The organism is Faecalicoccus pleomorphus DSM 20574 (assembly GCF_000420345.1).
GTDB lineage: Bacteria > Bacillota_I > Bacilli_A > Erysipelotrichales > Erysipelotrichaceae > Faecalicoccus > Faecalicoccus pleomorphus.
In genome coordinates this window covers 1-57671 of the sequence record NZ_ATUT01000007.1, presented here as the reverse complement: position 1 = coordinate 57671, position 57671 = coordinate 1, and the positions used below count along the sequence as shown (strand labels likewise).

The following is a 57671-nucleotide window of genomic DNA, read 5'->3' as shown; positions in this document are numbered from 1 at the left end:
GCATTTATCGCAGGAGTATATTTTCATGCACGTTTTGAAAACATTCACCCTTTTGCGGATGGAAACGGACGGGTAGGTCGAACATTGATGAACTACTATTTTATGATTCATGGCATCGCACCGATCATTGTGCATAATGAATATAGACAACTTTACTACAAGGCTTTGGAACAATATGATGAAAATGAAGATCTGGAACCATTAAAAAGGTTCATTGAGTTTGAGCAGGAAAAGACATGGAATAGAACAAAGAAACCGGATAGAAAAGGAATGGAACAATTTGTAGTAGAATCTTCAAAAGATTAAATAGAAAAAGTGTGCAGATCACGTAGCTGAACGAATCAGTTTGTGGAATGCACACTTTTTTTGGTAGTAGAAATTTGTTTATTTGATTTTATACACGGCCGATCGCATATTGGAAGGCATCCTCTTCGACCTTGCTTGGATCGTATTCTTCCAGGATCTTTCCATAGCGTTCACGATAGTCATTATCAACTTCGGCCTGGGGAATGACCTTGCAGGCTTCATTGAAGAAGTGTTTTGAGTCACGTCCCATTGCTTTACCGCGTTTTGTGTGTTTATCTAATGCCAGATCGATGATTTCCGGAACTTCACCCATTGCAGCCGTTTTAATGACGATGTTCTTTAAGAAATCGCTGGAACGATCTTTTTGGCTGGAACATAAAATACGAATCGCATGGATAAAATACATTGGCTGATCTGGATCATCATAGGCATATTCTTTACGCATCTGATTTAATACATACATATGTCTTGCGGCATCCAAATTTCCGAATCCGACATCTTCTACAGAAATCGTTAACAAACGACTCCACAGTTTTTCCAATAATACAGGGCTTGTTGTGTAAAGCTCATACGCATAACGGCATGCAAGTTCTGTCATGGAACGACGAATGGATTTCTGTAATCCGGAAATGACTTCATCGGCCATTAAACCGTGTTTTGTTTTGGCTTCTGCCCATAAGCTATAATCTTTACTCATGAAAGTACCTCCTTAAATATGTTTTGTTTTACGGAATTTATTATAAGCACGAGTCATTTTTTGTTCAACTAAACAATTTCCCATGGCTTAGGAAAGTTGATTGGGGGTACTTTTTTTCAATTTCCTAAGGAAAAAGGAAATAAATTATTTGTTTTCCCACAAAAATCACATAAAATAGAGAGTGCCATGACATAGTGGACTTAGTAAAGAGAGAGGAGAAACAAAATGCAAGCAATTCAAAATGCGCTGCAGAAGTGGTTGTTTCCGATTGCACAGAAATTGGAACAACAGCGACATCTGCAGTCAGTGAAAGACGGTGTGGTTGCGATCATTCCGATCATCATCATCGGTTCATTCTGTATGATTCCGGTAGGCTTAGGAAACCTTTTCGGGGGAGGTTTTGGAGCCTGGGTCAATGATCACATTCTCATTTTTAACTTTCCAACTTATTTTACGACTAACATCATGTCATTATTCTCAGCCTTTTTCATCGCTGAATCGTTAGCTAAACGATATGAGATGAAATCTCCAAGCATGCTTGGAATTATGGCTATGCTTTGCCAGGTAGTACTTTGTGTGAAGGTGGATGCCGAAAACAGTATGATCTTCGACATTACTTCTTTAGGATCAGAAGGTCTATTCGTAAGTATTATCTTTGGTTTACTAGTAGTAGAAATTACTCGTATGTTTGTGAAACATAACTGGACGATTCGTATGCCGGACAGCGTACCTCCAATGGTATCTGAAAGTTTCATGTCTTTGATTCCATTTGCGGTCAACGTTATTTTGGCTGTTGCGGTTGCTTTGTTGTGCCAGACATATGCGGGAACGACATTCCCTAAGATCATCATCAGTTTGTTGGCACCGGCCATTTCTTCGATGGATTCTGTTTGGGCTGTGGCGATCATTATCTTCTTAACACAGCTGTTGTGGGTATTTGGTTTACATGGTGCTGCCATCACACAGAGTGTTTGGGCACCGTTTGCGATCACTTATGCTGCCGAAAATGCGGCTGCCGTTGCAGCCGGCGCAACACCAGAACATATCTTTACGTATGGATTCTATTTTGGATTCCTGCAGGTTTCCGGTTCCGGTATGACTTTGTTGTTAGTCATCATGATGTGTCGCTCCAAGGCAAAATCATTAAGCTCTATCGGTAAAGTTGGTATCGTTCCTTCTATTTTCGGTATCAATGAGCCAATCATCTTTGGTTTGCCAATGATCATGAACCCTTACATGTTAGTACCATTTGTATTGGGACCAGTGATTTGTGCGGTCATTTCTTATGAAGCGATGGCTACTGGTTTAGTATCTTTGCCGTTAGGAGAAGCACCAGGCTTCTTGCCTCCGGGATTCCAGGCTTTCTTATTGACGATGGATTGGAAGGCAGCCGTATTGGCAATCTTCAATGTCGTCTTGATGGGTATCTTCTATTATCCGTTCTTTAAAGCTATGGAAGCCGATGAGGTCAGAAAAGAACGCGAGATTGAAGCACAGAAAGAAGCACAAAACGCATAAACGAATCAGTAAAATGGAAAAGAGGGATGCCTGGTGTTAAGTGACCGTCAGAAAAATGTAATCAAGATGATCTTAAATCACAGCCGGGGCATCTATGCCAATGAGATCGCCGAAAAAATGCAGGTCAGTACCCGAACAATCCGCAATGATATTGCGGCTATCAATCTGGTCTTGAAAAATGCGCAGTGTCAGATTCAGTCCAGCAAGCGTTCTGGTTACTTTATCATGCAGGAAAATATCAGTCGTATCAAAGAGTGTGTAAAGGTGATGGATTCGTTTAACCGCTCGCAGGTTGCCGCTTCTTCCAAACAGCGTAAATATTTTATGCTGGGAAAATTGATTCATCAGCCACAGATCAGCTTGGGTGATATGGCGGATATGTTGTATGTTTCGGAACAAACAATTTATAAGGATCTAAACAGCCTGATTCATTATCTAGAGCAGAAGTATCATTTCTGCTCTTTAACACTAGAAAATGGTAAATTACAGTTAAAAAGTGATGAAGTGGAAATTCGAACGCTTTTCTATCGTTTGGCAAAGGAAGAGATCTATCGCTCCAATCAACTGGTAGATATTCATTTATACCAAATGGTCAAAGAAGATGCGGACATGGAAGAATTAAACGATATTACGGACTATATCAGCAGCTTTTGTCGAAGCAATTCCATTGTCCTTTCTGATCAGATGTTGTTTGTGATCGCATGGATGGTCTTCTTTACCATGCTTCGTTCAGAAAACGGATATGCACTGACAAAAAAAGTAGAACTGTTTCAGCCCAATGAAGTGCTGGTTCGCATGTTGACCAGCCTGTTGCAGGATCTTCGCTTTGATCTGACGACGATGGATTGTCATCTGCTTCAAAACTACATTGAAACACTTGGCTTTTACAGCAGTAAACAAAATGTGGTATCGGGCACGGAAGTCGATGAGATCGTCGAAGAATTCACCTTACAGATGAAGGCAAAATACAATATGGATTTTACTCAGATTCCATCATTGTTTGAGAACTTTAAGATTCATCTGCAGTTTACTATCAAGCGCTTATTGATGGACTATCAGCTGACCAATCCTCTGTTACAGGAGGTCAAGGTCAAATATGCGTTTGCGTATGAGATCACGATGTTGATCGTACCGATCATTCATGAGCGCTACGGACTGTATTTGAGCGAAGATGAAATATCGTTTTTAACGATGTATGTCATGCCGTTTTTAAGGGCTCAAAAGGCAAGGGTACAGGCGATTTTAGTCAGTGGAACCTCACAAAGCTTTGCCAATATGTTGCATGTTTGGCTGCATCAGGAATTTGGTTCCCGTATTGAGATCGTTTCGCAGATTCCTTTATATCAGCTTAAAGAGCAGCTAAAACAGGGAAGTGCGGATCTGGTCATTTCGGATATGCCCATTGAAGCAAAAATCGGTATTCCGATCGTAGAAATCACGCAATTACCGGGAGAAAGCGAAAGAAAACGTCTGGAAACTTTTATTGTCAAAACGATGACATTAACTTCCAGTGAAGTAATCTTCCATGAGGTCTTTGATCGAAAACGAGTGCTTTTCTTTGATCAGGCGACTTCCTTTGTACAAGTAATCGAAGCTTGTGCTTTCAATCTTTATCAACAACAAAACATCGAGGATCCGGATCTCTTTTCCACGATGACGCTGCAGCGAGAACAGATTTATTCCACACATATTCGCAATGGGGTTTACTTTTCACACCCTTTGGAAAATCAGGCAAAGAAAACAGGAATTTGTGTGGCAATCATAAAAAACTCGCTTACGCATGCGCAAAAACCGGTTCGTATCGTATTTGTAGGGGCGCATGAGCCTAAAATCAATAAAGAAATGATTCATATCTATGATCTTATCAATAAGATCGCGGCTTCGGAAAGACTGGTCAACGTCTTGACCCAGATCGAAAATTCCGGAGAACTGATTGATTATTTGGAACGTATCGTTCAAGTCTTATAGAGAGTGAGGAAAAATATGAAAATCTTAGTCGTATGCAATGCCGGAATGTCCAGTTCCATCTTAGTAAAGAAGATCGCAGAATATGCACAGAGTATCGGAGAGGATGCATCAGTACAGGCGGTAAGCTCTGCCAGTGCTTCTGATGAAGCCGGAAAATGGGATGTATGCCTGGTGGCTCCACAGATTCGTTATATGGTCAACGATATCAAAGCTAAAGTTGGTGTACCAACTGATTGTGTCGATATGCGTGTGTATGCGATGGCTGATGGTAAGGCTGCCTACGAACAGGCGAAAGCTTTAAAGGGGTAAGTTATGGCAGATCTGGAACGTCTTTCACAGATTGCCATGGAAATCATTGCCTATTCGGGTGTGGCCAAATCGACTTATATTGAAGCGGCCCGTTTGGCAAGAGAAGGAAATTTTGAACAAGCACAGGAACAGATCCTTCAAGGGGACGAAGTGCTAAAGACAGCACATGAAACGCATATGCAGCTGCTTCAAAAGGAAGCGGCGGAAAACACACCGCAGGTTTCCATGTTGGTATTACATGCGGAAGACCAGTTTATGAGTTGTGAAACCATCAAGGTTCTGGTTCTTGAAATTATCGAGATTTATAAAAAATTAGGAAAGGAAGCATAATATGGCATTTTCATACGATCCATGGGCACAGATCACTACACGCAACGGCTATGCCTGCGATGAAGTGATCAGCTCATTACAAAAATGTATTCGAAGAGGAAAAGAAGAAGAGGCCTGTATGTTTGCCTATGAGCTGTATATTTCTTCACCACAGCTGGAAGAAAAAATGTGGCGTCGTCTTTTGACGATTTCTGTAGAAGATATCGGCATGGGCAATCCTCTGGCTGCCGTTGTGGTCAACGCCTTGTCACAGGCCCGTTTAAATTTTGATTATGGGGATAATGATCGTACGATCTACTTCATTCACGCAATTCGTTATATGTGCCAAAGCGAAAAGGATCGCTCCAGTGATTTATTGAAAAACATCGTGATGAAAAGTTTTGCGATGGGAAAATTACCGGAAATCCCGGATGTGGCTTTGGACAAGCATACAAAACGTGGAAAAGCCATGGGAAGAGATTCTTTCCATTTCTTAAACGAAGCCAGCATCGTCATTCCACAGGCCCAGGTGGATAATGATTATAAAGATCGCTATGCCAAGATCTTGGAAGAATACGATCCTAGCGATGTGGCCGAAACCACCTTTACATTCAATGGATGGCAATGGTAAATGGCAACGGTACATAATTCAGCGGATAAAGAACAGATTGCTTCGGTGGTCTTAATGCCGGGTGATCCGTATCGTGCTCGTTATATCGCCGGTAAGTTTTTAGAAAACGCCGCTTTGGTTAATGAAGTTCGCGGTATGTTGGCTTATACCGGCATGTATAAAGGAAAACGTATCACCGTCATGGGAAGTGGTATGGGATGTGGTTCAATGGGAATCTATTCGCACGAACTGTTTAATAAATACGATGTTGAAGTCATTGTGCGGGCCGGTTCCTGCGGAGCCTATACCATGGATTTAGATTTAAAGGATATCTTTATTCCGGATTCCTGCTGGAGTCAATCGACCTATGCCCATACGTACAGCGGTTATGAAAAAGATATTGTGGAACCGGATCCAACGCTTTGGAAATCGCTTTGTGAGCATGCCCAAAACTACAAAACCGGTCGTCTGCATACCAGTGATTGTTTTTACTATAAGAAAAAAGAAGATAAGCATCTGATCTGTGAACAGAAGCATTGTCTGGCCGTCGATATGGAAAGCTTTGCGTTATTACACAATGCCGATCAGGCACAGAAAAAGGCGGCTACGATTTTAACGGTCAGTGATCATTCTTTGAAAAAAGAAAAGTTGAGTGTAGCCGAGCGTGAACAAAACTTTGATGCGATGATTCAGATTGCTTTGGACACATTAGCTTCCTTTGCCTAAGGTTTATGAGGCATTTCCGAAAAGATAGGAAAAAGATTATTTGAAGCCTTTCCAGCTTTCTTTTATAGTAATGTTGTCAAAAGAAAAGCCACAAAAGATACTGTAAAGAAAATCTTTGCGGTATCTTTTTTTGGGAAAGGAGAGAGTATGGATCTAAGGAAATTGTTGCTTGTGATCGTAGGTTCCTTTATCATGGGAGTAGGAATCAGCATGACGATCGCCGTGAATCTGGGAAGCGATCCGATGACATTATTTTGGATCGGAATCGCCAATCACTTACACATTACGGTCGGACAGGCCAATCTGTTAGTCTGTGCCGTGCTTCTTGTGATCGTATTTTTCATGGATCGAAAACAAATTCATTTGGGAAGCCTTTTAAATCCAATTGTGATTGCACTGACAACAGATGCGTTTGTGAATTTGAATTTTGAAGAGGCCAGCTATCTGCTTCGGATCATTCTGATGGTATTGGGATTGTTGATCCTTGCCTTTGGAATTGCGTTTTATGCCCTTGCGGATTATGGCAAGGGAGCTTATGAGGCGTTAGTCTTTACGTTATGTGATCGTTTTCATCTGGCTGTCGGCATCGTGCGAACCAGTGCGGATATCTTCTTTACGATTCTGGGAATCGTATTAGGAGCGCCGGCTGCGATTGGTACTTTGCTGGCCATCGTATGTATGGGAAGTGGTATTCAACTGTGTTTGAAGCTGCTGACAAGTCAGCCTATAAAAAGAATTTTACTGAAAAAAGCCAAGTAGAGGAGGAATGTTTATGGCAACAGCACACAACAATGCAAATCCTGGCGATATCGCCAAAACCGTTTTGATGCCCGGTGATCCGCTTCGTGCGAAATTTATCGCCGAGACATATCTGGAAAATATCGTACAGTTTAATACCGTGCGCAATATGTTTGGTTATACCGGAGACTATAAAGGAAAAAGAATTTCCGTTATGGGAAGCGGCATGGGAATGCCAAGCATCGGCATCTATTCTTATGAGTTATTTCATGAATATGGTGTAGAAAATATCATCCGTATCGGTAGTGCCGGCGCTTATACAAGTGATCTTCATATTTTTGATCTGGTGTTGGCCAACAGCTGCTGGAGCGAATCCACTTACTGCATGGCACAGGCCGGTGTAGAAGGGGACATTCAGTATCCAAGTCCGGAATTAAACGAAACCATCAAAGAAGCTGCCGACAAATTAGGTGTCAAGCTGCGTGAAGAACGCATTCATTCCAGTGATGTTTTCTATCATGAAGCCAATGTGCCGGATCATAATGATTTTTATAATGAGCATGGATGTGTCTGTGTGGAGATGGAAAGCTTTGCCTTATTCCACAATGCGAAGATCTTAGGCAAAAATGCCGCCTGTATCTTGACAATTTCCGATTCTTTAGTGACCAATGAACATGCCAGTGCACAGGAAAGACAGACTTCTTTTGCGCAGATGATGGAAGTGGCTTTAGAAGCTGCCATCATGAGGTAGATATGAAATACAAGAGAGTTTTTACGATCGTTGTCGATTCTTTTGGGATCGGTCATGCGCCGGATGCCAAAGAATTCGATGATGAAGGAGCGCATACATTTGGACATATCTTAGAAAAGATGCCGGATTTGAAAATTCCAAATATGATGAAGTTAGGGCTTGGCAACATCGGTATTCAAAAAGATACACAGACGATGGGCTATGCCTTGCGCTTACAGGAAGCCAGTGCCGGAAAAGATACGATGACAGGCCACTGGGAAATGATGGGGCTGCATATCACAACACCGTTTCAGACATTTACCGAAACCGGTTTCCCAAAAGAATTATTGGATGAATTAAGCAAGCGCTGTGATGGGCGTAAGATCATTGGAAACAAAGCGGCCAGCGGTACTGAAATTCTGGATGAGCTGGCAGAACAGGAAATCAACAATGGAGATTTGATTGTTTATACATCTGCCGATTCTGTGTTACAGATTTGCGGAAATGAAGAAACAATGGGTGTCGATACTTTGTATCGCTATTGCCAGGCTGCAAGAGATCTTACTATGAAACCGGAATGGAAGGTAGGGCGTGTTATTGCCCGTCCTTATACCGGAAAGAAAAAAGGAGAATTCGTACGAACTTCCAATCGCCATGATTATGCATTAAAGCCTTATGGCAAGACCGCTTTAGATGCCTTAAAAGCAGCAGGACATGATGTGATCAGCGTTGGCAAGATTCGGGATATCTTTGATGGTGAAGGCATTACCAAGGCTTATAAATCTAAGAGCAGCGTACATGGTATGGAACAGACCAATGAAATTGCCAAAGAAGATTTCACGGGTTTGTGTTTTGTGAATCTGGTGGATTTTGATGCTTTATGGGGACATCGAAGAAATCCAATTGGATATGGTGAAGAGCTGGAAAAATTTGATGTAGCTTTAGGTACTTTATTAGAACAGCTGCATGAGGATGACCTGGTTTTGGTGACAGCTGATCACGGCAACGATCCAACATATAAAGGAACAGATCATACGCGTGAAATGGTTCCTTTACTGGCCTATTCGCCGTCCATGAAGGGTACAGGTGTATTAGCGGATGCGAAAACATTTGCGGTGATCGGTGCCACAATTGCCGATAACTTTGGTGTTTCCATGCCGGAAGGAACGATTGGTTCCAGTCTTTTAGACGAATTAAAATAGTTTTTTCTTAGACCTTTTTAGACATAGAAAGGTCTTTTTTGTTTGTCAAAATGGCTTGAAAATGCGATAGATAAAGCACTTTGAATAAAAATGTGGGAAATTTGTGAAATTGTCAAAAAACTTTACAAATCATCAACTTTTGTGTATCATGCCAAATTGTGTGCAAAAAAATGTTCACAAATCATGAATAGAATGGAGGAAGAACTCTTGAGAAATACGAAATTTATCGCATTGAGCTTTGGCCTGTTGTTCACCTTTTGTGCACAAGGTCAAACCGTAGAGGCACAGGAAAGAAATATGGCAGAAGTTTGTCGCATTCAGGATGAAGATTCCGTGATCGATGCGATCACAAACCGCTATGCCTTTTTGGGTTCAGAATTAACATATAAAAAGACGACCGGTGATACTTTGGTCTATGAAAACGACCAGATGGAAGTTAAGGTTGATGGTCTGGATTTGATGCAGATCGGAAAACAGCCGGTTTCCATTACGTATTCCTTAAAGGATTCCAAGGCGATGTTTGAAAAGATGGGTGGTAAGGCTCTGGAAGGTGTATCCAGCGATTTTACCATTCAGACAACTTTAGATGTACAAGATACTACAGCCCCGCAGATTCAGGCACAGGATCGTTATGATATCCTGCAGGGAGATGATTTCGATCTTTCTAAAGAAATTAAAGTCAGTGATGAAACAGAAGATGTTTCTGTCGATGTACAAGGCACGATCGATACCACAACGGCCGGTTCTTATACGGCAACGATTATCGCAACTGACGATGCCGGAAATCAGGTAAGCAGAAAAGTGCAGGTAGTAGTCGATAAAAAAGAAGACCCGAACTTCTATCAGAAGATTGCGGATGCGGCTTTGGCACAGATTGGTGTCCATCAAGATTGTACGATGTTGGTGACCAATTCTTTAAAGGCCGTGGGGATCAACTTTCATGGAGCGCCAAGTGCCTATTTATCATTGGGTGATTTGACAAACAATCCGGTACCGGGTGATATTTGCGTGTATCAGGGACATGTGGCGATCTATATTGGCAATGGTCAGGCTGTCCATGGTGGATGGAACGGTTATACCACACAGATTTTTTCCGTAAATTGTTCCAATCCGTTGATCGGTTATGTGCGTGTGCGACAGTAGTAAAGAGTCGTCGATTGAGGGATTGGCAGAGGCCAGGCAGCAAATTGATTCGATCGTACATAAATTAGAGAAAACGGTACATACTTTAGAATCAAAAGGAGAGCCACAACGCTATCGATCACAGATCACGCTGGCTCATAGAAGAATCAAAGCTTTGACGATTGCACTAGGATTGATTGAAAAAGAAATGAAAAACATTTGAAGAAAGAGCGCCGCTCTTTCTTTTTTTTTGCCCCTTGTGGTAGAATGACAAAAAATGGAGGTGCGCTATGAGAGATGCGACAATGTTTTCGATCATTGAAAAGGAAGAACAAAGACAAAAAAGAAATATTGAATTGATTGCCAGTGAAAATTTTGTATCCAAAGAAGTACGGGAAGCACAAGGCAGTGTGCTGACCAATAAATATGCCGAAGGCTATCCGGGCAAGCGTTATTACGGCGGCTGTGTTCATGTTGATGAAGCCGAAGAGCTTACAAGGCAAAGAGCCTGTGAATTGTTTGGTGCCCAACATGCCAACGTACAGCCACATTCCGGCTCGCAGGCCAATATGGCAGTGTACAATACATTATTAGAGCCGGGTGATACTGTGATGGGAATGGATCTTGCGGCCGGTGGGCATCTGACACATGGACATCCGATGAATTTTTCAGGTACGCTGTATAACTTTGTACCTTATATGGTGGATAAAGAAACGGAAGAAATCGATTATGATGCGCTAGAAAAAAAGGCTATGGAAGTAAAACCAAAGCTGATCGTAGCCGGTGCCAGCGCCTATTCTCGTATCATCGATTTTGAACGATTTGGAAAGATTGCCAAAGCCTGTGGTGCTTATTTGATGGTCGATATGGCACACATTGCCGGTCTTGTAGCTACCGGTTTACATCCAAGTCCGATTCCTTATGCGGATTTTGTGACGACAACAACACATAAAACATTGCGCGGCCCTCGTGGCGGCATGGTCTTCTGTAAGGAAGAATTTGCCAAGAAGCTGGATTCTAAGGTGTTCCCGGGTATGCAGGGAGGTCCGTTAGAACATGTGATCGCCGCTAAAGGCATCTGCCTGTATGAAGCTATGCAGCCAGAATATAAAGAATATATGCAGCAGGTTCTCAAGAATGTGCAAGTGATGGTAACTGGTTTCCAGAAAGCGGGCTTTAGAGTCGTGTCCAATGGCAGTGATAACCATCTGTTGATGTTGGATGTGATGTCCAGTATCGGTATGACCGGAAAAGAAGCGGAAAGATTGTTGGATCTGGCGGGCATCACGGTCAATAAAAATACGATTCCTTACGATACACAAAAACCGTTTGTGACAAGTGGTATCCGTATCGGTTCGGCTGCCATGACAAGCCGTGGTTTTAAAGAAGCTGAATTTGAAAAAGTGACAGACTGGATCATTGAAGTCTTAAAGGCCGGTGACGAGGCTGTTTGTGCTCGCGTTAAAGAAGAAGTGCAGTCTTTGACGGCCAACTACCCGGTGGAGGCACAAATTTGATCACGCTTCTTTGTGTTGGGAAAAACAAAGAAAAAGCGCTGTGCCAGCTGGAAAATGAGTATGTAAAGCGTATCCAGCCGTTTTCAAAGCTTCAGGTCATTGAGGTCAAGGATGAATCCAATGTACATATGGAACGAGATAAGGAAGCTGAATTGATCAAGGAAAAAGAAGGAAAACGCGTCTTGGAGAAGATTCGTCCGCAAGATTTTGTAATCTTATTGGATCTGCATGGCAAGATGCCGGATTCTCTTACCTTTTCGAATCAGCTGGAAAACTGGTTTATGAAATCATCAGATTTAGTCTTTGTGATCGCAGGCTCTTTAGGCCCAAGCAGTGATTTAGTGAAACGGGCTGATTATCGCTGGAAACTCAGTGATTTGACTTTTACGCATCTTATGACAAGAATTCTTGTCTTAGAACAGATTTATCGTGCATTTATGATTCAAAATGGACGCTCTTACCACAAGTAAGGGCGTTTTTAACAGGGAATTAAAAACAAAATCTAGGAAATCAAAAAATCAAGTGATATAATAAAAATGTTTAGTACAGTAGGAGGAATGGAAATGTCTAAAAGAACTGTAAAAGACCTTCAGGTTTCTGGAAAAAAGGTCATTGTACGTTGCGATTTTAACGTACCTAGAAAAGACGGTGTGATTACAGACGACAACCGTATCGTCATGGCTTTACCAACCATTAAGTATTTAGTGGAAAATAACGCAAAGATCATTTTAATGTCTCATTTAGGTAAAGTAAAAACAGAAGAAGATAAAGCGAAAAATAACTTAGAATGTGTAGCTGTTCGTTTGCAGGAACTGTTGCCTGATACAAAAGTTTCTTTCTGCCCGGTCACTCGTGGACCTGAATTGGAAGAGGCAGTCAATAATTTGAAAGATGGAGAAATCGTTTTGATGCAGAATACTCGTTATGAAAAGGGTGAAAGCAAAAACGATCCTGAATTAGGTGCTTACTGGGCAAGCCTTGGTGAAGTCTTTGTAGAAGATGCCTTTGGTTCTGTTCACCGTGCACATGCATCAACGGTAGGAATCCCAACAAACATCAAAGAAAACGGTTTAGGTTTCCTTGTAGAAAAAGAAGTTACAATGCTTGGAAAAGCAGTCGATAATCCAGCACATCCATTTGTTGCGATCATCGGTGGATCAAAAGTTTCCAGCAAGATCGATGTTATTGACAACTTGTTGAAGAAAGCCGACAAAGTTATTATCGGTGGTGGTATGGCTTATACCTTCATGAAAGCACAGGGTGGAAACATCGGTACATCTTTAGTGGAAGATGACAAATTAGAGCTGGCTAAAGAATATTTAGAAAAAGCCGGTGACAAGTTGGTATTGCCGGTGGATAACGTATGTGCAGATGCCTTCAGCGAAGAAGCCAATACACAAGTATGTAAATCAGGAGAAATCCCTGAAGGATGGATGGGATTGGATATCGGTCCTGCCTCTGTAGAATTGTTCAAGGAAACATTGGCCGGCGCAAAAACGGTTGTATGGAATGGTCCAATGGGTGTATTTGAAATGAAGAAATTTGCCAAGGGTACAGAATTAGTATGCCAGGCTATTTCTGAATTGCCGGATGCGATCACTGTTATCGGTGGTGGTGATTCAGCCGCTGCAGCCAAACAGTTAGGTTATGCCGATAAATTCTCTCATGTTTCTACCGGTGGTGGAGCTTCTTTGGAATACATGGAAGGTAAAACATTGCCGGGTATCGCAATCATCAGTGAGAAGTAAGAAAAGAGGAAATAAAAATGAGAAAACCAATTATTGTTGGAAACTGGAAAATGAACAAAAACAATGCGGAGACAGAAGCTTTCTTCAAGGAAGTAGATGCTGCTGCCGCAAGTGAAAACGCAACATATGGAATCGGTTGTCCGTTTACTGATTTAAGAACGGCTGCCGACAATGCCAAAAACTTGATCGTTGCTGCTGAAAACTGCCACTTTGAAGACAGTGGAGCTTTCACTGGAGAAGTCAGTGTTCCTATGTTGGAAGAATTAGGAATTAAATACTGTATCATCGGACACAGTGAACGTCGTCAGATGTTTGGTGATACGGATGAAACAGTCAACAAAAAGGCAAAACGTCTGATTGCTGCCGGAATGACACCAATTCTTTGTATCGGTGAAACCGAAGCACAATACGATGCCGGTGAAACAGAAAAAGTTATTCGTGATCAGTTAACAGGATCTATTGCTGATTTGGATGCCAAAGATGTGGCTAACATGGTAATTGCTTATGAGCCAATCTGGGCGATCGGTACTGGAAAATCAGCCACTAAAGAAGATGCGCAAAACTGCTGTGCCATCGTTCGTGATCAGGTTAAAGTTATGTATGGTCAGGAAGCTGCGGATTCTGTACGCGTACAGTATGGAGGAAGTGTAAAACCAGGAAACATCGTTGAATATATGGCTTGTCCGGATATCGATGGTGCTTTGATTGGTGGAGCCAGTTTAAAAGCAGATTCTTTCATAGAAATCATCGAAAAAACAAAGTAATTGTTAAAAAGTATAACAGATTGTTTAAAAAGAGGGTTGAATGCCCTCTTTTTTTATGATAAATTTATGGTAACTATTGGATTAACTAAGGGGGTTATTCTATGAATTATATTGAAGAGCATGGTAAAAAAGTGGCAGCCGTTCTTTGTGTCGCAAGCTGTTTTCCGGTTGTAGCAGCCGTATATGCGATGGAAACAGAACCTGGCTGGCACGGTGACCGTTATATTAATACAGATGCAACCGTAGCTATTGGATGGCAGGAAATCGAAGGAAAAAGCTATTATTTCGATGAAAGCGGCGAAGTGGATGAAGAAACAACACAGCAGGCCACTGTTGCCACTGTATCACAAGATGTATCGCAGTCGGTGCAGAAAAATGTATCAACTGTTACTAAAGAAGTTGTTACAGAAGAAGTAAAAGCAGTAGATGCACAGAAAGAAGCTGAAGAAAAAGCCGCGCAGGAACAGGCTGCAGTACAGGAAAGTGTAACTGTAGTGGAAGATACAACAGCGGACGTATCACAGCCAACTTATACTGAAGATACAACTGTGCAGACACCACCTGTGGATACAACAACACCAGTGGTTGATCAAACACCTAGCGATCCGGCACAGGAAGCACCATCTCAGCCGGTAACACCTCCGGCTCAGGATACTACAACAACGCCGCCGGCAGTGGAAGAAACGCCAAGTACACCGGTAGAAGAAACACCATCGCAGCCAGTAACACCTCCGGCCCAGGATACTACAACACCGGGATCGGGCGATACAACAGGGGCTTATGCTGATTTGAACGCACGTATTGCGGCAGCTGCACAAACATTGGTTGGTGTAACGGATGGACAGCAGTGTACACAGGTTGTACAGCAGGCATTGGCTTTAGCCGGTGTCAGTGATGCGATGCAGTTATGGCCAGATCAATACATTATGTATGGATATTACACAGATACACCGCAGGCTGGTAACTTAGTTTATTACAACAATGGTGGTCGTGGGGTTGACCATATTGCGATTTATATCGGAAACGGACTGTGTGTGCATGGTAACTTCTGGACATCAGATGGTACCAGCAAGACCATTATCTCCAGCGTTTATAATGGCGGTGGAGGTGCTCCTCAGTTTATTCAGGTAACCCGATAATTGTTTAGAACCTGACTTTTAAAGTCAGGTCTTTTTTTGTATAATGGATTCTGTTAGTTAGGGTGATAACATGCGTATAGGACAATCGATTGATGTACATCAACTCAAACAAGGGAGACCGCTGATTATAGGTGGTGTTTCTATTGCACACGAAAAGGGATTAGACGGACATTCGGATGCGGATGTGTTAACACATGCGATTATGGAGAGTATCTTAGGCGCTTTAAGTTTAGGTGATTTAGGAAAACATTTTCCAGATACCGATGCGAGATATAAAGGGGCTGACAGTTTACAGCTCTGTACTTGTGTTTATGAAATGATGGTACAAAAGGGGTATAAAGTCGGCAATGTGGATGCGACCATTGTGATGGAAAGACCCAAACTGGCGCCGTATATTGAAAAGATGCGAGATAATATTGCCAAAGTCCTTCATTGCCGTCTGGATCAAATATCCATTAAAGCAACAAGAGGTGAAAAAATGGGCTTTATTGGCCAGGAAGAAGGGGCAGCGGCTATTTCGGTCTGTCTTTTGGAGGAAGTGTAATGAGGGCTGTGATTCAACGAGCAAAGTATGCGAAATGTACGATTGATCAAGAGATCAGCGGACAAATTCATCAGGGTTTTTGTATCCTTGTAGGGTTTACACATACCGATACGAAAGCGATTGTGGATAAGGTTGTTAAGAAAATATGTGGTCTTCGTATATTTTCTGATGAACAGGGAAAGATGAATCGATCTATTCAAGATATACAAGGCTCGATTTTATCTATCTCTCAATTCACTTTATATGCCTCCTGTAAAAAAGGAAATCGTCCGGGCTTTACGGATGCGGCCAAACCGGACCTGGCCATTCCCTTATACGATTATTTTAATGAAGAATTAAGAAATAATGGGTTATATGTGGAAACGGGTGTATTTGGTGCTGATATGCAGATCGAATTGTGTAATGATGGACCGGTTACCATCGTATTAGATAGCGAGGAATTGTAATGGAAATCATTTATGGAAGTGAGTTATCACAAAAAATAAAAGGAGAATTAAAACAAGAAATCGAAAAGCTGCAAAAGGATGGAAGACGACTGCCGGTCTTAAGTGTGATTCTGGTGGGAGATAACCCGGCCAGTCAAAGTTATGTCAAAAGTAAGGCCAATGCCTGCACATCCATAGGCATGGAAAATCGAACCATTCGCATGCCCCATTCAACAACGCAGCAAGAGTTGTTGAATGAAGTGCAAAGACTAAACGAAGATCCACAGGTGGATGGAATCTTGGTGCAGCTGCCGTTACCTTCTCATTTAGATGAAGTCAGTGTTGTTGATGCGATTTCACCGGACAAAGATGTGGATGGACTCCATCCTGTGAATGCCGGTAAGCTTTTGACAGGCAGAGATGGCTTTGTGCCCTGCACACCATTAGGAGTCATGGAGATGTTGGCTTCAGTTGGTTATACGGATTTGAGTGGGTTAAACGCGGTTGTGATTGGCCGCAGTAATCTTGTCGGCAAGCCATTATCTTTATTGTTGCAGAAACAAAATGCGACAGTCACAATGGCTCATTCGCGAACCGCTGATTTAAAAGCACTGTGTCAACAGGCTGATATCTTGATTGCGGCTATTGGTAAACCAAAGAAGATAACAGCAGATTACATTAAAGAAGGAGCTGTTGTGATTGATGTTGGTATCAATCGCATGGAAGATGATAAATTGTGCGGAGATGTGGATTTTGAAGCGATTAAAGAAAAGGCCAAAGCGATTACTCCGGTGCCCAAAGGTGTAGGGCCGATGACCGTATGTATGTTATTAAAGAACACATTGAAAGCGTATAAGGAGCATGAGAAAATCTATGGATGAAAAAGAGTATGATTTAAATGATATTATTGAAATGAAAAAAGAACACCCATGCCATAAATCTAAACAATGGAAGATCATCCGCATGGGTGCGGATATTCGAATTAAATGTTTAGGATGTGGAGCCAGTGTGCTGATGCCCCGTAGTAAGTTTGAAAAGAAACTAAAACGGGTCGTATCGAAAGGAAGTGAATAAAAATGTCATTAACTGCAGGAATCGTGGGTTTACCCAATGTCGGAAAATCAACTTTATTTAATGCCATTACCAAGAGTCAGGTGGAGGCTGCCAATTATCCGTTTGCGACAATACAGCCCAATGTGGGCGTGGTTGAAGTACCGGATAAAAGAGTCGATCGTTTAGTAGAGATCTTTCATCCGAAAAAAACGATCTATACGACCTTCGAGTTTACAGATATCGCCGGTCTGGTCAAAGGTGCTTCCAAAGGCGAAGGCTTAGGGAATCAGTTCTTATCCAATATTCGTTTAACGGATGCGATTTGTCAGGTTGTACGTTGTTTTGATGATCCGAATATCACGCATGTGGAAAATTCCATCGATCCTATTCGGGATATTGAAATCATCAATTTGGAATTAACGCTGGCGGACTTGCAGACAATCGAAAATCGTATTGCGAAAGTGGAGCGTAAAGCCAAGACAACTTCAGATAAAGAAGCTAAGATGGAAATGGAACTTTTGGCCAAGTTAAAGCCATGTCTGGAAGAAGGGAAGCCCGTTCGTTCTTTAGAATTAACAGAAGATGAGCAGGTGTTGATGAAGATGTATAACCTGCTGACGGCAAAACCGGTCATCTATGTCTGCAACCTGGATGAAGAAGGAGCCATGGATCCAGAATCCAATGCGTATTATCAAAAGGTAAAAGAATATGCAGCGCAGGAAAACAGCGAAGTTGTAAGCTTATGTGCCAAAATGGAAGAAGAACTGAGCGGATTGGAACCAGACGAAAGAGCCGCTTTCTTAGAAGAATTAGGAATTTCAACCAGTGGTCTGGATACGCTGATTCAGAAAGCATACCATATCTTGAATCTTTGTACTTTCCTGACAGCCGGTGAAGATGAATGCCGTGCCTGGACCTTTAAAAAAGGAATGAAGGCACCGGATTGTGCCGGTGTGATTCACACAGACTTTAAAAAAGGCTTTATTCGCGCTGAAGTTTATGCCTTTAGCGATATGGATGAGCTGGGCAGTGAGCATGCGATCAAGGAAGCCGGCAAGCTTCGATTGGAAGGAAAGGATTATGTCGTGCAGGATGGGGATGTCATGCACTTCCGGTTTAATGTATAATTATGTTTAATATAGATTTGGAAGGCTTGTTGTCTTTAGTTATTGCGGTCGTATTGGCTATGTCCATTCATGAAATGGCACATGGTCTGGTATCGTATTGGCTGGGTGATCCTACGGCCAAAATGCAGGGAAGAATCTCATTAAACCCGTTTGCCCATGTAGATTGGCTGGGGGTATTGTGCTTGTTGTTGTTTCATTTTGGATGGGCCAAACCGGTACCTATTGATGCCAGTTACTATAAAGATCGAAAGACCGGTATTATCTGGACCAGCTTTGCCGGTCCATTTGCCAACTTTTTATTAGCCTTTGTATGCATTCTTATATACTTTTTAATCTTTCGGCTCACTCCGCAATTCGCATTGACTGGTATTGGAACCTTTATCATGTCTACTTTATCAACATCGGCGACATTAAATATCGGATTTGGTCTTTTTAACCTGATTCCGGTTCCGCCATTGGATGGATCGAAGATCTTGTTTGCGTTTTTACCCGATGATCAATATTATCGATTTATTGAAGGATCTCCGTTCTTTATGTTGGTGTTGATTTTGTTGATCTATATGAATGTGTTAAATGTACCATTGGCGATGTTACAGAATAACATCCTTCAATTCTTTATCAATATTTCTTCTATGATACTGGGACTATGATCCCAGTATTTTTATTGGGTTTGAAACTTTTTTCATATATTTTTTCTTATTTTCAAAATATTTTCACAAACTGCTTGAAAATATGTGAGAATGTGTTTAGAATATAAACATATTCATAATTATTGTTTAGGAGGAAGAGATATGAAGGGAAGAGTTTTCAAAGTCTTTACATCCTCAGCTTTAGCCGTAGGATTATTAGCCGGATGTAGTTCTGGTGGAGGAGCCGGTGCCGGAAAGACATTGGCAGATGGCGATACAGTAACGATTGGATTGAACTTTGAGTTAAGTGGAGATACCGCAAGCTATGGTACTGCCGAGTATAACGGGGCAAAACTTGCCATTGATCAATACAATGCCAGTGATGATGCCAAATATAAAATTGAAATTGCCGAACAGGACAACAAAGGAGACAACGCTGAAAGTACAACAGCTGCCACACGTTTGATTACCGAAGATGGCGCTTCTGTTCTTATCGGACCTGCAACCAGCGGTACATCCATTGCGACATACCAGGTAGCCAGCGACAATGCCGTTCCGGTTATTTCGCCATCAGCTACACAGATCGATGCGACAACCAATGACAATGGAGAAACATATCCATATGCATTCCGTGTATGTTTCGAGGATTCTTATCAGGGTGCCGCCATGGCTCAATATGCTTATGATACTTTAGGTGTAAAGAAAGCAGCTATTATCAATCAGGTTAGTGATTATGGTCAGGGATTGGCAGAAACCTTTAAAGAAGACTTTACCGAGAAAGGTGGAGAAATCGTAGCAGAAAAGAGTTATAACGCTGGTGATACAGATTTCGCATCTATTTTAACAGACATGAAATCAAAAGATTTTGATGTTCTGTACATTGCCGGATATTATCAGGAAGCTGGTTTGATCATCAAGCAGGCTCGTGATATGGGAATCGATACACCAATCGTTGGTGCAGATGGATTCGAATCGGAAGTTCTTTCTCAGTTAGCTGGTGCTGAAAATCTGAATAACACTTACTACACAACATGTTATACAACACTGAATGCCGGTGATGAATTGACAAACTTCATTGATTCTTATACCGAAGAATATGGTGAAGCACCAAATATGTTCTCTGCATTAGCTTATGACTCGGCAAATCTTGCTTTACAAGCCCTTGAGGAAGCTGGTGCAACAGGTGAAGAATTGAAAAATACATTGGAAGGTATTGAATTCTCTGGAATTACCGGATCGTTCACATTTGATGATACACATTCTCCAATCAAGACGGTTATGATCGTTGAACTGGAAAATGGTGTACAGACAGCGGCTACTGAAGTCGAAGTAGAACAGTAATCCAGATGTATCAGGGGAAGCAAACTTCCCCTTTTTTTCTAGTAGAAGGAGAGAAACTATGAGCCAGTTTTTACAACAAGTTATCAATGGTCTGTCTTTGGGTTCCATCTATGCTTTGATAGCCCTTGGATATACCATGGTTTACGGAATCATCAAACTGATCAACTTCGCCCATGGAGATATTTATATGTTGGGGGCCTATGTGGCCTTTATCACAACGACCTATTTTGGTTTCAGCTTTTTCCCGGCGATGATCGCCAGTATGGTGGTTTGCGGAATTTTAGGTGTTCTGATTGAACGAATCGCGTATAAGCCTTTGCGACATGCGACTCGTATTGCGGCTTTGATTACCGCCATCGGTGTCAGCTATGTGCTGGAATATACGACACAATATGTTATGGGAAGTGAAGTTAAGACGTATCCGACTCTTTTAAGTAATGTTTCCTTTAGTTTAGGACCGGTTACGATTTCCATGCAGCAGGTATATATCTTTACGATTACGATCGTTTTGATGATTGCCTTACAGCTGATTATCAAAAAGACAAAGATGGGACGTGCCATGCGTGCGGTCAGTGTTGATGAGGATGCGGCCAAACTGATGGGAATCAATGTGGACACTACGATTTCCTTTACCTTCCTTTTGGGAAGTTCTTTGGCTGGTGTTGCCGGTATATTAGTTGGTATTTATTATAATTCGATCGATCCGTTAATGGGAATGGTTCCAGGTTTAAAAGCATTTATTGCCGCTGTTTTCGGTGGAATTGGAAGTGTGCCGGGCGCCATGATCGGTGGACTGTTTATCGGAATTGCTGAAACGATGGTTGTCGCTTATGGAAGCTCGTTATATCGTGACGCGATCGTATATTTGATTTTGATCCTGATTTTGATCATCAAACCAGATGGTTTGTTAGGAAAAAACCAGAGAGAGAAGGTGTAATTCATGCCGAAACAGTTATTGAACAAAGAAAATATTGCTTGGCTTGCCAGTGCCATTGTGATCTTTCTGGTGTGCAGTGTATTAATGAATGCGGGGATCATCAACTCTTACTATCAAATTACTCTTTACAATATCTGTATTAATATCATTTTGGCGGTTTCTTTAAACCTTGTTATCGGTATTTGTGGTCAGTTTTCCTTGGGACATGCCGGCTTTATGTGTATCGGTGCGTACAGTGCCGGAATTGTTACGAAAATGATGCCGAATCTGGGCGGCCTTTTCTTAGGCTTATTGGTTGGATTTGTGATTTCTGCGATCGTGGCGTTGATCGTTTCTATACCAACATTGCGATTAAAAGGTGATTATCTGGCCATTGCGACCTTAGGGTTTGCCGAAATCATTCGTATCATCGTACAAAATATGAAAATCACCAATGGAGCTGCCGGATTGAGCGGGATTCCTCGTTTAACTACTTGGCCTTTATTGATTATCGGCGTTGTCATCGCATTGGTCGTTGTGTGCAACTTTACCCGTAGTGCGCCGGGGCGTGCCTGTCTTTCCATTCGTGAAGATGAAATTGCTTCGGAAGCCATGGGAATCAATACGACTCGCTATAAGGTCATTGCGTTTGTGATTGGTGCTATATTGGCCAGTATGGCCGGTGCGTTATTTGCCTGCAACTTCTATGTCATCAACCCGACACAGTTTACCTTTAACCGTTCTATTGATATTTTGGTCATGGTCGTATTCGGTGGTATGGGATCGATGACTTCCAGTGTGATCGCAGCAGCTGCTATCGGAATCTTAAATATGATCCTACAAAACTTTTCCGATATTCGTATGATCATCTATGGTTTGGCTTTAGTCATTATCATGATCTTCAAGCCGTCTGGTTTATTGGGAACTAAAGAGTTCTCCTTTAAAAAGCTGTTTCAGAAAAGAAAGGGGAATCGCTAATGGAACCAATTCTTCAAATTAAAAATCTGACCAAAAACTTTGGAGGGCTTTGTGCCGTATCTAATGTATCTATGCAGATCAACCAGGGGGAGCTGATTGGTTTGATTGGCCCCAATGGTGCCGGAAAGACTACGTTATTCAACTTATTGACCGGAGTATATGAACCAAGCAGTGGTTTGATCGAATTCAATGAAGATGGTAAGAAAATTCAATTGGGTGGATTAAAACCTTATAAGATCACAGCTTATGGAATTGCCCGAACTTTCCAGAATATTCGATTGTTTAAGACAATGACGGTTTTGGAAAATGTAAAGGTTGCGATGCATAAAAATATTCGTTATGGAACCTTAGCAGCCATTTTGCGCTTACCTTCTTATTATAGTGAAGAAAAATGGGTAGAAGAAAAAGCCTGTGAGCTGTTAAAAGAAGTTGGATTGTATGGAAAACGTAATGAACAGGCCACCAATCTTCCTTATGGAGAGCAGCGCCGTTTGGAGATTGCCCGTGCCCTTGCGATTCAACCGAAGATTTTGTTTTTGGATGAGCCGGCCGCCGGTATGAACCCACAGGAAACCGCTGAACTGACAAATTTGATTTATCGTATTCGTGATAAATACAATCTAACAATTATCCTGATTGAACATGATATGTCTTTGGTTATGAAGATCTGTGAAAGAATTTACGTTCTGGATTACGGAAAGCTGATTGCCAATGGAAATCCGGAAGAAATCCGAAACAATGAATTTGTCATTAAGGCTTATTTAGGGGAGGAAATCTAATATGGCGATGCTGGAAGTAAAAGATCTTCATGTGCACTATGGAGTGATCGAGGCATTGAAGGGAATCAATCTGGAAGTGAATGAAGGAGAGATTGTTTCTTTGATTGGAGCCAACGGTGCCGGAAAAACAACGATGTTGCAAAGCATTAGTGGTATCAAAAAGAAGACCAGCGGTGATATACTATTTTTAGGTGAGTCGATTTTTAAGAAGAATCCAAAATTCATCGTACAAAAAGGATTGACACAAGTTCCGGAAGGAAGACGTATCTTTACCGGTTTGAGCGTTTATGAAAATTTGATGATGGGAGCTTTCTTACGTAAGGATAAAAAAGGAATCCAACAAGACCTGGAAAAAGTTTATGCACAGTTTCCTATTCTGAAAGAGCGAATCAACCAGGATGCTTCTACTTTATCCGGTGGGGAACAACAGATGCTGGCTATGGGACGTGCTCTAATGGCAAAACCAAAACTTTTATTGTTGGATGAGCCAAGTATGGGATTGGCACCGATCCTTGTCAAAGAGATCTTTTCGATCATCGAAGAAATCAATAAACAGGGAACGACCGTGTTATTAGTCGAACAAAACGCTAAGATGGCTTTGTCAATTGCACATCGTGCTTATGTACTGGAAACGGGAAAAGTCGTATTAAGCGGAACCGGTAAGGAATTAGCGGAAAGTCCGGAGATCCAAAAAGCATATCTGGGAGGATAAAAAGATGTTTAAAGTCAAAGATTACATGACAAAAGATGTCATTTGTACAGAAAAAGATGCCACGATTTCAGAGGTGCTGGAATTGATGAAAGAACATGGCATTCATCGTGTTCCGGTTGTGGAAAACCAGAAGCTGGTGGGTTTGATTACAGAAGGCATGATTGCGACATCGCATTCATCGGCCACTTCATTAAGTATTTATGAACTAAATTATTTGTTGTCCAAAACGACAGTCAACACTGTTATGGTCAAGAATGTAATTTCTATGAATGAAGAAGAGTTAATGGAATCCTGTGCTGAAACGATGCGTACACACGATATTGGGTGTATCCCCATTACAGACGAAAAGAACAATGTGGTGGGAATTGTTACCCAGAATGATGTATTTGGATGTTTCTTAAGTGTACTTGGATGGGAGGATAAAGGAACTCGTATTACGATTGCGGTCAAAGATGAATTGGGTGCCATCGGGAAATTATCAGATATTTTTGTTCAACAAAAGGTAAATATTTCACATATTGGGGTTTACTCATTTAAGGATGGTATCGCCAACATGGTTGTACGATGCGATGTGGAGGATCCTAAAAACCTGATCCAGGCTTTAGAAGAACATGGATATCAGGTATTGGAAACATACAAGAACTAGCTGTGAAATGAGCAAATTAAATATTTTGTAATGGAAAGGCTTAATCAGGTGTTAAGCCTTTTTATTTGTCTTGCATAAAGCACTGTTTTCTATACCATCTAGTCAAAAATTATTCACTATATTTATTTCCTGGTTTGGATTTATCGGAATGACTCATGATGTAGGGGATGCATAAATCTATCCTTTTTAATGCTCATCGAATCTATGAAGAAAGGAAAAAATAAAAACAAGGATTTCAACGGTTTGCTTGGCGTGGAAAACAAATGGCAATCTGTTTGACAGAAGTGGTGCAAACTATTAAAATGGCATAGAAGAGGTGAGAACTATGGAATTAGGCGAATCTTTGGAAGATTACCTGGAATCAATACTGGTATTAAGTGAAAAAATCGATCATGTTCGCAGTGTAGATGTAGCCAGCTATTTGGGGTTCTCTAAGCCAAGTGTATCGCATGCGGTCAAACTTTTGGAAAAAGATGGATATCTTCATTTAGACGAAAATAAATTTTTATATTTGACAGATGCCGGGAATCGGATCGCAACAGAAACGTATCGCAGACATCGCTTTTTTCGGGAAATGCTGGAAGAAATCGGTGTGCCAAAAACAATTGCCGAAAATGATGCCTGCCGCATGGAACATGTGATTTCCCAGGAAACATTTGATGCGATTCAAAATTATTATGAAAATAAGAAGTAAGTCATGGAAACATGACTTTTCTTTATATATACTATTAACATGAAAAGAATAGAAATATTAGCGCCGGTTGGCAGTATGGAAGTTTTGGAAGCTGCCATTCAGGCTGGATGTGATGCGATATATTGCGCGCTTCCTTCATTTGGAGCCAGGGCTTATGCGAACAATTTTACCTGGGAGCAAATGAAAGAGGTATTGGCACGTTGTCATAGTTTGAATATTAAAGTGCATGTGACTATGAACACTTTATTGTTTGAAGAGGAAATTGAACAAGCTTATCAACAGGCCAAACGTCTTCATGAAATGGGAGTAGATGCTTTGATTGTTCAGGATTTAGGATTGATTCATCTTCTGCATGAAAGATTGCCGGAACTCGTTGTGCATGCTTCTACTCAGCTTTCTGTAACGCAGGTTGAGCAGATAGAACAATTAAAAACATTAGGGGTTAAACGCGTTGTACTGGCAAGAGAGTGCAGTTTAGAACAGGTCAAAGCAGCGGTTCAGACAGGAATGGAAGTGGAAGTTTTTGTCCATGGCGCTATCTGTATTTGTTACAGCGGGCAATGTCTGTTTAGTTCGATTGAATATGACAGAAGCGGAAACCGCGGTATGTGTGCACAGCCTTGTCGCATGCCATATAAACTTTATCAGGATGGAAAGTTGATTCAGGAAAAAGAACAATATTTTTTAAGCCCTAAGGATTTATCATTGATTGAGCAGGTCAAAGAATTAGAAGAACTTGGTGTTTGTTCCATCAAGATTGAAGGCCGTATGAAATCCAAAGAATATGTGTTTGAATGTGTGCATCAGGTCTATGATGTACTGCATGGAAAAACACTGGGTAAAAAAGAACAGAAAGAGCTGCAGGTAACATTTAATCGAGGATTTACGAAAGGTCATCTTTATGATCAGCGAGGCAATGCCTTGATGAATACGAAAACCAGCAATCATCAGGGTGTTTTGATTGGTCATGTGATCGCGCAGAAAGGAAAACGAGTACGTATCAAGCTGCAGGACTCTTTACATCAAAATGACGGTATTCGGCTGGTATGGAAGAATGGTTCTATGGGTTTTCGTTTAAATTATCTCTATGATACACAGGGAAAGCTGATTGCTCAGGCAAAATCCGGTCAAATTGTAGAGATCAACATGCAAGAGCGTATTCCCGTAAAAACCAAGGTTTTAAAGACGATTGATACAACGCTTCAAAAAGAAATTGAGCAAACGATCGAAAAAAAACAACGAAAAGTGCAGGTTTCTTGTCATTTAGCTTGTAAAGGACCCGGATATCCTTTGGAATGTACCTTGTCTGAAGGTGATTGTTTGATTACGTGGCGCAGTGAAGAGGTGGCTGATGTTGCCAGGAACAAACCTTGTGGTCCGGATATTTTAAAACGTCAGTTTTCAAAAACAAACGATAGCTTTTTAGAAATTCAGTCCTTTCATTTTGCATTGGATGCTCCTTTCTTCTTTCCCCTGGGCGCATTGAATCATATTCGTAATCAGGCCATTGAGGCTTTCTATAAAGAAAAGACAAAGACAAGTCCAATCGTGGAAAAAATGTATGATGTTCCAATAACACCTCACCAAGTGCAAGGGAAACATTGGATACAGGAACATATCCATTCATCGATGGAAGGGTTAGCGGATTTACGCTACAATGTCACAAACTCCTATGCGATTGCTTGTCTTTTAAAGCTGGGATTTTCCTGTGTGGAATTGTCTTTGGAATGTAAGGATGCAGATCTGAAAGCGATGCTTACAGGATTTAAGAAACGATATGGTTTTGACGCACCGGTCATGAGTTATGTCTATGGAAAAAGAAGGTTGATGATCATGAATCATTGTGTCATCAATACGGCTTTAAGGGATGGACAAAGAAAGAATTGTACTTTATGTCATACGCATACGTTCTGCCTAAAAGGAAAAGATCAAAAAGAGTATTTTTTAGAGGGAAATGCAAAATGTCATATGTGTATTTTTGAAAAAGAAGCTTGGAATGGGCTGGATAAAATAGCGTATTATAAGAAGCTGGGCATCCAGAATTTTCACTTGTTCTTCTTGCGGGAAGATGCGTTAAAAAAAGTAAAAATTCTCAAGGAATTTCAGGCTAGAGTACAGGAGTAGATATTGAATCTGAGGCGCTAAAGTGGTATTATTTTTGTAGCTTAAGGCAAAGGAGGAACTTAATATATGCCTATTATTGTTGATGTATATGCTCGTGAAGTATTAGACTCTCGTGGTAACCCAACAGTAGAAGTAGAAGTAACTACTGAATCTGGTGCTTATGGACGCGCCATGGTTCCAAGTGGAGCAAGTACAGGAGAAAGAGAAGCATTAGAATTACGTGACGGTGACAAAACTCGTTACTTAGGAAAAGGAACAACAAAAGCTGTAAACAACGTTAACAACATTATCGCACCAAAGGTAATCGGTATGGATTGCCGTGATCAGGTTCTGATTGATAAAACAATGTTAGATCTGGATGGAACTCCATTCAAGAAAAATTTGGGTGCTAACGCTACATTAGGTGTATCTATGGCTTGTGCTTTGGCAGCTGCTGATTTCTATGGTATGCCATTGTACAACTACTTCGGCGGATTTAATGCGAAGACTATGCCAGTGCCTATGTGCAACGTAATCAACGGTGGTAGTCATGCAGATTCTACAGTTGATTTCCAGGAATTCATGATCATGCCTGTAGGGGCTACTTCTGAAAAAGAAGCGATTCGTATGGCTGCTGAAACATTCCATGCGTTAAAGAAAGTATTAAAAGACAAAGGATACAACACTAACGTAGGTGATGAAGGTGGATTCGCTCCAAGCTGTAAAGATGGAAACGAAGAACCACTGGAATTGTTAGTAGAAGCTATGCAGGCTGCCGGATATAAACCTGGTGAAGATATGTGCATTGCGATGGACGTTGCCGCCAGTGAATTCCACAACCATGAAACTGGATTGTATGAATTGAAGAAATCTGGTCAGGGAACTAAGACAAGTGATGAAATGATCGATATGTATGCTGAATGGATCGAAAAATATCCAATCATCTCTATCGAAGACGGACTTGGTGAACGTGACTGGGATGGATGGAAGAAACTGACAGATCGTCTTGGTGACAAAGTTCAGTTGGTTGGTGACGACTTGTTTGTTACAAACCCTTCTATCTTACAGGAAGGTATCGAAAAAGGTATCGCCAATGCGATCTTAATCAAAGTTAACCAGATCGGTACTTTGACAGAAACTTTTGATGCTATGGAATTAGCTAAGAAACATAACTACACTTGTGTAGTATCTCACCGTTCCGGAGAAACAGAAGACTCTACAATTGCTGATATCGCTGTTGGATTCAATGCAGGACAGATCAAGACAGGTTCATTATCTCGTACAGACCGTATCGCTAAATATAACCGTTTGATGCGTATTGAAGATGAATTGAATCAGCGTGGAGCTACTTCTATCGCTCAGTACAAAGGTAAGAAATCTTTCTACAATTTGTATAAATAAGATCATGACCCCGTAAGGGGTCTTTTCTTTTTATCGGTTTTCCTTCATAATAGTAGAAAATAAGGAGAATGTTTATGCAACAGGCAACACTGGAACAATGGAGACAACTGTATAAAGAAGCCGATGAATTAAAGAAAAAAAAGCCGTGGACGATCTTTGAAGATATTGATCTGATTGCCGTACAGCTGGAAGGAAAAAGAGAACCATATTTTTGCAGTATTATGGGGCGACAGGGAAACTGCCCAGGGATAACGATGTATTATGGAATGGATGGGTATTCTGATCTATGTATGATCATGTATTCGTATCAATACTCGGCTCCGACAACATACATCATGGGTGATATTACTTGTATGACTTGTTATTATGGAGATGTATCAGAAATCGAACCGGAACAGAGAAAATTGATTCAGGATCTGGGCCTTAACTACCAAGGTGCGAATGACTGGACATACTTTTATTCTTTTGAACCGCGTTATGTGCCGGTTACTTTAAATCGAGATGAGGTCGTACAATGTAGGAAAATCATGGAGGTTTTAAATAAGGTTGTTGATATGGTGATGGAAGATCAAGAATATCTTCCTGATTTTGAAAACGGTGAGCTTTTAATGGCAGGCTGGGATTCTGATCAGGAAGGAGAAGAGCCTTCCTTGACGATCTATCCATTGCCAGTGCCCAATACGCTTCCACGGTTTCTGACCATAAAAGTTGAGGATTCTGTATTGGAGGAATTTAAAGGGTATGAAAGAACGGATATGGAGCTTGTCATGGATTTGAATTATCTTTTTACTCCCATTGATGATCCGGATTATGATCGCCCTATCAATCCCTTATTGGTCTTAGCCTATGACTTAAAAGAAGATTTCATTCTGGCGGGTGATGTTTTGACTTTGGATCATGATGAAATGGAAACAGTGGTTTCTATTTTCTTTCATATCATTGAAAAGTATGGGATTCCTAAAAAGTTATATGCGCGCAATCCGCGCATTCTGATTGGCATGGAATATCTTTGTGAACAACTGCAGATTGAGATCGTCAATGATCCGCTGCAGGAATTAGATGATATTTATCAAGATATTCAACAAACGATTTAAACAGGCAACTGGTTACAGTTGCTTTTTTTGTGGAGTATATGAGTAGGGTTTAGGGCTTGGCCTTGGTACAATGGCATCAAGGAGGATCATCATGGACGGGATGAAATGTATTTTAAAAGAACGCTTTGATGCGCATAAACAACGTCATTCTTCGATACGATGGGAAGATGTAGAGAGTTTGCTGACCCAAGAACTATTAGAAGTTGTTTCTTATATGGAAGAGACAAAGGGAGAACCTGATGTTGTTGTGTTGGAGGGCCAGCTTTGTATTTGTGACTTTTCAAAGGAAAGTCCGAAAAGAAGAAGTTTATGTTATGACAAAGAAGCTCGATTGAAAAGAAAACAAAATGCACCGAGTTCCAGTGTGATGGAAGATGCACAGGAAAAGAAACTTGTTTTGTTGAATGAAGCGGAGTATGTATGGCTGCAGTCGATGGAAGACTTGGATTTAAAGACTTCAAGCTGGATCAAAACAGAAGATTTGATGCGTAAACAAGGCGGTGCATTATTTGGCAGTAAACGTTATGGAAGAACTTTTATCTACTGCAATGGAGCGGATTCTTATTATTCCAGTCACGGCTATCGTGCCAAAGTCGTATTAAAGACGAAGTAGGTTTCTTCGTGTATCTGAAAAGTCATTCTCACAGAGTGACTTTTTTTGTATAATGAATCTACAAGAAGCGAGGGATAGTATGAAACGATGGATCGTATGTGATTTAGATGGTTCTTTGATGCCGCCCAGCGATGGCTTGTATGTATCAAAGGCGGTTCAGGAAAAGCTGATTGCCCTGCAGGAAAAGGGAAATACGGTGATACTCAACAGCGCGCGTGTTTTTCAAGGCGTGTATCCGTTAGCACTGCAGATTGGAATGGATACTTTTGGGGGTTATTTGATTTCTTCGAATGGTTCTCATGTGTATGATATGCGGACAAAACAAGTGATCGATTGCACAAAAATGGATTCTGATCAAGTGTTGTGGCTCTGGCAACTTATGGAAAAACACAATATCGGAATCGGGTTTACGCAGCCAGAAGCTGTGATATGCAGTCAAATGCGTTTGGGATTTGAACTGGATCAGAAAAACTGTGATATTGATTATATTACAACAATGCACCCTACACGATATTTAAAAGCAGAGGTAGTAAAATGCTCGGTTGCGGCAAAACCGGAAGAATTGGAAACGGTTATGGATGCTCTTGAACCAGAAATTGGACAACATACGGACTTTCAAGTCATCCGCAGTACACCGACTCTATACGATGTTTTGCACAAAGAAGTTTCTAAACAGGGAGCATTAGAGAAATTGTTGAAGAGTTTACATGCAGGCTGGGATCAGGTGACTGTCATTGGTGATGGATATAGTGATGTCGAAAGCATACGCCTGGCAGCCTTGGGATGTACTTTGGAAAATGCCAAAGAAGAATGTAAAGAAGTGGCCGATATGATCGTTCCTTCCTGTTATGAAGATGGCTGCCTGATTTGGTTAGATCGGTTGTTGGAGGAAACCTATGAAAGTCATTGATATGCATTGCGATACAATTTTGGAACTTTTAAATCACCCAGAAAAGGGATTGTTTCAAAATGATTTAAGCATTGATATTCAGAAGATGAAAAAAGGAGATTATTTGCTTCAAAACTTTGCGTTGTTTACCGATCAGAAGGTTTTATCCATTCCGGAAAAACAAACAATGCGTCTGATGGATGTTTTCTGGAAAGAAATTGAAAAGAATAAAGATTATATCGCACCGGTACTTTGTTATGAAGATATTGAGAAAAATGAAAAAGCTTCAAAAATATCAGCTTTGTTGACCTTAGAAGATGGTGGTGTTGTCTTTAACGATCTTTCTATGCTTAGAAATTATTATCGTTTAGGTGTACGTATGATTGCGTTAACATGGAACTATCCTAACGGGATCGGATATCCAAACTTTTCTTTGGATGACTTTACAGACTATAAGCAGGCCAGTTCGCTCCAACAGATTGATACCATCCATGGCTTAACGGATTTTGGTATTCAGTATATTCGGGAAATGGAGCATTTAGGTATGATCGTTGATGTCAGTCATTTAAACGATGCCGGTTTTTATGATGTGTTAAAATACACGACAAAGCCTTTTGTAGCTTCTCATTCCAATGCCAGAAGTATTTGTCCGGTAGCTCGTAATTTAAGCGATGATATGATTCGGGCAATGCATGCTCGAGGCGGTGTTATGGGGATTAATTTCTGTGGTGATTTTTTAGAAGAGCATGCGATTCCAAACGGTCCAAGCCGCATTGAAGCGATGATACGTCATATTCTTTACATCAAAGAGATTGCCGGCATTGATTGCATCGGACTCGGTACGGATTTTGATGGTATCCACGCGGACTTGGAAATACCGGATGCTTCCTGTATGAATAAATTGGCGCAGGCTCTGTCAGAACATGGACTTACGCAGGAAGAGATTGAAAAGATCTTTTATAAAAATGTATTACGAGTTTATAAAGAAGTTTTAAAGTAATCTTTCTGTCAAAGTGCTTGAGTTCAAATATAGATTTCCGTTACAATGAGGCGTTGTAAGGAGAAAAATATATGAAGAGTTTTATGAATGAGTTTCGTGATTTTATCAATCGTGGAAATGTCTTAGATATGGCGGTTGGTATTATCATTGGTGGTGCGTTTACAGCGATTGTAACAAGCTTGTCAGATGATATTATATCACCGATACTTGGATTGTTTGGCGGCTTAGATTTTAAGGCTTATGTCCTAACTTTGGGAAGCGTTGAGATTGCTTATGGTAAGTTTATTACTGCTGTGATCAATTTCTTGATCATGGCTTTGATTGTTTTCTGTATGGTAAAAGCTATGAACAGAGCAACCTCTAAATTGAAAAAAGAAGAGGAAATAGAAGAAGCGGCTACAACTAAGGTGTGTCCTTACTGTAAAAGTGAGATCAGTATTGAAGCCACTCGCTGTCCTCATTGTACTTCACAATTAGAAGCGTAAAAAAATGTGTATCCTGAAAATTCAGAGATACACATTTTTTTATAATACCATATTGCCGACAAAGGCAAGAATAGACATCAATATGATCATGACAGCGCCATATGGCAGTACCATGGATAACAGTTTGGAATCCTGCCCTTTGGAATCCACACTGCTCAAGGCAATCGCAAGGCTTTGTGGACTCAGCATTTTTCCGACAGCTACACCTAGGGAGTTTAAAGCTACGATCCAAAGGCTGTTGGCATTTAAGGCTTGGGCGGCTTCTAACTGCACCTGGCCAAACAGAACGCCGGAATTGGTTCCGGAGCCTGTGACAAAGGTTCCCAAAGCACCAAACCAAGGGGCGAAGAATGGGTAGAAGGAACCGGTAATCGCGATTACAAACGATGATATATCGCTGATCATGCCGGCATAGCCCATGATCTTGGCGACAGCAAGCACAGATAACATGGTGATCATCGTTTCTTTCATCTGGTTAAGCGTATCTACCAATACTCTACCAAAGTCTTTTAAGCTTGCCTTTTGGATAAGACCGCCGATCAATGCGGAAATAAAGATCCATACTCCCGGTGTATTGATCCAAGAAAACGAGATCACTGTAGGATTTTCGCCGGTATAAATGGTTGTCTGTGTGGCAAATTTGCTTAAGGCATCGTTGATTGGCATAACCATCTTACTTGTCAGTAACAAGAATACAAAGATCAAAATAAATGGACACCAGGCCACCAATGCCTTGGATACAGTGATGTTTTCCTGTTTAGCGATCTGCATTTCGTATTGGGGATCGCTTTTCTTTTTGGATGCGAAAAGGATCGTTAATGCCAAAGAACATACGCTTCCCACAACAACGGCCAGCTCAGCACCGACAAAATAGCTGACGGCAAGCTGTGGCAAAATAAACCCTAATGAACTGGCTAGTGTCACCGGTAACATTCCTTTTAAGGCTTTGGGGCCTTTACCGGTAGCCATAACGATCAAAAACGGAGCTGCGATGACAAAGGGAGCCAACTGCAAGCTTGTCATAAAGGAAAGTGATGTATTTTCCAGTCCCACCAGATTGGCTAATGTCACAGTTGGGATACCGATGGACCCAAACGGTGTAGGAACACCATTGGCAATCAAACAGACAAGACAGCTAAACAAAGGATTAAAGCCCAAACCAACAAGCATACTGGCAGGAATCGCAATCGCGGTTCCAAAACCGGCCATGCCTTCCATAAATCCACCAAAGCACCAGGCAATCAATAAGACGATAATTCGTTTATCGCTGCTGACCGAAGCAATCATTTGCTTAATGATTTCCATGGCGCCGGTCTTTAATGTCAAATTGTACGTAAAGACAGCGGCGATGATCACAAGAATGATCGGCCACAAAGCCATCGCAAAGCCTTCCAGGGCAGCACTTGCCATATCCATCACCGGCATCTGCCACTTGGTGATCGCAAGAATAGCGCTGATGACAAGGGAGCCAATAGCGGCCTTAAAGGTAGGCCATTTAAAAACTGTTAGAGCCACAACTAACCACAATATGGGAAGAAGGGCTAAAAGAAAATTCAAAAATTCCAAGATTTCACCTCTCCTATCAATCTCAAATAAACCGTTTCAATTATACGTGAAACTGCGGGGAAATCTAGAGAAAACTTGAAAAAAACGCAAGAAAAAAGTTGAAGGTTCAACAGTATTGTAAATAATTATATTTCTATAAAAAATAGTTGGCAAAAATGGTGGGAATGATGTATCATGGTGGTACAAAGTAGCACAAAGTGTCTAGATGTGGGGGTGATGGCACGTGTTCATGGGGGAGTATGCACATAACATCGATCGTAAGGGGCGATTGATTATGCCTGCAAAATTTCGTGAAGATCTTGGTGAACACGTTGTCGTTAACCGTGGTTTGGATGGCTGCTTGTATGTATATACTGCCAAGCAATGGGAAACAGTATATCAAAAGTTATCGGCGCTGCCATCAACAAATAAGGATGCGCGTATGTTTCAGCGTATGATGTTGTCGAAAGCAGCGGAGGTAGATCTGGACAGTCAGGGACGAATTTTGATACCTCGTACCTTGATTGAACTGGCAGGACTGGAAAAAGAATGCCTAATTGTAGGTATGGCTAACCATTTGGAGATTTGGTCAAAAGAGCGTTGGATGCAGTTGGAAGAAGAACAGTCCGGTTCATTTGAAGAAGCTGCAGAAGCCTTGAACGGCTTTATGGAGTAGTATGGAACATCAAAGTGTACTGTTAAAAGAAACAATCGACATGCTCGATGTGAAAAAGGACGGCATTTATGTGGATTGTACGCTGGGCAGAGGGGGCCACAGTGAACAGATCCTCAAACGTTGTCCACAGGGATTTTTGTATTGTCTGGATTGTGATCAGGAAGCAATCGATCAAAGTACAAAACGTCTGCTTAAGGTTTCAAATAATTTTAAATGTATCCATACATCTTTTGAAAATCTCAAAGAAGTTCTTGCCAAAGAAGGTGTATTTGGTGTCGATGGCATCGTGATGGATCTGGGGGTATCCAGCCCGCAGTTTGACGATCCGTCTCGAGGATTCAGCTATCGATTTGATGCACGACTTGATATGCGAATGGATCAGAGTCAGGAAATGGATGCCTGGAAAGTGATCAATACCTATGATCAAAAAGATTTGTTCAGGATCTTTAGAGATTATGGTCAGGACCCAAATGCATATCGAATCGCATCGCAGATCGTCAAAACTCGTCAGCAACATCCAATCGATACGACGTTTCAGTTAGTGGATGTGATCAAAAGTTGTTTACCGGCCAAGGTTTTAAGTAAAAAAGGACATCCGGCCAAGCAGATCTTTCAGGCGATTCGCATTGAAGTCAATCGTGAGTTACTACAGCTTGAGATCGTATTGCGGGATGCGATAAGTTTGTTAAAACCGGACGGAAGATTGGCTGTGATTACGTTTCATTCCTTGGAGGATACGATCGTAAAACGAATGTTTCGGGATGTAGCTGTTCAGAAAAAGGCAGATCGAAGGCTGCCGCAATTAGGGATAGAAAAATTAGAATATGAGTTGATTTCAAAAAAACCGGTAACGGCATCAAGACAGGAGCTGGAAGAAAATTTCAGATCACACAGTGCCAAGCTTAGGGGATTGAAAAAATTGGGGGCAAACTAAAATGGTGCAGAAAGGTACAACAAAGAAGCATAATAGAAAAAGAAGAAAACTGCGCCAGCTTCGTCCGGAGAAGCTGCTTATTTTAGCGTTTGCTCTTTCATGCGTCTTCTATTGCTTTTCCAAAATCGGCTTGAATTCATACAATATTACGTTATCTGTAGAAGAACAAAAGCTTGCCAGTCAGGTAGCTGAAAAACAAGACGAAGTGCATTCGTTGAAGACAGATATTTCAGCTTTACAAGATAAGAATAAGATGTTAGGCTTAGCTGGCGATGACCTGAATGAAAATCAGGACAATGTCTATGTGATCAATAACTAGTTGAACAGGATGGATATGAATGGCCATAAAACGTAAAGTTAGAAGAAAGCTGGATAAGCGAACACAGCGTTTAAGCGTTCGCCGCAGTAACCGCCAGCTTTATCGAATGATTCAAGTGATGAGTATCATAGGAACATTAGTGATTGCTAATGTTCTTTTCACTATGGTCACAAAAACACATATCTGGTCACAGGAGAATGTTTTAAATTCAAAAATTTCTTCTTCCATTGTGGATACGGAAGTGGAAGCCAAAAGAGGAACGATCTATGATCGTAATCATCAAGTCATTGCCCAGGAAGTGGATGCCTGGACCATCGTGGCTTATCTGGATGAAAGCGTCGTCGATGAAAATGGCGATCCGGATTATGTAGAAGATGCCGAAAAGACGGCTGAAAAGCTTTGTAAAGTTTTGCCGGATGCCAAGGAATCTAATGTCGAAAAGATCCTTGAAAAAGCGATGGATCAAGGATTGAGCCAAACAGAATTAGGTACGGGAACAAAGCGTTTGGATGAAGAAACGATGGAAAAGGTAAAAGATTTAGATCTTCCGGGAATTGATTTTATCGAAACGACCAATCGTTATTATCCGACGACACCATATTCCGGCACGATGGTTGGTTTTGCGGCTTATGATGAAGATGAGCAGAAAATCGTTGGTAAGATGGGGCTGGAACAGACCATGAATGATATCCTTGCCGGAGAAGATGGGCATGTGCAATACCAGCAGACGGTCGATGGAAGTATCCTTCCTGGAACTACAACGGTATATAAAGAAGCGGTAGATGGAGATAATGTCGTATTGACATTGGATAGTTCTTTACAATCGGTCGTTGAAAAAGCTATGGAAGAAACCATAGAAAATAACAGGGCCACCAGTGCCTGGGCGGTTGTTATGGAAGTGGAGACCGGTAAGATATTGGCCTGGGCCAGTTATCCGACGTATGACCAAAATGAACATAAGGAAATTCCTTCTTATACAGATGCCGTCAGCTCTATGGTGTATGAGCCGGGATCTGTTATGAAACCTTTTACATATGCAACGGCTATTGATACAGGAACTTTCCCATATAATACCATGTATCGCGCCGGCAGTTTTGAATATGGCTATGATGCCGCAAATAATAAAATCAATCGTGTAAGTGGTGTCGCTACGGGCTATCCAACCATTTACGATGCACAGGGAAATGATTATGGAACGCTGACTTTTGAAGATGGTCTGGCATTATCGAGTAACGTAGGTATTTGTGAATTGCTGGCTAATTATATGAATTATGATTCACTGGGTAAATATCTGGATCGTTTTGGTTTCTTCCAGGAAACAGGCATTCCTTATATCAGTGAGCAGACAGGTACTAAAAACATCGATGTTCCGATGGATTATCTTCGTACCGGATTTGGACAGTCCAGCTCCATCACGGTCTTACAGTTGATGCAGGCATATTCTGCCATCTTTAACGATGGTGTGATGGTACGCCCATATGTGGTCGATTCCATTGAAGATGCCAAAACCGGGGAAGTCAAAAAACAATATTCGACCAAGGCCAAGGGAACTCCGATTTCAAAGGAAACCGCAAACAAAGTTACCGAGATGATGAAGCATGTTTTGGATGAAGGCATGTCCGGAGAGCGTTTTGCGATCGATGGCGTCAGTATGGTTGCCAAGACAGGTACCGGGGAGATTTATAATGTAGAGCAGGGAAAATACGATACAGTCAACTATACGTCCAGTGTCATGGCTGCTGCACCGGCTGAAGATCCTAAGATCATGGTTTACTGGGGCATGATCGGTCCTAACTATGAAGCCTACAGCGCCAAGCAGTTTCAAGATATCATGCGCGCTGCTTTGATTGCTTATGGTGTCAGCAGTGAAACCAAAGAAAGCGATAAGACCCAGGCAGAAGAAAAGTGGGAAACTTACGCGATGCCAAACCTAGTTAATCATTCCGTCAGTTATGCGGGATCAAAAACAGAAAACTGGAAATGTCAGATGGTTTATATCGGCGGCGGCTCTACGATTCTTCGTCAATATCCACAGGCGGGTTCTACGATCAGCAGTCAGGATCGAGTGTTCTTGTTGACCGATGGCAATGCGATTACGATGCCGGATATGACTGGCTGGACAAGAAAAGACATAACAGCTTTCTGGGAACTGACGGGTATCCAGATTCAAACCGATGGATATGGAGTCGTGACTTCCCAAAGCGTGGAACCGGAAACGCCAATATCCACTGATACGGCAATTTCTGTCACAATGGAGTAAATAGTACTAAACTTCTAAAAAGAAATTTGATATAATTAAACATGATTTGAAAACAGATAAAAGGAGAATGCGAATGCGTAAGAAAAAAGTGTATGCGACTCTAGAAATCGCAGATCAGGAAATACGCCTAATCGTTCTGGAGATCTTTGAAGGCAGAAACAATGTATTGCGCGTAGAACGTGTGCACTGTTCCGGTGTTCAAAATCAAAAGATCATAGATGAAGCTGCAGTCGTCAAAGCTATACAGGAAGCCTGCAAAAATGCCCAGAGTGCATTAGGTTTTCGCATAGAAAGAGTGCTTTTGGCTATTCCAAGCATCAATGTACAACGCTGTTCTCAAAAGATCCATGTGCAGATTCCGGATGGAACAAAGACAATTCGATTGTTCCATATTCAGCAGGGATTTAATAAAGCCGTGGAAAAACAGTTGAGTGAGGAAGTCGTTTTTGTCAACATCAATCAAGTATCGTATATTGTGAATGGTGAACAGACAACAAAAATGCCGATTGGCAAAGAATGTGATGATTTCTTTATGGAAGTGGATTTGTTGTATGCGGATAAGGAAACGATGTACTCGTATGCCCGTTGTGTAGAACAGTCCAATCTTCAGATTTTGGATGTATGTATCGATGCTTATGCGATTGCTCAGGAAACAGGTGCTTTGATTGCTGATCCAACACGACCGGTCGTTGTCGTTGATCTGGAACAGGAACATTGTACATTGGCGCTTTTCCAACATGGGCGCCTGTTAAATACGACGACATTGGAACATGGTTATAAAACATTTACGGAAGAATTACAGAAGAAATATCATTTGAGTGATGCAATCTGTTATCGCCTGCTGCAAAATATCTTTACAGAGGATCAGGATGAAGCAAGCGATGTGATCTGTTATATCGAACAAAAAGAAGAAATGCGCGTAGAAATCACATTAAAAGAGCTGGCGCAGTCATGTCTTTCCAAGATTCGTCTCTGGATTTCAGATATCAATGAGGCATGTGCTCCGATTGCTGGTCAGTCGGCACAATCCATGCGTTATGTATTGACCGGACAGGGTGCCAATATTCGAGTATTGTCAATGATGCCTTCGGCCTTTAATGCTCCGGCCACTGTATTTGAAGAACAGACGATAGGGGCCAGAGATGGAGCCTTTGTATGTGGCTTAGGTATGGCTTATGCCTGGCAATATGTCAACAAGATTCGCCATGATGATAAGATCAGCGTCAACAACAACGAACTGGAAGCCAGTATCGATTCGATCAATCAACGTGCCAAAAGTGGAGCAGATGGCGGATTTACACAAAAATTGAAGAATGCGATTCTAACGGAAAAAGAATAAATGGAGGTAAATAGGATGACAGAATTCAATCAGGTAGCAACGATTCGTGTGCTCGGTGTCGGTGGTGGAGGCTCCAATGCCGTGAACCGCATGGTCGCCGATGGCGTAAAGGGAGTAGATTTCTATATCTGCAACACAGATGTGCAGGTCATGAAAAACTCTCCATGTCAAAATAAAATCGTATTAGGTCGTGAAACGACAAAGGGTCTGGGTGCCGGAGGAAATCCGGAATTCGGACGTAAGGCTGCTGAAGAGAGCGAAAGTGAAATTCGTGAAGCGATTAAAGGAAGCGACATGGTTTTCATTACAGCCGGAATGGGTGGTGGAACCGGAACCGGTGCTGCACCGTTAATTGCCAAGATTTCTAAAGAAGAAGGCGCTTTGACGGTTGCCGTTGTGACAAAACCATTTACATTTGAAGGAAGAAGACGTTCCAACAATGCTGCTGAAGGTATTGAAGAACTGAAAAAACACGTAGATTCTTTGATTATCGTATCAAACGATAACTTGTTGGAAGTCATCGGACGTAAACCGATCGAAGAAGCCTTCCAGGCAGCCGATAATGTATTGCGTCAAGGTGTACAGACCATCTCAGACTTGATCGCCGTACCGGCTTTGGTCAACCTGGACTTTGCTGATGTTCGCAGCGTTATGCAGAATCAGGGACGTGCTTTGATTGGTATCGGTATGGCTGAAGGAGAAGATAAAGCCGTTAACGCAGCTGAAAAAGCCATTCAGTCTCCATTATTGGAAGCACAGATCAACGGTGCTACAAGTGCTATTATCAATATCACAGGTGGCGATAAAGTATCTTTGTTTGATGCCCAGAATGCCGTTGCGGTTATTCAGGATGCAGCCGGTGGTGATGTCGATTGTATCTTTGGTATCGCGATCAACGAACAGTTGGGAGATGCCATTATCGTTACTGTAATTGCTACAGGATTTGAAGAACCAAAGAAAGTTTCCAAAAAGCGCAGTGAATCAAAACCGAAGGAATCTTTGTTCACACAGCCTTCTGTACAGGCACCTGCTACAGCCGGTGTTGTCACAAGTGTTGAGGAAACTAACGGGGACGATACGATTCCTAATTTCTTCTTTAACCGCTAATGTTTGTCATTTATATTGATGATTCTTTCTTTGGGACATCTGATTTCTCCCGGGATATGCGCTATAAGCTTCGCGTTCTTTTAAATGAAAGTCCTCTAGATCACATTTGGATTTCCAATGCGAGAACCAAAAGTGAGACGATCGAGCGATTCTTTAAAGAATTTGAAGATATCTCTTATACAGAAAGTACGGTTCGTTTTATGCAGGATCAAAAGGAATGGATCTTGACTAATACTTCATTACAATGTGAGGATATATGCATACGTCCGTTTTCTGGAACGTATTGTTTGGTCGATACTGAAACCTTACAGTATGAACGAATCTATCTAGATCTCTTTCCACAGGAAGAGACAGATTTGGCGACCATTTTTACGGAAGCTATTCAGGATGCCCTGCGAAAAATCAGCGGCTCAAAAGAAAAAATGAAATCTTAGCTTGCCTTTCCGGCAGGCTTTTTTTTACAATAATTCTAGATTGGAGTGACAAGAATGGTAGAAATCAAAACATTATTTTCATTAGATCATACTTTAGCCAAGGATTATTTAGAGCAGTTTACATATCCATGGCAGGCTTTAAAGGGCATTCATGACTTTATTTTGGAGCTTGGGCCGACTTTGAAAGAATATGAGGAACGACAACCTTTCGTTTGGGTCCATCCGAGTGCTACGATCGCTCCGAGCGCATTTTTAGGGGCCCCTTGTATCATCGGACCGGAAACAGAAGTGCGACATGGTGCTTTTATTCGCGGCAATGCACTTGTCGGAGCTGGTTGTGTTGTCGGAAACAGTGTAGAGCTTAAAAATGTCATTTTATTTGACGGGGTTCAAACGCCACATTACAACTATGTGGGAGATTCGATCTTAGGCTATAAATCGCATATGGGAGCTGGTTCGATCACATCCAATGTCAAGAGTGATAAAAGCCTGATTGTCGTGAAGACAGAAAAGAAACAATATCCGACGGAGCTGAAGAAAGTTGGTGCCATGTTAGGGGACTTTGTTGAAGTTGGTTGTAACTCGGTAATGAATCCGGGAACAATCGTAGGCAGGCACTCACAAATCTATCCGGTGTCATGTGTACGAGGTGTCATTCCGTCCAACAGTATTTTCAAAGATAAAGATCACATCGTTCGTAAGGCCTAAGGGCCTTTTCTTTTTGGCAAGACTATGGGAAAATAAAAAAAGAGTTTGAAGGTGAAATCGTGCATGAAATCAAAACATTGAGTAAAAAAACATGGGATGTCTTAAAAAAAGAAGGGATTAAAGGCGTACAAAAGCGAACACAACATTTTATGGCACAAAGAAAAGAAGCCAGTATCAAGGGAGAGATTTTTAAAGATGTGTTGTTTATCAATGGCTGTTCCCGTGATCTTTTAGGGCAGTCTGTGCGTTACAGGGTCGATCATCAAAAGGAACAGCTGGAATGTTTTGGCATGACTTGTGATGAGGTTTTTTATAAAAATATCCATTTGGATCAGGTGCGTTTATATCGTAATTTCATCTTATTTCGCTGCATTCATACGCCGGAACTGGAAGCGTTGGCCAAAAAGGCGAAAGAATGTAATAAAAGAGTGTATTACGATGTAGATGATCTGGTCATAGATACCTGTTACACGGATCAGATACCTTCCTTATCGACACTGAGCAAAGAAGAGCGTTTACGCTATGATGAAGATGTACTTTCACGTAAGAAAATGTTGATGCTTTGTGATGGAGCCATCACGACAACGACCCGTTTAAAAAAAGAGCTGGAAAAATACGTGCCTTCGGTTTTTATCAATCGTAACTGTGCCAGTTTAGAATTATGTGCTTTATCGCAAAAAGTGACAAAACCAGAGAATTCGAAAGTCAAGATTGGATATTTTAGCGGCAGCATGACGCATAATGACGATCTAAAAATGATCTTACCGGTCTTACAGGAAACATTAGAACGTTATAAGTCTGTAGAGTTGCATCTTGTAGGAGAATTGGACTATCCGGAAGAATTGCAGCCATTTTCTACGCAGATCAAAGTACATCCTTTAATGGACTATAAAGAATTACCGGCTAAGATTGCCGAGATGGACATTAACTTGGCGCCCCTGTGCGATACGATCTTTAATGAAGCTAAAAGTGAGATCAAATGGATGGAGGCAGCTTTGGTAAAGACGTGCACGATTGCCAGTCGTATTGGTGCGTTTGAAGAAAGTGTGCAGGATCAAAAGACGGGTATGCTTTGTTCCAATCTTCAGGAATGGAAAGAAGCTTTGGTCCAACTTATTGAAGATCCAAAAAAACGAGAAAAACTTGCCCAGGAGGCATATGCCTGTTGTAAAGAAAGTTATATTAGTATTTATAATGGAAATGCATTGATGAGATGGATACAAGCGCATCAAAGTCCGTCTGTTATGTTTGCGATGACAAAGGTTGAAATCAGCGGCGGCATCATGGTTGCCTTTCGACATATGATGGCTTTACGCAAGGCCGGAGCGGATGTATCGGTTTTATCATTGTATGATCAGGCAAAGTGGACGACTTTTCTTGAACATGAATTCCCGGTTTTGGAGTTGAACAGTGCCAAGCTGCAGGGACATATTGACCAGGGTATTGCCACGATGTGGCCTACCGTGCAGCTGTTGCAGGGGATTTTGGCCATCAAAAAAAGATACTATCTGGTACAGAATTTTGAAACGGATTTTTATGACTTTTCCGATCCATTAAAAAAACAGGCTAACCAAAGCTATCGCCCGATGGCAGATTTTCAATGCATTACGATTTCTAAATGGTGCCAGTCATGGCTAAAAGATCGTTTCGATCAAGAGGCATTATGGGCTTGTAATGGAATTGACACGAAACAGTTTTATCCAACAAAGCGAGAGATGAAAGGCAAGATTCGTATTTTGATCGAAGGCGATTGCGAGGCGACTCATAAAAATGTTGATGAAAGCTTTGAAATCGTGAAACAACTGGACCCAAACCGATTTGAAATCTGGTACATGTCTTATAATGCGACACCGAAATCATGGTATCGCATCGATCGTTTTTTTCATCGCATTCCTTATGATGAAGTAGCCGACGTATATCGTCAGTGTGATATTTTGCTCAAGACAAGTCTTTTGGAAAGCTTTTCTTATCCACCATTGGAAATGATGGCCACCGGTGGTTTTGTCGTGGCTTTATATAATGATGGAAATCGTGAATATGTCAAAGATGGCTATAATGCCTTGATCTATGAAAAAGGCAATATCCCACAAGCCGTTGATTGTATTAAAAGACTGATTCAGGATGAAAAGCTTAGGGAACATTTATATCAAAATGGATGTGTTTGTGCACAAAATAGGGATTGGGATTGTATAAATCGACAAATTTTAAGCCTTTATGGCCTATAAATATGGGATTTTTGTGTTATTTGTTCACCAAAAATTGACAGAACACCCATAAAATGCAAAAATAATTCCATGAGAAAAAATAATGTGCAGGATACAGCGCGTAAGAGAAGTGTAAAGAGACGTAAAATGTCTCCTTTATTAAAGCTCTTATGCTTTATTTTGTCTGTTGCGAGTCTTGGATTAGTTGCGTTTTTAGGCTTTCAGCTTTTTAAGCTGGATATGCTGCCTTTGACTTTGTTGCTTCCTATTTTATTTGTGGTCGTACTGATCACCCTTTTGATTATCGTCTTTTCAAATTTCAAATGTCGAAAAAATGTATCAAAGCTTATCATGACGATCGTACTGGCTGCATTGACGGCAGCCTATGGATTGGGAAACTACTATGTGTACGGACTATCCAATCTATTTAACGAAGTAACAAATCTCACAGACAAAGTTGTTAATAAAGTCAATGTATATGCTCTGGCCGGCTCCAGTATGGCCTCGGCATCCGACTTAAAAGGCAAGACATTGGGTATCGTGGCCGGTCTTGATGAACAAGGGACAAATCGCTGTATCGAAGATCTAAATAAAGAAGATGTACAAATTGAAACGGTGGAATACAACACATTGTCCGATCTTTTGTATGGGCTGTTCAATGAACAAGTGGATGGAATCATTTTGAATGAAACCTATGAAAATGATATTCATGAACAGGGCGACTATACAAACTTTGGCGTCATGACAAAGCGTGTGTATGAATCCGTTTATTATACTGATCGTTCTACTTCACAGAGCGAATCGCTCAATGCGGTTGACAGTATTACGACAACACCGTTTACCATACTGATCAGTGGGAATGATTCTTATGGATCCTTGGCACAGACGAGTCGATCGGATGTCAATATGTTAGTAACGATTGATCCAAGTAACCATCGTGTATTGATGACAAGTCTTCCACGAGATCTATATGTGCCGATTGCCTGCCCGGAAGGAGCTGAAGACTGTCCGGATGATACGCTGAACAAGCTGACACATACCGGACAATATGGTGTAGAAGCAACCGATGAAACCATCGAAAAAGCATTAGATATTACGGTTAACTATACGGTTCGCGTGAATTTCTCCAGTCTGGTCAATTTAGTGGATGCCGTAGGTGGTATTGATGTCTATGTTGAAGAAGGACTGGAAGTTGATACCTTCTATGCCAATGGAACCGAAGGGGTGCAGGCCGGATGGAATCATTTGGATGGTGAACGAGCGCTTGCCTTTGCCCGTGAAAGACATGCCTATATCGATGGTGATGCTCAGCGTGTCAAGAACCAGCAGATCGTTTTAGAAGCATTGATCAATAAAGTAATCTCGCCAAGCATGATCATTAATTTTGGAAGCTTCATCGATGCCTTGGGTGGCGCTTTTGAAACCAATATGCCTGCCGATCAAATTCGCAGCTTTATCCGTTATCAGTTTGCGATGATGCCAAAATGGAACTTTGAAAGCTTTACGATCTTAGGTCTGGTCAGCACAGAGTATTGTACGATCCAGGGCGATTATGCTTCGGTCATGATCCCTTATGAAGAATATTTAGAAACCGCAAAAGAAAAGATCGATGCGGTCTTATCCGGAAAATCCAGTGATACGATCGATGCACCGACAAGTGATACTTCACTTTTGACATTAAGAGATTACAGTGAATATCAAGATCAGCCATCGACCTATGAAAACAGTATGCCGGATACAACGTATCAAGAACCAATACAAGACGATACGCAAGACTGGCAGGTTGATGATTCACAACAATATGATGACTACGTTCCTTATCAGGAAGAACCGGTACAGGACGATGGGAATATGTATGATCCAAATGCGGATATGTCGCAAGGGTATTATTAAGGAGAGGTTCCTATGAGAAAAGTAAAGGAAAAGAAAAGCAGAGGTTTTCAGATCTTCGGAATTATTCTATCTGTTTTGCTTGTTGTGGCATTAGGATTCACTGTTTTTGAGATATTTACGCTGAATGTATTGCCGACCAATTTATTGGTGCCGGTGGTATTGATCCTGGTGATCCTTTCATTGATCGCCATCTTGTTGGTGAATTTTGTCAGTCGCAAGCTGGCAGGAAAGATCTTTTCATCGCTGTTAGCACTTGTGATGACAGGCGTATTAGGTTGGGGCAGCTATTATTTTTATACGACCGGTAATATGCTTTCTAATATTACGACCCATGATGGGGAAACTAAGAACACAGTTTCTGTGATCACTTTAAAATCGGCTTCTTATGAATCCTTGGAAGATTTGGAGGATGCCAATATCGGTTATTTAAAAAAGATCGATAATTATGGCACAGAACAGTTTTTAAAGGATGCTTCTAAAGAACTGGGTTATGATAAAACATCGATGTTGGATTTCGGTGTACAGAATGTCTATGCCCAGGAACCTGAATCCAGTCAGGATGCCCAGGAAAACAAAGAAGAAAAACCAACCTTTGAAGACGATTATGCTTATTTACCATTTACCCAAAAGGATTATCCAAGCATTCAGGCTTTGGCCAAAGCCTTGTATGATAAAGATGTTGATGCGATCATTTTAAATGAAACGTATCGTGCCAACTTAGAAGAACTGGAAGACTATATAGACTTTGCTTCGGAAACTAATGTCGTTTATCAGACTGTTTACTACACAGATAAAGAAAATGAAGCACTTGTCGTATCTGATATTACTTCAGAACCCTTTAATATCTTTATTTCCGGAAACGATACATATGGTGATGTCGGTGAACTTTCACGCTCCGATGTCAATATGATCGTGACAGTCAATCCGTCAACGAGCACTGTTTTATTGACAAGTATTCCACGCGATACTTATGTGGAATCCGCCTGTGATGCGGCAGATGGCTGCCAACAGGGCGCGATGGATAAGATTACACACTTAGGAATTCATGGTGTCAATGCCAGCAAGATGACAGCGGAAAACTTATTGGGTATAGAGATCAACTATACGTTCCGTGTCAACTTCTCCAGTGTGATGGATATCGTAGATGCATTAGGTGGCATTGATATCTTTGTGGAAGAAGGAATGGCGGTTGATTCCTTCTATGCAGATAATACTTTAGAAGGTGTACAGGAAGGCTGGAATCACCTGGATGGCAAACGCGCCTTATCCTTTGCCCGTGAGCGTTATGCGTATCAGGATGGTGACAACCAGCGTGTAAAGAACCAGCAGAAAGTATTGGAAGCGATTTTTGATAAAGCGACTTCACCGGATATTATTGTGAAGTATGCCAGTTTGATGGATGCCTTCAGCGGTGCCTTTGAAACAAACATGAGCACCAGCGAAATCACATCTTTGATTCAATATCAGCTGCAGTCTGATCCAAGCTGGACTTTTGAAAGCTATCAGGTGGCCGGCGCCGGTGATATGATGTATTGTGCAGAAGCCGGACAGGAACTTTCTGTAACCGTACCGGATATGCGAACGGTACAAGTTGCCAGGGAGAAAATTCAGGCCGTCATGGATGGAGAATCTTCCGATAGTGTCGATACCGAATGGCTGGATACAACAAGTCCTGTTTATAATTACTGGGGAAATTATGATCCTACGGCAGATTATAAAAACGGGGATACGATAGAAGCCCCACAGGATGTCTATGTTCCATCGGATACCAAAAATGAGTATAGCGAGTATTATGATACACAAACTTATGTACCGGAAACAGACTATCAGGAAACTTATCCTAATGAATACGATCAAAGTATTCCGGAACAAAATGTACAACAACCGGTCATCGAAGAAACACCGGTTACAGGCTATTAAAAAGATCTGGGTTATTCAATTTCCCAGATCTTTTTATATGATATCTAATATTTTTTTCTTGTGATATATACACCAATCAATGTCCCTATCAGTAGCAAGGGGGCTACACGGATAAATAACCATTCTATCCCATGTAGAAAAACGATCAATACAGCTGTTTCCATATCATTAGAAGTCCAAGTCAGATAAGAACTTCCTAAAGCAGCCATGATCAAAAATCCAATGATGATCAATACGCTGCCAAGAATAAAAGAAATATGCAGGATTTTTTGTCGGGACTCTTTTCTTTGGGCAAGCTGTAAATTGATGATTTCCAGTTTATTGGCTAAAGATTGTATCGTATCTGCTTCCTTTTCTGAAATCGTTTCACCCAATAGAGAAGAAACAGGTACATCAAAAGTATTTGATAAGCTGACCAACATATCGGCATCGGGTACGGATAGACCATTTTCCCATTTCGAAAGTGTTTGTCGCACAACATTAAGTTCTACCGCCAGTTCTTGTTGAGAAAGCCCTTTTGACTTACGTAGTTTTTTTATATTTTCACTGAGCATAAAATCTTGCCTCCTTATTGCCTATATTATAGAAATAGAGGCTTACTCTAAGCAAGCAACGTAAGTTAACATTATGTTCATAAATAACATGGATCGAATCTATCTATTCAATACAGGCATTGATTTTCGTTTTCTTGTGAAGGATCACAAGCAGAATAAAGAGGTCACTGCCGCCAATGCTTCACCGGCAGAGTGACAGATCCAGACCATCTTGCTGTCAAAAAGGAGTGGTAAGATCAGAATTAAAAGTGGCGGATATAAAAAAATACTTCTTGCCAAAGATATCGCCAGAGCTTTTCCTGTGCATTCATTTGCTTGCCAATATGCGATTATCAAAATATTAAATCCGGCAAGGAAGAATACGGAAAAATAGGGAAGACTCTTGCTTTCCATAAAGGTGATCAGTTCTATATCGCCTGGAATGAATATCGTAAAAAAGCCGCGGAGAAAGAGATGATCACGATGTAACATAAGATCCCGATTGTCAAGAAAATCTTAATGGAAAAGCTAAGCAATGCTTTGCTCCTTGCTTTTTCTTTTGTCTCCAAAATAGCCGAAAACAGGCTGTAAGTCCTATTTCTCCAAATCCGTAATGCACGATCGCAAAGTTATATATAAAAGTAATGATCCCAATCGTGAATTCCATGATAAAGGAGAGAAAGCCAAGTACATAGATAGAGCGCAGGTTTTGCTATTTTATCTTCAATTTTGTCAAATATAAATCTCCTCGTTTCTCGAAACATAATAAATCCTTTCCTTAAAAATAAATGCCTTATTGATTCCCTCCTTCAAAGACCTAACGGAATGAATACTAAGGCATTATCCGGTGGTAAAATAATTTTAATCAGCGTAATCTAGCACAGAACTATTTGAAAATCAAGGCATATTCTTTAAGGAAAAAACTGTACTATTAAATTGAGGAGATGAGAGTCAGGGAAATTTCATTTTCTCCTTTATTTATGCTGTTATCTAAGGAAAAATCCAAAATGGATGGGAAAATTAGGATTTATCAGTCATACTTTTCAATATTTGTCGTAGCAATCGCTGATTGATTAGGCTCTCCTGTTTTTAAGTCTTGTGGGGCAGGGACTAACATCATAAATCCGTCTTTTCCATATCGTTTTTTATAGCCCCGTGCGTATTCTTCTTCGACGGAAATATGCTGTACTTGCCCGATAATCATTGAAGTAATGCCTGCTCCGCTTAAATCCTGCGTTTCTTTCAAAGTACACTCCATATTTATAAATGCCTCCTGTATCATAGGGGCATGAATGGTCTTGGCATTTATAAGCGCAAATTTCCCTACTGAAAATTCATCAGCTTCGTAGTCGTTATGGTTAATGGTATCTACTAATTTATCATAGTAACTTATTGGAAGAAAATTGATACAAAAGCACTTTTCCCTTTGGATATTTGCATAAGTATGAGTGTGTTGATAAAGATTTCCCATAACAGCAAAGAAAGCTGTTTTATCACCATGAAAACAACTCCATGCGTGGAAGCATACATTAGGCTTTCTGTTTTCTTTCCATGTGGTAATTGCAAATAAAACCGTTGGTATTCCGGCGGTTACTTCAAAATGTGAAAACAATTTAAATTCTTCTGGATATGAGGATTTGAAATACTGCGGAAAATCTTTCCCAATCTCTATTTTCATTGCGACACCTCTCTACAACTTCCAATTTATAAAAATATTATACCTCTGTTCAGTATCATCTACAATGAAAGCAGGTGTTATAGCTAATACATAAAAATATTATCTTGTCAAATTACTAAAAAAGTGCAATCTCCCCAATTCACTAGTACAGTTAGGAAAAAGTCTGATTTTGTATTTTGAGGAAAATACGCTATAATGTGTAGGATATAGGTGAATGTATGACAAGTTTATATAAATCCATGGTGTATCAAAAATATAGAGGTATCTTGATCTCTTTATATGATATTACCGTCGTTTTTTTCAGTTATGTATTTGCGTTCTTTTTTGACAATGATTTCTTTTTGAATGGCGGTATGCTTCATATTACCCGCGCCATTATTTTGGGGATGTGTTTTGTGCTGCTGCTGCATGTGATCATGGGAATCATTTTTCAAACTCATAAAAGCTTATGGACGTTTACCGGTCCCAGTGAAGTGATTCGAGCTGCCTTGAAGTCAATCAGTTGTCTGGTGATCATGTTGATCTTTTCTTACTCGGCCGGTTTATTTTTACATACGCAGATCTTAGTTATGGCAGAAACAATTTCTTTCTTTATCTGCTTAGGCTCTCGTTTAGTGTATCGATCTTTTCGAAGATATGCCTTGGATATGGAACGAAATGAAAATGCCTTGATCGTAGGTGCCGGAAATGCCGGTTATCTGATGTTGAGCGAGATTTATCGAGGCTCCAGCTATCCTTATAATGTCATCGGTTTTTTAGATGATATGAAGGAAAAGGGAACCATCGTTAATGGAAAAAAAGTACTGGGAACGGTTGATGATGTCAAAGAAGTCTGTGCCAAGTATGATGTCAAACACGTGTTCATTGCGATTTCAAAAGCCACTCGTCAACAAAAACAGAGAATTATTGATCTATGTGCATCTTCCGGAGCGAATACGAAAATCATGCGCTTTACGACTGAAAGTGATTTGAATTCGCCGGTGCATGTCGAAGATATTCAGATCGAAGACTTGTTGGAAAGACCAAGCATCAATTTAGAAAATGAACAGATTGGATCGTACCTGTGTGATAAAGTCGTCTGTGTGACCGGAGCCGGTGGTTCTATCGGTTCAGAGCTGGTTCGTCAGATCTTGAAGTTTGATCCGAAGACTTTGGTTTTACTGGATATCAACGAAAATACACTGTACATGTTGAAACAGGAAATTTTACGTGGGATCCGTCAGGGAAAATATAGAGTTGATGTGCAGTTGGAAACTTTGATCGTTTCCATTCGGGAACGTGATGAAATCTTTAAAATATTAAAGAAATATCAGCCGGATGTTGTGTATCATGCGGCTGCTCATAAACATGTGCCTTTGATGGAAGATCGACCAACCGAAGCCATTCGCAACAATGTCTTTGGTACAAAAAATGTGATTGATGCCTGTATTGCCAATAATGTACAGCGTTTCATCATGATTTCTACCGATAAAGCGGTCAATCCCACGAATGTCATGGGTGCTACCAAGCGTATGACAGAGCTGATCTTACAATCACGGGAAACCGATAAGCCGATCAAAATGGCGGCCGTTCGTTTTGGAAATGTATTAGGCTCCAATGGCTCGGTCATTCCAATCTTTAAAGAACAGATCAAGCAGGGTGGTCCGGTGACCATTACGGATAAGAATATACAGCGCTACTTTATGACGATACCGGAGGCAGCACAGCTTGTCTTACAGGCAGGCTACTATGCCAATCACAGAGAAATCTTTGTGCTGGATATGGGAAAACCGGTAAAGATCCTTGATCTTGCCGAAAAGATGATCTCTTTATCGGGTTCGGTTCCCTATAAAGACATTGAAATCAAGGAAATCGGTTTGCGACCGGGTGAAAAGATGTTTGAGGAGCTGGCCCTGGAAATTGAAAAATGTCATCGTACTCAGAATAAGCTGATCTTTGTGCATGAGCCTATCGATATCTCTCAGGAAGAAGTGGATCAAAAGATCACGACGTTATATGATATCATCATGAAGACCGATGATGTCGCAAAGATCAAGTCTGTATTGATGGAGGCCATTAAAGACCGAATGAATTAGATGGATGTTGTCCATCTTTTTTTTGTCGCCTCTCATTCCAAAGCGATTTATGGTACAATATCTCTTAGAGAAAAAATACAGGAGTTGAGCGTATGTATTCTAAATATGGGAAGCGGTTGATTGATTTTTTGATCAGTTTGCTTGGTTTTATCGTCTTGTCACCACTTTTTTTGATCCTTTGTCTGTTGATCAAGATTACCTCCAAAGGACCGATTTTCTTTAAACAGAAACGAGTGGGTATTCATAAAACATATTTTGATATTTTAAAGTTTCGCACGATGAAGATCGATACACCTAAAGATGTACCGACGCATTTACTATCCGATCCGGATCAGTATATTACCAGTGTCGGTCGTTTCCTGCGAAAAACTTCGTTAGATGAACTTCCGCAGCTGATCAATATCATCAAAGGCGATATGTCAATCGTAGGACCACGTCCGGCTTTATGGAATCAGTATGATTTGATCGAACAACGCGATCTTTATCAGGCCAATGATGTGATGCCGGGACTGACCGGTTGGGCACAGATCAACGGTCGGGATGAACTGGAGATTTCAGTCAAGGCCAAGCTGGATGGAGAATATGTACAAAGAATGAGTTTTTTGTTTGACTGTAAGTGTTTTTTGTTGACGATTACATCTGTCTTGAAACATGAAGGTGTTGTGGAAGGGGGAACCGGAAGCATGCATGAAGGAGATTCCCAATGAAAAAGGTATTGATTACCGGGAAAAACAGCTATCTTGGTTCTTTTGTGAAACAGGAATTAAATCGATATCCACAAAAATATCAGGTGCAGGAGCTGGATATGATGAATCCCGACTGGAAAAACTTTGATTTTTCAGAATTTGATGTTGTTTATCATGTGGCTGGTCTGGCTCATTCCACACCTGATGAAAGTCAAAGAGATTTCTATTATCAGGTGAATACAGAACTGGCCTATCAAACGGCTTGTAAAGCAGCTAAAGAAGGTGTTTCACAATTCATCTTTATGAGTTCGATCATCGTTTATGGCAGTGGTAAGGTAGGGCAAAAACGCGTGATTACTAAAGATACGCCATTAGACCCGGATAACTTTTATGGCGATTCCAAAAAACAGGCGGAAGAAAAGATCTTATCCATTCCTGGCTCCATGAAGATCGTCATACTAAGACCACCGATGATTTACGGGCCAAAATCGAAAGGAAATTATCCTTTATTGGCAAAGTTTGCCGGTAAAACACCGGTATTTCCGACAATCAAAAATGAAAGAAGCATGTTGTTTGTAGGAAATCTCGCATTGTTTGTCAAACGCTGTATCGATAAGGAACTGGAAGGCATTTATCTTCCTCAAAATGAGCACTATGTTTCGACTTGTGATCTTGTGAAAAAGATTGCACAAAATCATGATCATAAAATTTTATTTATCTCATTGTTCAATCCTTTTGTGCGATTGTTTCACTCTGTCAGTGCTGTGAATAAAGTGTTTGGAAACTTGATTATCGACCCTTCACTTTCGGCATTTTCCTTAGATTACCAACGCTATTCATTTGATCAAAGCATACAGCTTACAGAAAAAGGAGATACGGTTCTATGAAAGTAGGAATTGTCTGTGCCTTTGATACATATTTTGATCGAGTAGCGCTATTAAAGGAGTTTTATCAAAAAAGAGCCCAGGTAAAAGTCATCGCTTCAGATTTTTCTCATCGAAAAAAAGAAAAAAACAGAGAATCTTCTTTGGTTGATGAATGGATCGATACCAAACCGTATTATAAAAACTTGTCTGTAGCTCGCTTAACATCGCATTATGATTTTTCTAAAAAGGCAGAAAAACTTTTGGAAACAGAAACATGGGATGTTCTACATGTATTCGTGCCTTGTAATTCACTGGTGAAGTTTATGGCTTTGATCAAACATAAACAACCAAAGACAAAACTAATCTTTGATTTGATCGATCTATGGCCGGAAACTATGCCAATTTCTAAGTTCAAGAATGTTTTTCCATTTACACTTTGGAAACAGATTCGCGATAAAGATTTAGATCAGGCTGATCTTATTTTTACGGAGTGTAAGCTATACCAACAAGTTTTACAGAAAGAAGACAATGAGAAATATAAGGTCTTATATTGGGCCAGACAGGAAGAGCCATTAGAGAGCCATCTTCAAATCAAGGATACAGAGCTTAGCTTTTGTTATTTGGGATCGATGAATCATATTATTGATATTGATTTCATCGAAAAATTTTTAAGCGCCTGTCAACAATATCGGCCGGTTACTTTACATTTGATCGGTGATGGGGAATCCAAAGAGCAGCTTATTCAAAATGTAAAGCGAAAAGGTGTTCAGGTTATCGATCATCAAAAAGTATATGACCAAAAGAAGAAACAAGAGATTTTTGATCAATGCAATTACGCATTGAATGTCATGAAAGAAAGTGTGGTTGTCGGATTGACGATGAAGTCACTGGATTATATGTGCGGTCAGATTCCGTTGATCAATACGATTGGCGGCGATACCAGAGAGTTTTGCGAAACCTGTAACATCGGTTTTCATGTAGCTTTTGATCAAATTGAGCTCTATGCGCAAAAGGTATGCACACAAACGCTGCAGGAACAGTATGAACAAAGAAAACAGATCAAACACTTATACGAAACAGTTTTCACAAAGGACTCCTTTTTCAAGACGATGCAGGATGCATGGGAGAAGCTGCTATGAGAATCGGATATGGAATTTTGGTGATCTATAATCGCCCCATTGAAAAATCATCTTCGTATGTGACATTTAAAGATCAACTTTCTGTCATTGTAGCCGATAACAGTACGAATGAAGAGATTCGTAAAAGAAATCAAAAGCAGGTTGAAAAAGACGGAAATGTATATTTGGATATGAAGGGAAATCAAGGATTAAGCAAAGCTTATAATCAGGCGATTTCACTTCTTCAACAAAAAGAACAGAAGCCTTGTTTTGTAATGATCATGGATGATGATACGCTGTTTGGAAACGATTTTCTAAATAAAGCTGCACAGGAAATGCAGTCTGTACAAGCAGATGTATATGTACCGATCGTAAAGGCCAAAGAACAAATTCTTTCGCCCTGCACGATTCATAGAGGAAGAGTCAAAGCGATTCATGATCTTTCATCCATCACTCGAGAAAATATAACCGCCATCAATAGTGGCATGATCGTATCTTTGGATGTATATCAAAAGATTCGATACAATGAAAACTTGTTTTTAGAGTATATTGATCATGATTTTATCAGACAGCTAAAAAAGCATCAGTATTCGATCCACATTTTAAATCAACAGATTCAACAGAATTTTTCAGTGTTTGAAAATGATAAAGCTTCGGCAAAAACTCGATTTTCTATCTTAAAAAAAGATTTACATGTTTTTTATGGAAAGAGTCTGTCGCAGCATTTCTTATATAAAAGTATATTATGGAAACGAAAGCTTCGTGCTGTGATCCAATATAAAGATTTGTCAATAGTTTGGAAGTGGTAAAGGAAATGAAAAGAAAAAGTGTTTCGGTTGCGATGGCGGCTTATAATGGCCAACAATACATTCAACAACAAATGGAATCGATATTAAAACAGTTACATATGGATGATGAATTGTTGATATCTTTGGATTTTTCAACCGACAATACAGAGTATATCGTACAGAAGATGGCCGAGAAGGATGATCGTATTCAAATCGTGCATGGTCCAAGTCTTGGCGTATTAAAAAACTTTGAAAATGCGATCAATCTTGCCAAAAACGAGATTCTGTTTTTATCCGATCAGGATGATGTCTGGTTAGATGGAAAAGTCGAACGCATCTTAAAAGAATTTGAGGATGAGCAAGTGCAGGTTGTCATGCATGATGCAGCTGTGACCGATGAAAACCTGCATATCCAGATTTCTTCTATTTTCAAAGAGAGAAATGTGAAATTAGGTGTCAAAGAAAATATTCTCAAAAATGGCTATCGTGGCTGTTGTATGGCTTTTCGCCAAAGTCTAAAGGATGATATCTTACCCTTTCCTAAAACCATCCCTATGCACGATCAATGGATTGGTCTGGTGGGCGAACTGACCGGAAAAAATGTTTTGGTGCCGGAAGTTTATTTGTTGTATCGAAGACACAGTAAAAATGAAACCGATCTAAAACATGCCGGTATCCTGCAGATGCTTCGCTGGCGAAAAGACATTTATACAGAAATTGAAAAGTTTAAAAAGAAAAAAGGATTTAAATCTTCCTAGGAAAGCGTGTTGCTTGTAAGACAGGCTTTCTTTTTTTATAATCGCTTTTAATAAAGGAGATTCGAAAATGAGAGCTTTATTGATGATTGATGTACAACAAGGCTTTTTGAATCCAAAACAACCGATTCGAAATAATAAGGATGCCGAAAGTAACATGTTGAGACTGATGGAACACTGTCGTCAAAAAGAGGATTTGGTCATTCATATTCAACATCTGGGAACGGCAGAAGATTCTTTTTTCTTATCTGAGAAAAATCGGACATTTCAAAAAGGATTTGGTCCGCAAGGAGATGAAAAGGTTATTCAGAAGTTTGTCAACAGCGCTTTTATTGGAACCGATTTGGAGGAATATCTGCATCAACAAGGTATTCATGAGTTGATTATTGCCGGTTTGACTTTGCCACATTGTGTTTCTACCACAACACGCATGGCAGCTAATTTAGGTTTTGATGTAACATTGATCGAAGATGCTTGTGCCACCTATGCACTACGAGATCCAAATGGACATTGGCTGGATCCACAGAATCTGCATTATTATAATCTGGCAGCTTTGAACCATGAATTCGCAAAAATCATGACTACTCAAGAATTTTTAGACATGTAAATCAACACAATGGCAATAGAAATGGATTCTATTGTCTTTTTTTAAATATGGCTCGTCCTTTGCACATAAAGGATGAATAAATATTAAAAATGAAATCTTGGTGGTATAATTTAGACGCTTGTAGAAAGGCAAGCTCTTGAGGAGCTTCATGAGGTGAATAACCATCAAGAGAACTTGGCGGTTCTGGTTGTTCATCTCGTGAAACTCTGAACCGCCAAAACAATGAAATCTAAGAAACGTAAAAAATACACACCTTTACGTTCTTTTTCGTGGTCTAAATCCGAAGTCAAAACAACGGATCAGCTTTTAGTCGAATCTACAGTTTCTGAATGGTATGATGCCAAACATCGTACGATGTCAAAGGAAGAAATAATATTTATAAACTCTTTACCTA

The 57671-nt window shown here is 40.7% G+C and carries 60 protein-coding genes (1 of these 60 running past the window's edge); 55 read left to right on the top strand and 5 right to left on the bottom strand.

What is annotated here, in order from left to right; genetic code table 11:
• A protein-coding gene (locus G413_RS0104675) for a Fic family protein (RefSeq protein ID WP_022789773.1) crosses the window boundary here: on the top strand, nt 1–306 show its final stretch. 453 nt of this gene lie to the left of the window's left edge; only the last 306 of its 759 coding nucleotides appear in the window; its start codon lies off the left edge, out of view; its stop codon occupies nt 304–306.
• A gap of 88 nt (nt 307–394) precedes the next feature.
• Here G413_RS0104675 and G413_RS0104670 read toward each other — a convergent pair whose 3' ends face one another.
• Nucleotides 395–1003 carry a hypothetical protein gene (locus G413_RS0104670; protein WP_022789772.1) on the bottom strand — a complete coding sequence of 203 codons (609 nt, stop codon included), beginning with the start codon at nt 1001–1003 and terminating at the stop codon, nt 395–397.
• A gap of 225 nt (nt 1004–1228) precedes the next feature.
• On the opposite strand from G413_RS0104670, the gene G413_RS0104665 reads away from it, so the two are divergent.
• The 36 genes from G413_RS0104665 (at nt 1229) to mscL (ending at nt 32832) form a co-directional block, all read left to right on the top strand.
• On the top strand, nt 1229–2521 hold the full coding sequence (locus G413_RS0104665; RefSeq protein ID WP_022789771.1) for a PTS sugar transporter subunit IIC: 1293 nt from the start codon (nt 1229–1231) through the stop codon (nt 2519–2521).
• A 33-nt stretch (nt 2522–2554) separates the two neighbouring features.
• Nucleotides 2555–4489, top strand: a complete 1935-nt coding sequence (locus G413_RS0104660) for a BglG family transcription antiterminator (protein WP_022789770.1) — start codon at nt 2555–2557, stop codon at nt 4487–4489.
• A 15-nt stretch (nt 4490–4504) separates the two neighbouring features.
• Entirely contained in the window at nt 4505–4798 is a 294-nt protein-coding gene (locus G413_RS0104655) for a PTS sugar transporter subunit IIB (RefSeq protein WP_022789769.1), read from the top strand.
• A 3-nt stretch (nt 4799–4801) separates the two neighbouring features.
• Nucleotides 4802–5128, top strand: a complete 327-nt coding sequence (locus G413_RS0104650) for a PTS sugar transporter subunit IIA (protein WP_022789768.1) — start codon at nt 4802–4804, stop codon at nt 5126–5128.
• Between the two features lies 1 nt (nt 5129).
• On the top strand, nt 5130–5738 hold the full coding sequence (locus G413_RS0104645) for an AAA family ATPase (RefSeq protein ID WP_022789767.1): 609 nt from the start codon (nt 5130–5132) through the stop codon (nt 5736–5738).
• Nucleotides 5739–6443: a purine-nucleoside phosphorylase gene (deoD, locus tag G413_RS0104640; protein WP_022789766.1), complete on the top strand. Its 705-nt coding sequence runs from the start codon at nt 5739–5741 to the stop codon at nt 6441–6443.
• Between the two features lie 12 nt (nt 6444–6455).
• Nucleotides 6456–7202 carry a YczE/YyaS/YitT family protein gene (locus tag G413_RS0104635; RefSeq protein ID WP_338136082.1) on the top strand — a complete coding sequence of 249 codons (747 nt, stop codon included), beginning with the start codon at nt 6456–6458 and terminating at the stop codon, nt 7200–7202.
• Nucleotides 7203–7215: 13 nt separating this feature from the next.
• Nucleotides 7216–7932, top strand: a complete 717-nt coding sequence (gene deoD, locus G413_RS0104630; protein ID WP_022789764.1) for a purine-nucleoside phosphorylase — start codon at nt 7216–7218, stop codon at nt 7930–7932.
• Between the two features lie 2 nt (nt 7933–7934).
• Nucleotides 7935–9113 carry a phosphopentomutase gene (locus tag G413_RS0104625; protein ID WP_022789763.1) on the top strand — a complete coding sequence of 393 codons (1179 nt, stop codon included), beginning with the start codon at nt 7935–7937 and terminating at the stop codon, nt 9111–9113.
• 183 nt (nt 9114–9296) lie between these two features.
• Complete coding sequence (locus G413_RS11745; protein ID WP_244910595.1) at nt 9297–10256, top strand: immunoglobulin-like domain-containing protein; 960 nt, start codon at nt 9297–9299, stop codon at nt 10254–10256.
• Nucleotides 10243–10458, top strand: a complete 216-nt coding sequence (locus G413_RS0104615) for a hypothetical protein (RefSeq protein WP_244910596.1) — start codon at nt 10243–10245, stop codon at nt 10456–10458. Before G413_RS11745 ends, G413_RS0104615 begins: the two co-directional genes overlap by 14 nt.
• Nucleotides 10459–10525: 67 nt before the next feature.
• On the top strand, nt 10526–11752 hold the full coding sequence (gene glyA, locus G413_RS0104610) for a serine hydroxymethyltransferase (protein ID WP_022789761.1): 1227 nt from the start codon (nt 10526–10528) through the stop codon (nt 11750–11752).
• Nucleotides 11749–12222: a 23S rRNA (pseudouridine(1915)-N(3))-methyltransferase RlmH gene (locus tag G413_RS0104605; RefSeq protein ID WP_022789760.1), complete on the top strand. Its 474-nt coding sequence runs from the start codon at nt 11749–11751 to the stop codon at nt 12220–12222. The genes glyA and G413_RS0104605 overlap by 4 nt, the downstream gene beginning before the upstream one ends.
• Before the next feature lie 93 nt (nt 12223–12315).
• Nucleotides 12316–13500: a phosphoglycerate kinase gene (locus G413_RS0104600; RefSeq protein ID WP_022789759.1), complete on the top strand. Its 1185-nt coding sequence runs from the start codon at nt 12316–12318 to the stop codon at nt 13498–13500.
• A gap of 17 nt (nt 13501–13517) precedes the next feature.
• Nucleotides 13518–14264 (top strand): triose-phosphate isomerase, encoded by a 747-nt coding sequence (gene tpiA, locus G413_RS0104595; protein ID WP_022789758.1) that lies wholly within the window; start codon nt 13518–13520, stop codon nt 14262–14264.
• Between the two features lie 101 nt (nt 14265–14365).
• A complete protein-coding gene (locus G413_RS0104590; RefSeq protein ID WP_022789757.1) occupies nt 14366–15403 on the top strand; it encodes an NlpC/P60 family protein in 1038 nt (345 codons plus the stop codon).
• A gap of 70 nt (nt 15404–15473) precedes the next feature.
• Nucleotides 15474–15947 carry a 2-C-methyl-D-erythritol 2,4-cyclodiphosphate synthase gene (gene ispF, locus G413_RS0104585; RefSeq protein ID WP_022789756.1) on the top strand — a complete coding sequence of 158 codons (474 nt, stop codon included), beginning with the start codon at nt 15474–15476 and terminating at the stop codon, nt 15945–15947.
• Nucleotides 15947–16393 carry a D-aminoacyl-tRNA deacylase gene (gene dtd / locus G413_RS0104580; protein ID WP_022789755.1) on the top strand — a complete coding sequence of 149 codons (447 nt, stop codon included), beginning with the start codon at nt 15947–15949 and terminating at the stop codon, nt 16391–16393. The genes ispF and dtd overlap by 1 nt, the downstream gene beginning before the upstream one ends.
• Nucleotides 16393–17253: a bifunctional methylenetetrahydrofolate dehydrogenase/methenyltetrahydrofolate cyclohydrolase FolD gene (gene folD / locus G413_RS0104575; protein WP_022789754.1), complete on the top strand. Its 861-nt coding sequence runs from the start codon at nt 16393–16395 to the stop codon at nt 17251–17253. The genes dtd and folD overlap by 1 nt, the downstream gene beginning before the upstream one ends.
• Nucleotides 17246–17446 carry a DUF951 domain-containing protein gene (locus G413_RS0104570; RefSeq protein WP_022789753.1) on the top strand — a complete coding sequence of 67 codons (201 nt, stop codon included), beginning with the start codon at nt 17246–17248 and terminating at the stop codon, nt 17444–17446. The genes folD and G413_RS0104570 overlap by 8 nt, the downstream gene beginning before the upstream one ends.
• A 2-nt stretch (nt 17447–17448) precedes the next feature.
• Entirely contained in the window at nt 17449–18552 is a 1104-nt protein-coding gene (gene ychF, locus G413_RS0104565; RefSeq protein ID WP_022789752.1) for a redox-regulated ATPase YchF, read from the top strand.
• A 2-nt stretch (nt 18553–18554) separates the two neighbouring features.
• Nucleotides 18555–19202 carry a site-2 protease family protein gene (locus G413_RS0104560; protein ID WP_022789751.1) on the top strand — a complete coding sequence of 216 codons (648 nt, stop codon included), beginning with the start codon at nt 18555–18557 and terminating at the stop codon, nt 19200–19202.
• A 141-nt stretch (nt 19203–19343) separates the two neighbouring features.
• Nucleotides 19344–20522: an ABC transporter substrate-binding protein gene (locus G413_RS0104555; RefSeq protein WP_022789750.1), complete on the top strand. Its 1179-nt coding sequence runs from the start codon at nt 19344–19346 to the stop codon at nt 20520–20522.
• A gap of 58 nt (nt 20523–20580) precedes the next feature.
• Nucleotides 20581–21459 carry a branched-chain amino acid ABC transporter permease gene (locus G413_RS0104550; RefSeq protein WP_022789749.1) on the top strand — a complete coding sequence of 293 codons (879 nt, stop codon included), beginning with the start codon at nt 20581–20583 and terminating at the stop codon, nt 21457–21459.
• A 3-nt stretch (nt 21460–21462) separates the two neighbouring features.
• Nucleotides 21463–22416, top strand: a complete 954-nt coding sequence (locus tag G413_RS0104545; RefSeq protein WP_022789748.1) for a branched-chain amino acid ABC transporter permease — start codon at nt 21463–21465, stop codon at nt 22414–22416.
• Nucleotides 22416–23195 carry an ABC transporter ATP-binding protein gene (locus tag G413_RS0104540; RefSeq protein WP_022789747.1) on the top strand — a complete coding sequence of 260 codons (780 nt, stop codon included), beginning with the start codon at nt 22416–22418 and terminating at the stop codon, nt 23193–23195. Before G413_RS0104545 ends, G413_RS0104540 begins: the two co-directional genes overlap by 1 nt.
• Nucleotides 23196–23202: 7 nt before the next feature.
• The gene (locus G413_RS0104535; protein WP_027969049.1) at nt 23203–23907 is read left to right on the top strand and encodes an ABC transporter ATP-binding protein; all 705 of its coding nucleotides are present in this window, start codon (nt 23203–23205) and stop codon (nt 23905–23907) included.
• 4 nt (nt 23908–23911) lie between these two features.
• Entirely contained in the window at nt 23912–24553 is a 642-nt protein-coding gene (locus G413_RS0104530; RefSeq protein ID WP_022789745.1) for a CBS and ACT domain-containing protein, read from the top strand.
• A 325-nt stretch (nt 24554–24878) separates the two neighbouring features.
• Nucleotides 24879–25247, top strand: a complete 369-nt coding sequence (locus tag G413_RS0104520) for a metal-dependent transcriptional regulator (protein ID WP_022789744.1) — start codon at nt 24879–24881, stop codon at nt 25245–25247.
• Between the two features lie 39 nt (nt 25248–25286).
• On the top strand, nt 25287–27371 hold the full coding sequence (locus G413_RS0104515) for a peptidase U32 family protein (protein ID WP_022789743.1): 2085 nt from the start codon (nt 25287–25289) through the stop codon (nt 27369–27371).
• Between the two features lie 66 nt (nt 27372–27437).
• The gene (gene eno, locus G413_RS0104510) at nt 27438–28751 is read left to right on the top strand and encodes a phosphopyruvate hydratase (RefSeq protein WP_022789742.1); all 1314 of its coding nucleotides are present in this window, start codon (nt 27438–27440) and stop codon (nt 28749–28751) included.
• Between the two features lie 74 nt (nt 28752–28825).
• A complete protein-coding gene (locus G413_RS0104505) occupies nt 28826–29845 on the top strand; it encodes a DUF7309 domain-containing protein (RefSeq protein WP_022789741.1) in 1020 nt (339 codons plus the stop codon).
• A gap of 91 nt (nt 29846–29936) precedes the next feature.
• Complete coding sequence (locus G413_RS0104500; protein ID WP_022789740.1) at nt 29937–30458, top strand: DUF4256 domain-containing protein; 522 nt, start codon at nt 29937–29939, stop codon at nt 30456–30458.
• Nucleotides 30459–30537: 79 nt separating this feature from the next.
• Entirely contained in the window at nt 30538–31368 is an 831-nt protein-coding gene (locus G413_RS0104495) for an HAD-IIB family hydrolase (protein ID WP_022789739.1), read from the top strand.
• Entirely contained in the window at nt 31355–32347 is a 993-nt protein-coding gene (locus G413_RS0104490) for a dipeptidase (RefSeq protein ID WP_022789738.1), read from the top strand. The genes G413_RS0104495 and G413_RS0104490 overlap by 14 nt, the downstream gene beginning before the upstream one ends.
• 71 nt (nt 32348–32418) lie before the next feature.
• Nucleotides 32419–32832: a large conductance mechanosensitive channel protein MscL gene (gene mscL / locus G413_RS0104485; RefSeq protein ID WP_022789737.1), complete on the top strand. Its 414-nt coding sequence runs from the start codon at nt 32419–32421 to the stop codon at nt 32830–32832.
• A 39-nt stretch (nt 32833–32871) separates the two neighbouring features.
• On the opposite strand, the gene G413_RS0104480 is transcribed toward mscL, so the two are convergent.
• Complete coding sequence (locus tag G413_RS0104480) at nt 32872–34398, bottom strand: L-lactate permease (RefSeq protein ID WP_022789736.1); 1527 nt, start codon at nt 34396–34398, stop codon at nt 32872–32874.
• Between the two features lie 229 nt (nt 34399–34627).
• On the opposite strand from G413_RS0104480, the gene mraZ reads away from it, so the two are divergent.
• The 11 genes from mraZ (at nt 34628) to G413_RS11740 (ending at nt 48171) form a co-directional block, all read left to right on the top strand.
• Nucleotides 34628–35053 carry a division/cell wall cluster transcriptional repressor MraZ gene (mraZ, locus tag G413_RS0104475; RefSeq protein ID WP_206198251.1) on the top strand — a complete coding sequence of 142 codons (426 nt, stop codon included), beginning with the start codon at nt 34628–34630 and terminating at the stop codon, nt 35051–35053.
• A gap of 1 nt (nt 35054) precedes the next feature.
• Nucleotides 35055–35987, top strand: coding sequence for a 16S rRNA (cytosine(1402)-N(4))-methyltransferase RsmH (gene rsmH, locus G413_RS0104470; RefSeq protein ID WP_022789734.1), 933 nt, complete (start codon nt 35055–35057; stop codon nt 35985–35987).
• 1 nt (nt 35988) lies between these two features.
• The gene (locus tag G413_RS0104465) at nt 35989–36306 is read left to right on the top strand and encodes a hypothetical protein (protein WP_022789733.1); all 318 of its coding nucleotides are present in this window, start codon (nt 35989–35991) and stop codon (nt 36304–36306) included.
• Between the two features lie 19 nt (nt 36307–36325).
• Nucleotides 36326–38566, top strand: coding sequence for a penicillin-binding protein (locus tag G413_RS0104460; RefSeq protein WP_022789732.1), 2241 nt, complete (start codon nt 36326–36328; stop codon nt 38564–38566).
• A 73-nt stretch (nt 38567–38639) separates the two neighbouring features.
• Nucleotides 38640–39905 (top strand): cell division protein FtsA, encoded by a 1266-nt coding sequence (locus tag G413_RS0104455; protein WP_022789731.1) that lies wholly within the window; start codon nt 38640–38642, stop codon nt 39903–39905.
• Nucleotides 39906–39920: 15 nt separating this feature from the next.
• Nucleotides 39921–41012 carry a cell division protein FtsZ gene (gene ftsZ, locus G413_RS0104450; RefSeq protein ID WP_022789730.1) on the top strand — a complete coding sequence of 364 codons (1092 nt, stop codon included), beginning with the start codon at nt 39921–39923 and terminating at the stop codon, nt 41010–41012.
• On the top strand, nt 41012–41446 hold the full coding sequence (locus G413_RS0104445) for a hypothetical protein (RefSeq protein WP_022789729.1): 435 nt from the start codon (nt 41012–41014) through the stop codon (nt 41444–41446). Before ftsZ ends, G413_RS0104445 begins: the two co-directional genes overlap by 1 nt.
• A gap of 54 nt (nt 41447–41500) precedes the next feature.
• Nucleotides 41501–42154, top strand: a complete 654-nt coding sequence (locus G413_RS0104440; RefSeq protein ID WP_022789728.1) for an LbetaH domain-containing protein — start codon at nt 41501–41503, stop codon at nt 42152–42154.
• Nucleotides 42155–42213: 59 nt separating this feature from the next.
• Complete coding sequence (locus G413_RS0104435) at nt 42214–44379, top strand: glycosyltransferase (protein ID WP_022789727.1); 2166 nt, start codon at nt 42214–42216, stop codon at nt 44377–44379.
• A gap of 69 nt (nt 44380–44448) precedes the next feature.
• Complete coding sequence (locus G413_RS0104430) at nt 44449–46251, top strand: LCP family protein (RefSeq protein ID WP_081637617.1); 1803 nt, start codon at nt 44449–44451, stop codon at nt 46249–46251.
• A 12-nt stretch (nt 46252–46263) separates the two neighbouring features.
• A complete protein-coding gene (locus G413_RS11740) occupies nt 46264–48171 on the top strand; it encodes an LCP family protein (protein ID WP_022789725.1) in 1908 nt (635 codons plus the stop codon).
• A gap of 44 nt (nt 48172–48215) precedes the next feature.
• On the opposite strand, the gene G413_RS0104420 is transcribed toward G413_RS11740, so the two are convergent.
• From G413_RS0104420 to G413_RS0104410, 3 genes are all read right to left on the bottom strand, one after another.
• A complete protein-coding gene (locus G413_RS0104420; RefSeq protein WP_022789724.1) occupies nt 48216–48725 on the bottom strand; it encodes a helix-turn-helix domain-containing protein in 510 nt (169 codons plus the stop codon).
• A 144-nt stretch (nt 48726–48869) separates the two neighbouring features.
• Nucleotides 48870–49118: a hypothetical protein gene (locus G413_RS0104415; protein WP_155979215.1), complete on the bottom strand. Its 249-nt coding sequence runs from the start codon at nt 49116–49118 to the stop codon at nt 48870–48872.
• A 616-nt stretch (nt 49119–49734) separates the two neighbouring features.
• Nucleotides 49735–50382: a flavin reductase family protein gene (locus G413_RS0104410; RefSeq protein WP_022789722.1), complete on the bottom strand. Its 648-nt coding sequence runs from the start codon at nt 50380–50382 to the stop codon at nt 49735–49737.
• 218 nt (nt 50383–50600) lie between these two features.
• Between G413_RS0104410 and G413_RS0104405 the strand changes: the two genes are divergently transcribed.
• The 7 genes from G413_RS0104405 to G413_RS0104375 all read left to right on the top strand — a co-directional run bounded on the left by G413_RS0104405 (nt 50601) and on the right by G413_RS0104375 (nt 57277).
• Nucleotides 50601–52457 (top strand): polysaccharide biosynthesis protein, encoded by a 1857-nt coding sequence (locus G413_RS0104405; RefSeq protein WP_022789721.1) that lies wholly within the window; start codon nt 50601–50603, stop codon nt 52455–52457.
• Between the two features lie 92 nt (nt 52458–52549).
• Nucleotides 52550–53164, top strand: a complete 615-nt coding sequence (locus G413_RS0104400; RefSeq protein WP_022789720.1) for a sugar transferase — start codon at nt 52550–52552, stop codon at nt 53162–53164.
• A complete protein-coding gene (locus tag G413_RS0104395; protein WP_022789719.1) occupies nt 53161–54030 on the top strand; it encodes an NAD-dependent epimerase/dehydratase family protein in 870 nt (289 codons plus the stop codon). Before G413_RS0104400 ends, G413_RS0104395 begins: the two co-directional genes overlap by 4 nt.
• Nucleotides 54027–55148, top strand: coding sequence for a glycosyltransferase (locus G413_RS10960; protein ID WP_022789718.1), 1122 nt, complete (start codon nt 54027–54029; stop codon nt 55146–55148). Before G413_RS0104395 ends, G413_RS10960 begins: the two co-directional genes overlap by 4 nt.
• Nucleotides 55145–55936 carry a glycosyltransferase gene (locus G413_RS0104385; protein ID WP_022789717.1) on the top strand — a complete coding sequence of 264 codons (792 nt, stop codon included), beginning with the start codon at nt 55145–55147 and terminating at the stop codon, nt 55934–55936. Before G413_RS10960 ends, G413_RS0104385 begins: the two co-directional genes overlap by 4 nt.
• 5 nt (nt 55937–55941) lie before the next feature.
• Nucleotides 55942–56673, top strand: a complete 732-nt coding sequence (locus G413_RS0104380; RefSeq protein WP_022789716.1) for a glycosyltransferase family 2 protein — start codon at nt 55942–55944, stop codon at nt 56671–56673.
• 67 nt (nt 56674–56740) lie between these two features.
• On the top strand, nt 56741–57277 hold the full coding sequence (locus tag G413_RS0104375; RefSeq protein WP_022789715.1) for a cysteine hydrolase family protein: 537 nt from the start codon (nt 56741–56743) through the stop codon (nt 57275–57277).
• Nucleotides 57278–57671 lie beyond the last annotated feature (394 nt).

What these genes read in the sequence shown, in the direction of transcription:
- G413_RS10960 (WP_022789718.1), top strand. Translation starts at nt 54,027, where the DNA reads ATGAAAGTAGGAATTGTCTGTGCCTTTGATACATATTTTGATCGAGTA.
- G413_RS0104570 (WP_022789753.1), top strand. Translation starts at nt 17,246, where the DNA reads ATGGATGAAAAAGAGTATGATTTAAATGATATTATTGAAATGAAAAAA.
- G413_RS0104545 (WP_022789748.1), top strand. Translation starts at nt 21,463, where the DNA reads ATGCCGAAACAGTTATTGAACAAAGAAAATATTGCTTGGCTTGCCAGT.
- G413_RS0104400 (WP_022789720.1), top strand. Translation starts at nt 52,550, where the DNA reads ATGTATTCTAAATATGGGAAGCGGTTGATTGATTTTTTGATCAGTTTG.
- G413_RS0104500 (WP_022789740.1), top strand. Translation starts at nt 29,937, where the DNA reads ATGGACGGGATGAAATGTATTTTAAAAGAACGCTTTGATGCGCATAAA.
- G413_RS0104505 (WP_022789741.1), top strand. Translation starts at nt 28,826, where the DNA reads ATGCAACAGGCAACACTGGAACAATGGAGACAACTGTATAAAGAAGCC.
- G413_RS0104375 (WP_022789715.1), top strand. Translation starts at nt 56,741, where the DNA reads ATGAGAGCTTTATTGATGATTGATGTACAACAAGGCTTTTTGAATCCA.
- glyA (WP_022789761.1), top strand. Translation starts at nt 10,526, where the DNA reads ATGAGAGATGCGACAATGTTTTCGATCATTGAAAAGGAAGAACAAAGA.
- G413_RS0104440 (WP_022789728.1), top strand. Translation starts at nt 41,501, where the DNA reads ATGGTAGAAATCAAAACATTATTTTCATTAGATCATACTTTAGCCAAG.
- G413_RS0104465 (WP_022789733.1), top strand. Translation starts at nt 35,989, where the DNA reads ATGGTGCAGAAAGGTACAACAAAGAAGCATAATAGAAAAAGAAGAAAA.
- G413_RS0104535 (WP_027969049.1), top strand. Translation starts at nt 23,203, where the DNA reads ATGCTGGAAGTAAAAGATCTTCATGTGCACTATGGAGTGATCGAGGCA.
- G413_RS0104490 (WP_022789738.1), top strand. Translation starts at nt 31,355, where the DNA reads ATGAAAGTCATTGATATGCATTGCGATACAATTTTGGAACTTTTAAAT.
- ychF (WP_022789752.1), top strand. Translation starts at nt 17,449, where the DNA reads ATGTCATTAACTGCAGGAATCGTGGGTTTACCCAATGTCGGAAAATCA.
- G413_RS0104650 (WP_022789768.1), top strand. Translation starts at nt 4,802, where the DNA reads ATGGCAGATCTGGAACGTCTTTCACAGATTGCCATGGAAATCATTGCC.
- G413_RS0104395 (WP_022789719.1), top strand. Translation starts at nt 53,161, where the DNA reads ATGAAAAAGGTATTGATTACCGGGAAAAACAGCTATCTTGGTTCTTTT.
- G413_RS0104495 (WP_022789739.1), top strand. Translation starts at nt 30,538, where the DNA reads ATGAAACGATGGATCGTATGTGATTTAGATGGTTCTTTGATGCCGCCC.
- rsmH (WP_022789734.1), top strand. Translation starts at nt 35,055, where the DNA reads ATGGAACATCAAAGTGTACTGTTAAAAGAAACAATCGACATGCTCGAT.
- G413_RS0104555 (WP_022789750.1), top strand. Translation starts at nt 19,344, where the DNA reads ATGAAGGGAAGAGTTTTCAAAGTCTTTACATCCTCAGCTTTAGCCGTA.
- eno (WP_022789742.1), top strand. Translation starts at nt 27,438, where the DNA reads ATGCCTATTATTGTTGATGTATATGCTCGTGAAGTATTAGACTCTCGT.
- G413_RS0104515 (WP_022789743.1), top strand. Translation starts at nt 25,287, where the DNA reads ATGAAAAGAATAGAAATATTAGCGCCGGTTGGCAGTATGGAAGTTTTG.
- G413_RS0104670 (WP_022789772.1), bottom strand. Translation starts at nt 1,003, where the DNA reads ATGAGTAAAGATTATAGCTTATGGGCAGAAGCCAAAACAAAACACGGT.
- G413_RS0104410 (WP_022789722.1), bottom strand. Translation starts at nt 50,382, where the DNA reads ATGAAAATAGAGATTGGGAAAGATTTTCCGCAGTATTTCAAATCCTCA.
- G413_RS0104380 (WP_022789716.1), top strand. Translation starts at nt 55,942, where the DNA reads ATGAAAAGAAAAAGTGTTTCGGTTGCGATGGCGGCTTATAATGGCCAA.
- G413_RS0104655 (WP_022789769.1), top strand. Translation starts at nt 4,505, where the DNA reads ATGAAAATCTTAGTCGTATGCAATGCCGGAATGTCCAGTTCCATCTTA.
- G413_RS0104405 (WP_022789721.1), top strand. Translation starts at nt 50,601, where the DNA reads ATGACAAGTTTATATAAATCCATGGTGTATCAAAAATATAGAGGTATC.
- G413_RS0104420 (WP_022789724.1), bottom strand. Translation starts at nt 48,725, where the DNA reads ATGCTCAGTGAAAATATAAAAAAACTACGTAAGTCAAAAGGGCTTTCT.
- G413_RS0104625 (WP_022789763.1), top strand. Translation starts at nt 7,935, where the DNA reads ATGAAATACAAGAGAGTTTTTACGATCGTTGTCGATTCTTTTGGGATC.
- G413_RS0104550 (WP_022789749.1), top strand. Translation starts at nt 20,581, where the DNA reads ATGAGCCAGTTTTTACAACAAGTTATCAATGGTCTGTCTTTGGGTTCC.
- G413_RS0104600 (WP_022789759.1), top strand. Translation starts at nt 12,316, where the DNA reads ATGTCTAAAAGAACTGTAAAAGACCTTCAGGTTTCTGGAAAAAAGGTC.
- G413_RS0104590 (WP_022789757.1), top strand. Translation starts at nt 14,366, where the DNA reads ATGAATTATATTGAAGAGCATGGTAAAAAAGTGGCAGCCGTTCTTTGT.
- G413_RS0104645 (WP_022789767.1), top strand. Translation starts at nt 5,130, where the DNA reads ATGGCATTTTCATACGATCCATGGGCACAGATCACTACACGCAACGGC.
- ftsZ (WP_022789730.1), top strand. Translation starts at nt 39,921, where the DNA reads ATGACAGAATTCAATCAGGTAGCAACGATTCGTGTGCTCGGTGTCGGT.
- G413_RS0104385 (WP_022789717.1), top strand. Translation starts at nt 55,145, where the DNA reads ATGAGAATCGGATATGGAATTTTGGTGATCTATAATCGCCCCATTGAA.
- G413_RS0104530 (WP_022789745.1), top strand. Translation starts at nt 23,912, where the DNA reads ATGTTTAAAGTCAAAGATTACATGACAAAAGATGTCATTTGTACAGAA.
- G413_RS0104520 (WP_022789744.1), top strand. Translation starts at nt 24,879, where the DNA reads ATGGAATTAGGCGAATCTTTGGAAGATTACCTGGAATCAATACTGGTA.
- mraZ (WP_206198251.1), top strand. Translation starts at nt 34,628, where the DNA reads ATGGGGGAGTATGCACATAACATCGATCGTAAGGGGCGATTGATTATG.
- mscL (WP_022789737.1), top strand. Translation starts at nt 32,419, where the DNA reads ATGAAGAGTTTTATGAATGAGTTTCGTGATTTTATCAATCGTGGAAAT.
- G413_RS0104540 (WP_022789747.1), top strand. Translation starts at nt 22,416, where the DNA reads ATGGAACCAATTCTTCAAATTAAAAATCTGACCAAAAACTTTGGAGGG.
- G413_RS0104560 (WP_022789751.1), top strand. Translation starts at nt 18,555, where the DNA reads ATGTTTAATATAGATTTGGAAGGCTTGTTGTCTTTAGTTATTGCGGTC.
- tpiA (WP_022789758.1), top strand. Translation starts at nt 13,518, where the DNA reads ATGAGAAAACCAATTATTGTTGGAAACTGGAAAATGAACAAAAACAAT.
- ispF (WP_022789756.1), top strand. Translation starts at nt 15,474, where the DNA reads ATGCGTATAGGACAATCGATTGATGTACATCAACTCAAACAAGGGAGA.
- G413_RS11745 (WP_244910595.1), top strand. Translation starts at nt 9,297, where the DNA reads ATGAATAGAATGGAGGAAGAACTCTTGAGAAATACGAAATTTATCGCA.
- G413_RS0104415 (WP_155979215.1), bottom strand. Translation starts at nt 49,118, where the DNA reads ATGGAAAGCAAGAGTCTTCCCTATTTTTCCGTATTCTTCCTTGCCGGA.
- dtd (WP_022789755.1), top strand. Translation starts at nt 15,947, where the DNA reads ATGAGGGCTGTGATTCAACGAGCAAAGTATGCGAAATGTACGATTGAT.
- G413_RS0104460 (WP_022789732.1), top strand. Translation starts at nt 36,326, where the DNA reads ATGGCCATAAAACGTAAAGTTAGAAGAAAGCTGGATAAGCGAACACAG.
- G413_RS0104445 (WP_022789729.1), top strand. Translation starts at nt 41,012, where the DNA reads ATGTTTGTCATTTATATTGATGATTCTTTCTTTGGGACATCTGATTTC.
- G413_RS0104665 (WP_022789771.1), top strand. Translation starts at nt 1,229, where the DNA reads ATGCAAGCAATTCAAAATGCGCTGCAGAAGTGGTTGTTTCCGATTGCA.
- folD (WP_022789754.1), top strand. Translation starts at nt 16,393, where the DNA reads ATGGAAATCATTTATGGAAGTGAGTTATCACAAAAAATAAAAGGAGAA.
- G413_RS0104455 (WP_022789731.1), top strand. Translation starts at nt 38,640, where the DNA reads ATGCGTAAGAAAAAAGTGTATGCGACTCTAGAAATCGCAGATCAGGAA.
- G413_RS11740 (WP_022789725.1), top strand. Translation starts at nt 46,264, where the DNA reads ATGAGAAAAGTAAAGGAAAAGAAAAGCAGAGGTTTTCAGATCTTCGGA.
- G413_RS0104430 (WP_081637617.1), top strand. Translation starts at nt 44,449, where the DNA reads ATGAGAAAAAATAATGTGCAGGATACAGCGCGTAAGAGAAGTGTAAAG.
- deoD (WP_022789766.1), top strand. Translation starts at nt 5,739, where the DNA reads ATGGCAACGGTACATAATTCAGCGGATAAAGAACAGATTGCTTCGGTG.
- deoD (WP_022789764.1), top strand. Translation starts at nt 7,216, where the DNA reads ATGGCAACAGCACACAACAATGCAAATCCTGGCGATATCGCCAAAACC.